This is a genomic window from Asanoa hainanensis (assembly GCF_900188485.1).
GTDB lineage: Bacteria > Actinomycetota > Actinomycetes > Mycobacteriales > Micromonosporaceae > Asanoa > Asanoa hainanensis.
The window spans coordinates 1-56,410 of record NZ_FZPH01000022.1 but is presented as its reverse complement, the minus strand read 5'-3'; the positions used below and the strand labels follow the sequence as shown (position 1 = coordinate 56,410).

General features: G+C 71.3%; 51 protein-coding genes and 1 pseudogene. 30 read left to right on the top strand and 22 right to left on the bottom strand.

Annotation, left to right across the window (positions count from 1 at the left end; all coding sequences use genetic code 11):
• Nucleotides 1-156: 156 nt before the first annotated feature.
• A complete protein-coding gene (locus CHC05_RS35850) occupies nucleotides 157-627 on the bottom strand; it encodes a hypothetical protein (RefSeq protein WP_089255082.1) in 471 nt (156 codons plus the stop codon).
• A gap of 104 nt (nucleotides 628-731) precedes the next feature.
• On the opposite strand from CHC05_RS35850, the gene CHC05_RS35845 reads away from it, so the two are divergent.
• Complete coding sequence (locus CHC05_RS35845) at nucleotides 732-1,577, top strand: aldo/keto reductase (RefSeq protein WP_089255081.1); 846 nt, start codon at nucleotides 732-734, stop codon at nucleotides 1,575-1,577.
• Nucleotides 1,578-1,788: 211 nt separating this feature from the next.
• Here the strand turns inward: CHC05_RS35845 and CHC05_RS35840 are convergent, their stop codons facing one another.
• The gene (locus CHC05_RS35840) at nucleotides 1,789-2,091 is read right to left on the bottom strand and encodes a DUF1905 domain-containing protein (protein ID WP_218824783.1); all 303 of its coding nucleotides are present in this window, start codon (nucleotides 2,089-2,091) and stop codon (nucleotides 1,789-1,791) included.
• Between the two features lie 103 nt (nucleotides 2,092-2,194).
• Here CHC05_RS35840 and CHC05_RS35835 point away from each other — a divergent pair, with 103 nt between their 5' ends.
• Nucleotides 2,195-3,169: an aldo/keto reductase gene (locus tag CHC05_RS35835; protein WP_089255080.1), complete on the top strand. Its 975-nt coding sequence runs from the start codon at nucleotides 2,195-2,197 to the stop codon at nucleotides 3,167-3,169.
• Here the strand turns inward: CHC05_RS35835 and CHC05_RS35830 are convergent.
• From CHC05_RS35830 to CHC05_RS35810, 5 genes are all read right to left on the bottom strand, one after another.
• On the bottom strand, nucleotides 3,166-4,119 hold the full coding sequence (locus tag CHC05_RS35830) for a DNA polymerase domain-containing protein (protein ID WP_425426896.1): 954 nt from the start codon (nucleotides 4,117-4,119) through the stop codon (nucleotides 3,166-3,168). The genes CHC05_RS35835 and CHC05_RS35830 overlap by 4 nt on opposite strands.
• Before the next feature lie 5 nt (nucleotides 4,120-4,124).
• Complete coding sequence (locus CHC05_RS35825) at nucleotides 4,125-5,051, bottom strand: AraC family transcriptional regulator (protein WP_179266517.1); 927 nt, start codon at nucleotides 5,049-5,051, stop codon at nucleotides 4,125-4,127.
• A gap of 352 nt (nucleotides 5,052-5,403) precedes the next feature.
• Nucleotides 5,404-5,823: a hypothetical protein gene (locus tag CHC05_RS35820; protein ID WP_144022921.1), complete on the bottom strand. Its 420-nt coding sequence runs from the start codon at nucleotides 5,821-5,823 to the stop codon at nucleotides 5,404-5,406.
• Nucleotides 5,820-6,239, bottom strand: a complete 420-nt coding sequence (locus tag CHC05_RS35815) for a hypothetical protein (protein ID WP_144022920.1) — start codon at nucleotides 6,237-6,239, stop codon at nucleotides 5,820-5,822. Before CHC05_RS35815 ends, CHC05_RS35820 begins: the two co-directional genes overlap by 4 nt.
• A gap of 75 nt (nucleotides 6,240-6,314) precedes the next feature.
• On the bottom strand, nucleotides 6,315-6,668 hold the full coding sequence (locus CHC05_RS35810) for a hypothetical protein (protein ID WP_144022919.1): 354 nt from the start codon (nucleotides 6,666-6,668) through the stop codon (nucleotides 6,315-6,317).
• A 153-nt stretch (nucleotides 6,669-6,821) separates the two neighbouring features.
• Here CHC05_RS35810 and CHC05_RS35805 point away from each other — a divergent pair, with 153 nt between their 5' ends.
• Together CHC05_RS35805 and CHC05_RS35800 are read left to right on the top strand one after the other, a co-directional pair.
• Nucleotides 6,822-7,451 carry a TetR/AcrR family transcriptional regulator gene (locus CHC05_RS35805; protein ID WP_089255139.1) on the top strand — a complete coding sequence of 210 codons (630 nt, stop codon included), beginning with the start codon at nucleotides 6,822-6,824 and terminating at the stop codon, nucleotides 7,449-7,451.
• A gap of 491 nt (nucleotides 7,452-7,942) precedes the next feature.
• Nucleotides 7,943-9,544, top strand: a complete 1,602-nt coding sequence (locus CHC05_RS35800) for an MDR family MFS transporter (RefSeq protein ID WP_089255075.1) — start codon at nucleotides 7,943-7,945, stop codon at nucleotides 9,542-9,544.
• Between the two features lie 53 nt (nucleotides 9,545-9,597).
• Here CHC05_RS35800 and CHC05_RS35795 read toward each other — a convergent pair whose 3' ends face one another.
• The 4 genes from CHC05_RS35795 to CHC05_RS35780 form a co-directional block, all read right to left on the bottom strand.
• A complete protein-coding gene (locus tag CHC05_RS35795) occupies nucleotides 9,598-11,601 on the bottom strand; it encodes an FAD-dependent oxidoreductase (protein WP_218824782.1) in 2,004 nt (667 codons plus the stop codon).
• A 54-nt stretch (nucleotides 11,602-11,655) separates the two neighbouring features.
• Complete coding sequence (locus tag CHC05_RS35790; RefSeq protein WP_089255074.1) at nucleotides 11,656-12,051, bottom strand: TOBE domain-containing protein; 396 nt, start codon at nucleotides 12,049-12,051, stop codon at nucleotides 11,656-11,658.
• A 9-nt stretch (nucleotides 12,052-12,060) separates the two neighbouring features.
• A complete protein-coding gene (locus CHC05_RS35785; RefSeq protein ID WP_089255073.1) occupies nucleotides 12,061-13,665 on the bottom strand; it encodes an ABC-F family ATP-binding cassette domain-containing protein in 1,605 nt (534 codons plus the stop codon).
• A gap of 315 nt (nucleotides 13,666-13,980) precedes the next feature.
• Nucleotides 13,981-15,369, bottom strand: a complete 1,389-nt coding sequence (locus CHC05_RS35780) for a citrate synthase (RefSeq protein ID WP_089255072.1) — start codon at nucleotides 15,367-15,369, stop codon at nucleotides 13,981-13,983.
• A 76-nt stretch (nucleotides 15,370-15,445) separates the two neighbouring features.
• Between CHC05_RS35780 and CHC05_RS35775 the strand changes: the two genes are divergently transcribed.
• Together CHC05_RS35775 and CHC05_RS35770 are read left to right on the top strand one after the other, a co-directional pair.
• Entirely contained in the window at nucleotides 15,446-16,669 is a 1,224-nt protein-coding gene (locus tag CHC05_RS35775; RefSeq protein ID WP_089255071.1) for a LeuA family protein, read from the top strand.
• A gap of 38 nt (nucleotides 16,670-16,707) precedes the next feature.
• On the top strand, nucleotides 16,708-20,346 hold the full coding sequence (locus CHC05_RS35770) for an AAA family ATPase (RefSeq protein WP_089255070.1): 3,639 nt from the start codon (nucleotides 16,708-16,710) through the stop codon (nucleotides 20,344-20,346).
• Between the two features lie 893 nt (nucleotides 20,347-21,239).
• Here CHC05_RS35770 and CHC05_RS35765 read toward each other — a convergent pair.
• The 5 genes from CHC05_RS35765 to CHC05_RS35745 are packed head-to-tail and all read right to left on the bottom strand — an operon-like array spanning nucleotide 21,240 to nucleotide 25,716.
• Complete coding sequence (locus tag CHC05_RS35765) at nucleotides 21,240-22,091, bottom strand: ABC transporter permease (RefSeq protein WP_089255069.1); 852 nt, start codon at nucleotides 22,089-22,091, stop codon at nucleotides 21,240-21,242.
• Nucleotides 22,088-23,080, bottom strand: a complete 993-nt coding sequence (locus CHC05_RS35760; protein WP_089255068.1) for an ATP-binding cassette domain-containing protein — start codon at nucleotides 23,078-23,080, stop codon at nucleotides 22,088-22,090. Before CHC05_RS35760 ends, CHC05_RS35765 begins: the two co-directional genes overlap by 4 nt.
• A gap of 25 nt (nucleotides 23,081-23,105) precedes the next feature.
• Nucleotides 23,106-23,675, bottom strand: coding sequence for an NADPH-dependent FMN reductase (locus CHC05_RS35755; protein ID WP_089255137.1), 570 nt, complete (start codon nucleotides 23,673-23,675; stop codon nucleotides 23,106-23,108).
• Nucleotides 23,676-23,729: 54 nt separating this feature from the next.
• Nucleotides 23,730-24,056 (bottom strand): ArsR/SmtB family transcription factor, encoded by a 327-nt coding sequence (locus CHC05_RS35750; protein ID WP_089255067.1) that lies wholly within the window; start codon nucleotides 24,054-24,056, stop codon nucleotides 23,730-23,732.
• A 37-nt stretch (nucleotides 24,057-24,093) separates the two neighbouring features.
• A complete protein-coding gene (locus CHC05_RS35745) occupies nucleotides 24,094-25,716 on the bottom strand; it encodes an ABC-F family ATP-binding cassette domain-containing protein (protein ID WP_089255066.1) in 1,623 nt (540 codons plus the stop codon).
• A gap of 80 nt (nucleotides 25,717-25,796) precedes the next feature.
• Here CHC05_RS35745 and CHC05_RS35740 point away from each other — a divergent pair, with 80 nt between their 5' ends.
• From CHC05_RS35740 to CHC05_RS41860, 4 genes are all read left to right on the top strand, one after another.
• A complete protein-coding gene (locus CHC05_RS35740; protein ID WP_089255136.1) occupies nucleotides 25,797-26,549 on the top strand; it encodes an ROK family protein in 753 nt (250 codons plus the stop codon).
• Between the two features lie 17 nt (nucleotides 26,550-26,566).
• On the top strand, nucleotides 26,567-26,932 hold the full coding sequence (locus CHC05_RS35735; RefSeq protein WP_089255065.1) for a tetratricopeptide repeat protein: 366 nt from the start codon (nucleotides 26,567-26,569) through the stop codon (nucleotides 26,930-26,932).
• Nucleotides 26,929-27,183 carry a Smr/MutS family protein gene (locus CHC05_RS35730; protein ID WP_089255064.1) on the top strand — a complete coding sequence of 85 codons (255 nt, stop codon included), beginning with the start codon at nucleotides 26,929-26,931 and terminating at the stop codon, nucleotides 27,181-27,183. Before CHC05_RS35735 ends, CHC05_RS35730 begins: the two co-directional genes overlap by 4 nt.
• A gap of 77 nt (nucleotides 27,184-27,260) precedes the next feature.
• Nucleotides 27,261-28,484 carry a hypothetical protein gene (locus CHC05_RS41860; protein ID WP_179266516.1) on the top strand — a complete coding sequence of 408 codons (1,224 nt, stop codon included), beginning with the start codon at nucleotides 27,261-27,263 and terminating at the stop codon, nucleotides 28,482-28,484.
• Nucleotides 28,485-28,539: 55 nt separating this feature from the next.
• Here the strand turns inward: CHC05_RS41860 and CHC05_RS35720 are convergent, their stop codons facing one another.
• Complete coding sequence (locus tag CHC05_RS35720; protein ID WP_089255062.1) at nucleotides 28,540-30,945, bottom strand: M28 family peptidase; 2,406 nt, start codon at nucleotides 30,943-30,945, stop codon at nucleotides 28,540-28,542.
• A gap of 167 nt (nucleotides 30,946-31,112) precedes the next feature.
• Here CHC05_RS35720 and CHC05_RS35715 point away from each other — a divergent pair, with 167 nt between their 5' ends.
• The 7 genes from CHC05_RS35715 to CHC05_RS35685 all read left to right on the top strand — a co-directional run bounded on the left by CHC05_RS35715 (nucleotide 31,113) and on the right by CHC05_RS35685 (nucleotide 39,434).
• The gene (locus CHC05_RS35715) at nucleotides 31,113-32,306 is read left to right on the top strand and encodes a PP2C family protein-serine/threonine phosphatase (RefSeq protein ID WP_089255061.1); all 1,194 of its coding nucleotides are present in this window, start codon (nucleotides 31,113-31,115) and stop codon (nucleotides 32,304-32,306) included.
• On the top strand, nucleotides 32,303-33,892 hold the full coding sequence (locus CHC05_RS35710; protein ID WP_089255060.1) for a sensor histidine kinase: 1,590 nt from the start codon (nucleotides 32,303-32,305) through the stop codon (nucleotides 33,890-33,892). Before CHC05_RS35715 ends, CHC05_RS35710 begins: the two co-directional genes overlap by 4 nt.
• Nucleotides 33,889-34,341 (top strand): response regulator, encoded by a 453-nt coding sequence (locus CHC05_RS35705; protein WP_089255059.1) that lies wholly within the window; start codon nucleotides 33,889-33,891, stop codon nucleotides 34,339-34,341. Before CHC05_RS35710 ends, CHC05_RS35705 begins: the two co-directional genes overlap by 4 nt.
• A gap of 10 nt (nucleotides 34,342-34,351) precedes the next feature.
• A complete protein-coding gene (locus tag CHC05_RS35700; RefSeq protein ID WP_089255135.1) occupies nucleotides 34,352-35,158 on the top strand; it encodes an inositol monophosphatase family protein in 807 nt (268 codons plus the stop codon).
• Between the two features lie 148 nt (nucleotides 35,159-35,306).
• On the top strand, nucleotides 35,307-36,299 hold the full coding sequence (locus CHC05_RS35695) for a coiled-coil domain-containing protein (protein ID WP_483860514.1): 993 nt from the start codon (nucleotides 35,307-35,309) through the stop codon (nucleotides 36,297-36,299).
• 18 nt (nucleotides 36,300-36,317) lie between these two features.
• Nucleotides 36,318-37,862: a fused MFS/spermidine synthase gene (locus CHC05_RS35690; RefSeq protein WP_089255057.1), complete on the top strand. Its 1,545-nt coding sequence runs from the start codon at nucleotides 36,318-36,320 to the stop codon at nucleotides 37,860-37,862.
• A gap of 45 nt (nucleotides 37,863-37,907) precedes the next feature.
• A complete protein-coding gene (locus CHC05_RS35685) occupies nucleotides 37,908-39,434 on the top strand; it encodes a serine/threonine-protein kinase (protein WP_089255056.1) in 1,527 nt (508 codons plus the stop codon).
• Here CHC05_RS35685 and CHC05_RS35680 read toward each other — a convergent pair.
• Nucleotides 39,431-40,096, bottom strand: coding sequence for a potassium channel family protein (locus CHC05_RS35680; RefSeq protein WP_089255055.1), 666 nt, complete (start codon nucleotides 40,094-40,096; stop codon nucleotides 39,431-39,433). The genes CHC05_RS35685 and CHC05_RS35680 overlap by 4 nt on opposite strands.
• On the bottom strand, nucleotides 40,089-41,423 hold the full coding sequence (locus CHC05_RS35675; protein WP_089255054.1) for a TrkH family potassium uptake protein: 1,335 nt from the start codon (nucleotides 41,421-41,423) through the stop codon (nucleotides 40,089-40,091). The genes CHC05_RS35680 and CHC05_RS35675 overlap by 8 nt, the downstream gene beginning before the upstream one ends.
• Nucleotides 41,424-41,491: 68 nt before the next feature.
• Between CHC05_RS35675 and CHC05_RS35670 the strand changes: the two genes are divergently transcribed.
• The 9 genes from CHC05_RS35670 to CHC05_RS35630 all read left to right on the top strand — a co-directional run bounded on the left by CHC05_RS35670 (nucleotide 41,492) and on the right by CHC05_RS35630 (nucleotide 52,209).
• The gene (locus tag CHC05_RS35670) at nucleotides 41,492-42,601 is read left to right on the top strand and encodes a glycerophosphodiester phosphodiesterase (RefSeq protein WP_089255053.1); all 1,110 of its coding nucleotides are present in this window, start codon (nucleotides 41,492-41,494) and stop codon (nucleotides 42,599-42,601) included.
• Between the two features lie 115 nt (nucleotides 42,602-42,716).
• Nucleotides 42,717-43,919 carry a substrate-binding domain-containing protein gene (locus CHC05_RS35665; protein ID WP_089255133.1) on the top strand — a complete coding sequence of 401 codons (1,203 nt, stop codon included), beginning with the start codon at nucleotides 42,717-42,719 and terminating at the stop codon, nucleotides 43,917-43,919.
• 11 nt (nucleotides 43,920-43,930) lie between these two features.
• On the top strand, nucleotides 43,931-44,683 hold the full coding sequence (locus CHC05_RS35660) for an ABC transporter ATP-binding protein (protein ID WP_089255134.1): 753 nt from the start codon (nucleotides 43,931-43,933) through the stop codon (nucleotides 44,681-44,683).
• The gene (locus tag CHC05_RS35655) at nucleotides 44,680-45,405 is read left to right on the top strand and encodes an ABC transporter ATP-binding protein (protein ID WP_089255052.1); all 726 of its coding nucleotides are present in this window, start codon (nucleotides 44,680-44,682) and stop codon (nucleotides 45,403-45,405) included. The genes CHC05_RS35660 and CHC05_RS35655 overlap by 4 nt, the downstream gene beginning before the upstream one ends.
• Entirely contained in the window at nucleotides 45,405-46,295 is an 891-nt protein-coding gene (locus tag CHC05_RS35650) for a branched-chain amino acid ABC transporter permease (RefSeq protein WP_089255051.1), read from the top strand. Before CHC05_RS35655 ends, CHC05_RS35650 begins: the two co-directional genes overlap by 1 nt.
• Nucleotides 46,292-47,380, top strand: coding sequence for a branched-chain amino acid ABC transporter permease (locus CHC05_RS35645; protein WP_089255050.1), 1,089 nt, complete (start codon nucleotides 46,292-46,294; stop codon nucleotides 47,378-47,380). The genes CHC05_RS35650 and CHC05_RS35645 overlap by 4 nt, the downstream gene beginning before the upstream one ends.
• Nucleotides 47,381-47,556: 176 nt before the next feature.
• Nucleotides 47,557-48,462 carry a DUF5715 family protein gene (locus CHC05_RS35640; protein ID WP_245871390.1) on the top strand — a complete coding sequence of 302 codons (906 nt, stop codon included), beginning with the start codon at nucleotides 47,557-47,559 and terminating at the stop codon, nucleotides 48,460-48,462.
• Nucleotides 48,463-48,471: 9 nt separating this feature from the next.
• Complete coding sequence (locus CHC05_RS35635) at nucleotides 48,472-50,064, top strand: asparagine synthetase B family protein (protein ID WP_089255048.1); 1,593 nt, start codon at nucleotides 48,472-48,474, stop codon at nucleotides 50,062-50,064.
• Nucleotides 50,065-50,112: 48 nt separating this feature from the next.
• Nucleotides 50,113-52,209 (top strand): RecQ family ATP-dependent DNA helicase, encoded by a 2,097-nt coding sequence (locus CHC05_RS35630; RefSeq protein WP_245871389.1) that lies wholly within the window; start codon nucleotides 50,113-50,115, stop codon nucleotides 52,207-52,209.
• On the opposite strand, the gene CHC05_RS35625 is transcribed toward CHC05_RS35630, so the two are convergent.
• Nucleotides 52,206-53,174: a C40 family peptidase gene (locus tag CHC05_RS35625; protein WP_089255047.1), complete on the bottom strand. Its 969-nt coding sequence runs from the start codon at nucleotides 53,172-53,174 to the stop codon at nucleotides 52,206-52,208. The two genes, CHC05_RS35630 and CHC05_RS35625, sit on opposite strands and share 4 nt — an antisense overlap.
• Before the next feature lie 88 nt (nucleotides 53,175-53,262).
• On the opposite strand from CHC05_RS35625, the gene CHC05_RS35620 reads away from it, so the two are divergent.
• The 3 genes from CHC05_RS35620 to CHC05_RS35610 are packed head-to-tail and all read left to right on the top strand — an operon-like array spanning nucleotide 53,263 to nucleotide 54,780.
• Nucleotides 53,263-53,562 (top strand): metal-sensitive transcriptional regulator, encoded by a 300-nt coding sequence (locus tag CHC05_RS35620; protein WP_089255046.1) that lies wholly within the window; start codon nucleotides 53,263-53,265, stop codon nucleotides 53,560-53,562.
• A gap of 23 nt (nucleotides 53,563-53,585) precedes the next feature.
• The gene (locus CHC05_RS35615) at nucleotides 53,586-53,801 is read left to right on the top strand and encodes a heavy-metal-associated domain-containing protein (protein WP_089255045.1); all 216 of its coding nucleotides are present in this window, start codon (nucleotides 53,586-53,588) and stop codon (nucleotides 53,799-53,801) included.
• A complete protein-coding gene (locus CHC05_RS35610; RefSeq protein ID WP_089255044.1) occupies nucleotides 53,794-54,780 on the top strand; it encodes a hypothetical protein in 987 nt (328 codons plus the stop codon). Before CHC05_RS35615 ends, CHC05_RS35610 begins: the two co-directional genes overlap by 8 nt.
• On the opposite strand, the gene CHC05_RS35605 is transcribed toward CHC05_RS35610, so the two are convergent.
• On the bottom strand, nucleotides 54,777-55,184 hold the full coding sequence (locus CHC05_RS35605; RefSeq protein ID WP_089255043.1) for a helix-turn-helix domain-containing protein: 408 nt from the start codon (nucleotides 55,182-55,184) through the stop codon (nucleotides 54,777-54,779). The two genes, CHC05_RS35610 and CHC05_RS35605, sit on opposite strands and share 4 nt — an antisense overlap.
• A 346-nt stretch (nucleotides 55,185-55,530) precedes the next feature.
• Between CHC05_RS35605 and CHC05_RS35600 the strand changes: the two genes are divergently transcribed.
• Nucleotides 55,531-55,920 carry a hypothetical protein gene (locus CHC05_RS35600; protein WP_144022916.1) on the top strand — a complete coding sequence of 130 codons (390 nt, stop codon included), beginning with the start codon at nucleotides 55,531-55,533 and terminating at the stop codon, nucleotides 55,918-55,920.
• A 292-nt stretch (nucleotides 55,921-56,212) separates the two neighbouring features.
• Here CHC05_RS35600 and CHC05_RS35595 read toward each other — a convergent pair.
• Nucleotides 56,213-56,410, bottom strand: a pseudogene (locus CHC05_RS35595) (IS701 family transposase); the annotation flags it as partial.

Below are 56,410 nucleotides of genomic sequence, written 5' to 3'. Positions count from 1 at the left end.
GGTGCGCTGTGCGGCCAGTGCCGATCGTGTGCGGCACGCCGGGCCGTGAGCAGTGCCGTTGGTGCGCGACGCAGCTGTGCGCGGACGGCGTTCGTGATGCGCGGCGCGGCGGCAGTGTGCGGGCGCGCCGAAGGCGCACGCGAAGTCGGAGCGCTGCTAGTCCGACGCGGGTGCCGGGTGTTTCGTGGTCAGTGCCTGCAGGTCGGCCTCGACCAGCGCGCGATCGTCCGCCTCCGCGATGGTCGCTGCCGCCTCGCGCGCCTGCTCCAGCAACGCGGCCGCGGTCGGGTCGCCACCCACGTACGCTGCCCTGGCCAGAGCCTCGTATGCGTACGCCAGGTCGAAGTCGCCTATCTCGTGCTCGACGCAGAGATCGAGACACCGCTGGGCGTGGTAGGTGGCTGGTTCGGCCCGGCCGAGTACCGCGTACACCCGGGAGCACTGCCACTCGCCGCGCACCAGGTTGACCGGTTCACCGACCTGACCCCAATGATGTCGGCTGGCGTGGGCCATGTGCAGCATGGTGTCGTCGTCCGCCGGGGTCCGGTCGGTGCGTTCCAGCAGTTCCCAGACACGGTTGAAGAGCTCCGCCGCGAGCATCCGTTCGTCGCCGACCGCCAACGCCATTCGCCCACCGTACGCAAGTAACCCACCGGAGATACGCTCGCAGCGACGCGGAGGCGGACGCGTGTCGCGCTCACCTCCGATACTTGGATTGGAGTGTCCGCACCATGCCCAACGCCAGTTCCGCGGGGACGATCGACGTCGGCGGAGATCTCACCGTCAACCGGTTCGGTTACGGCGCCATGCGCATCACCGGGCCGGGCATCTGGGGGCCGCCCGCAGACAAGGACGAGGCCATCGCGGTGCTTCGCCGTGTGGTCGACGCCGGCATCAACTTCATCGACACGGCCGACTCCTACGGGCCGAACGTCAGCGAGGAACTGATCGCTGAAGCGCTTCACCCGTACCCGGAGGATCTGGTCATCGCCACCAAAGGTGGCCTGCTCCGGCCCGAACCGTTCGTGGGCTGGCCCGCCGACGGGCGACCGGAGCACCTACGCGAGGTTTGTGAGGGATCGTTGCGCCGGCTCAAGGTCGAGCAGATCCCGCTCTACCAGTTCCACCGGCCTGACCCGAATGTGCCGTTCGAGGACTCGATCGGTGAACTGGTTAAGCTCAAGGACGAGGGCAAGATCCGGCATATCGGGCTGTCGAACGTCAACGAGATGCAGATCCGCGCCGCGCAGCGGCTGACGCCGATCGTCTCGATCCAGAACCGCTACAACGTCGACGACCGCGTCTCGGAGACCATCGTCGACCTGTGCGAGCAGGAGTCGATGGTGTTCCTGCCGTGGGCGCCCATCCAGGATCTCGACAAGAACCCGACCATCCACGAGATCGCCGAGCGGCACTCGGCGTCGGCCCGCCAGGTCGTGCTCGCCTGGCTACTCGGCCGGTCGCCGGCGATGCTGCCGATCCCGGGCACCGGGGACCTCGCGCACCTCGACGACAACCTGGCCGCTCTCGACCTCAAGCTGTCGCAGGCAGAAATCGCGAGCCTAACCAGGGCCTGAGCCGAGTTGGGGTGCCGGTTCGGCCGAGGCCGGCGCCCCCTTCCCCGGGCTTTCGGGTCGTGGCCGAGGCGTGCGTGGCGGTCGGGCTGGCTAGCCTGTAACGCCTTCCAGGGCCACCGGGTCCGGTGGCCCTGTCGCGGCCGTCCGCGTCTGGCCCGACGACCCGCAGCGCGACCCCAGGGGTGGCACCCCGGGTGGGATCGCTCGCCGGTCAGACCTCGACCACCTCGATGCTCACCGTCGCGACGTCGCCCGCGTCGAGCCCTTCCGCCCGCCGGACGGCCCGCTTCAGCGGCAGCACGTAGGACCCGCTCGCGCTGTCCGGAAAGACCGATGTGCGCCACACGCTCGAGCCGATGGCGACCTGAACCCGCACCGAGCCGAACCCGCGGCGGCCGCCGCCGGTGCGGTCACGGATCTCCGCGGAAGCATCGATCGGCAGCGTGACGAACACCCAGCTGTCGTCGCGCCGTGCTTCCCAGACCCACAGCTCGGCGTCGAAAGAGAACTTCACCGGTTCAGCATCACATCGCACTACGACATTTCCGGCCGTACACCTAGAGCTAGGGTCGAAAACAGGGGCCGCGGAGGCCGGCTCCGGAACAGGAACAACCGCGATGAGAAACGTCTCGCTCGGCGGTGACCTCGAGGTTTCCCGTCTCGGGCTCGGTTGCATGGGCATGTCCGCCTACTACGACGGGTACGGCGACGACCCGGAGTCCGTGCGTACCATCCACCGGGCCCGGGAACTGGGCATCACGCTGCTCGACACGGCCGAGGTCTACGGCCCGTTCATCAACGAGGAACTGGTCGCGCGGGCGGTCGCGAACCGGCGCGACGACTACGTGATCGCGACCAAGTTCGGTCAGCTCACCCATCGCGCGGGGCCGGTCGTGCGCAAGCTCGACAGCTCGCCCGAGAACATCCGGGTCGCCGTCGAAGGCTCGTTGCGTCGGCTCGGCACCGACCGGATCGACCTGCTCTACCAGCACCGGGTCGACCCCACCGTGCCGATCGAGGAGACCGTCGGTGAAATGGCCCGGCTGGTCGCCGACGGCAAGGTACTCCACATCGGACTCTCCGAGGCCTCGGCCGAGACGATCCGCCGGGCGCACGCGATCCATCCGATCGCCGCACTGCAATCCGAGTACTCCCTGTGGACCCGGGACATCGAGGACGCGGTGCTGCCGCTGCTCCGCGAGCTCGGCATCGGCCTGGTCGCGTACTCCCCGCTGGGCCGAGGCTTTCTCACCGGCCGCTACACGAGCCCGCAGGACCTGCCCAGCGACGACTTCCGCAGCACCATTCCCCGGTTCAGTGGCGAGCACTTCGCCGACAACCTGCGGATCGTCGACGAGGTACGCGCGGTCGCCGACGAAGCCGGTGCCACTCCGGCCCAGGTCGCCATCGCCTGGCTGCTGGCGCAGGGTCCGGACATCGTGCCGATCCCTGGCACGACGCAGGTCTTCCGGCTGGAGGAGAACGTCGCCGCGGAGTCGCTGGTGCTGACCGGCGACCAGCTCAACCGGTTAAGCGCGATTCGCCCGCCGACCGGCGACCGTTATGCCGACATGAGCTCCATCGACCGTTAGGACTCCGCCCGCTTCTCCCGCGCGCGACGCTTGCCTTCGTGCATGGCGACCACGCGGGCGATCGGGATGGTGTGTCCCTCCTCGACCAGGCCGGGGTCGAGCCGTTGCGGCGGCGGCATCAGCTCCGCCCACGGGTCACCCGAGCCCAGCGCCGCAGCCGCCGTGTGAACCGTGTAATCGGTGGGTACGGCCGCCTCCAGGGAGCCCCAAGGCACCGGGAACGAAACTGGAACGCCAGGGCGCAGGCGCGGGCTGTAGGCCGACACCACTGTCGCCCCGCCCGCTCGGGTGGAGTCGAGGAAGACCTTGCCCTCGCGCTGCTCGACGATGAACGCGGTGGTCGCGAGCGCCGGGTCGAGCCGCTCGGCCCGCGCCGCGATCGCCCGCGTCGCGGCCGCCACGTCGTCGTGGGCCGGCCCGTCGGCCAGGGGTACGAACACGTGCGCGCCCTTGGCTCCACTGGTCTTGGCGGCGCCGGCCATCCCGCACGCGGTGAGCACCTCGCGCACCAGCAGCGCCGCCTGGGCGGCCAACCGAAACGGTTCACCTTCGGGTGGGTCCAGATCCATGATCAGGTGCGTCGGGTGTGCCCAGTCGGTGTGCAGAGCCAGACCGGGGTGGTACTCGACCGCCCGCTGGTTGGCGAACCAGACCAGAGTCCGCCGGTCGTTGCACAGCCCGTAGCTGACCATCCGCCGGGATCGGTCGGCCCACACGTCGGCGCGGGCGACCCAGTCGGGCGTGTACTTGGGGAGGTTCTTCTGCATGAACGGCGGCTGCCCGGGCCGCACCCGGATCACCGACAGCGGCCGGTCCCGCAGGGCCGGAACCATGCGTTCGTGCACGGCATCCAGATAGTCGACCAGGTCGCGCTTGGTCGCGCCGGCGCCGTCGAACAGCTCCTGGTCGAGGTTGGTCAGCGGCACTCCGTCGCGCTCTTCACCAGCCATGGGCCCTATGTTTCCACGACGGAGCGGCGCCGGTACGCACTCGGCGACAGCCCGTTCCACCCCCGGAACGCTCGATGGAACGAGGTCGGGTCGGTGAAACCGAGCAGGAACGCGACCTCGCCGTCGGTGAAGCCGGTGCCCGCGAGGTACCCGCGGGCGTGCTCGTTGCGCACCTCGTCGAGCAGCCGCCGGAACGTGGTGCCATGTTCGTGCAGTTGGCGCTGCAGCGCGCGCCCACTCATGGCGAGGTCCCGCGCGACGCCGTCGACGGTCGGCCGCTGGCCGCGCAGCCGGTCCGCGATGGCGCGGCGCACGCGGGCGAGCGCGTCGTCGGCGGCGGCCGGCGTGCGTTTCTCGAGGTACGGCAGCAGCGCGCGCAGTAGGTCGGGATTGTGGCTGAGGAACGGCCGGGCGGCGTCGGCCGCCCCGAACGCGATCGTGGTGACCGGCCGGCCGAGGTGGATCGGGCAGCGGAAGTAGTCGTGGTGAGCCAGGTTAACCGTTTCAGCGGTGAGCTCGATCCGGCGCGGTGCCAGGTCGGGAACGCGGGTGGCGCGCCGTGCCACCTCGACCAGGAAGGCGAGCTCGGCGTCGACCAGCACGCCGGGCGGGCGCTCGCCGGGCCAACGCCAGACGAGCGTGACCAACGCATCCGAAGTGGACAGATCGAGGGTCTCCGGCGTCAGAATGCGCTTGTACGCGGCCACGGTAGCGAGCGCGGCACCCACGGTGGCGGCACCGAAGACGGCGAGAAAGAGCGGTTCAGTGTGGTCAGCCCGGAGCGCCTGGGCCAGCCGGATGCCGATCGCGGGATCGCGGCTCGCGTCGCCAACCGCCTGCCAGAGCGCGAAGTAGTCCGGCACCGTCAGCCGGGCTCCCGGAACGTCGAGCAGCCGGGGCGGAAGGTTCGCCAGGGCCAGCACGTCAGCCACCGCGACACCCTGCTCGGCCAGCGCCGACGCGAGTCCGACCGGAGGCTTACAGCGAGCGGCCGTCATCGCTCACCGCCTGAATGGCGCTGGCGGAGTGGTTGGGGGGCTTGCGGTGCGTGGTTGTCATTGCTCGCCCTCCGACCAGAGGCTGGCGACCCGCTCGACCGGCTTGCGCGGCGTGGATGTCATTGCTCACCGTCGGGCAGCGTGGCGGCGAGCTTGATCGGTGGCATGCCGCAGATGTCATTGCTCACCGTCCGACGGCGTGGGCGGCGAGCCCGACCGGTGGTATGCCACGGATGGACGTCATTTTCTCACCGAACGGCTCGTCGCGACCAGGGTTGGTGACTGGCTACAGCGCGCGGACGTCGCCGGTGACCGGCCGGCCGGCGGTCACGATCGCCACCGTCAGGAGCGACCCGAGCAGGTAATGGCTGGGGATCGCGGCGACGATCGCGACCTTGGCCTGTGTCGTGGCGAAGATGCCGTCGTCGCGTAGGGCCAGCCACATCATCCAGTCGACAGTGGCGCTGCCGAACTGGTAGGCCGCCAGCGCGCCCGCGATGCCCCGGTGCGGTTGGCGGCGCAGCAGCCAGGCGATGGCAGCCTGGACGGCCAGTGAGACACCGAGCAGCTTCAGCGTCCAGTGGCCGTCGGCGTCGAGGCGGAACCCGTACAACGGCTCGACCAGTCCTGGTGGGGTGAGGGCGACCACCGCGTACGCCGCTTCCACTACCGCGACGAGGGCGAGTGCCCTGCTCAACCGGTTCATGCCGGGACCGGGCGCGGCGTGGCCGGGCGGTTGGTGAGCAGCTGCCACGGGGTGCGGCCGAGCACTATCGGCAGGCCAACGAGAGTGCCCGCCACCAGCACCAGGTCGCCCGCCGCGAGCAGCGTGACGAAGGTGCCCGCGCTCTCGCCGAAGCCGAGCGTGAACGTCGCGATCACGAAGCTGAACCGGATAATGCCGTTCCAGAACGGGAACGCCCCGTACACCTGGAGGTCTGTCGCGGACAGCAGCAGCACGATGCCGGCGAACAGCCCCATGAGGGCGGGCAGCCAGACCCAGAAGTCGGAGTACGGCGGCGCGACGCCGAACGTGTCGAGGGCGCCCGGCGTCAGGAAGACGATCACCGCGCTCGCGTTGTACAGGCCGGCGGCGCGGACGAACCAGGTCATGAAGCGCATGACCCGAGCATCCGCGCCGCCGGTTGGGCCAGACAATGGCAAACCGCGCCAGCCGGCTGGCCGAACCCGCCTGCGTCAGTCGGGGGGTGGGGTGTGCATCAACCAACGCAGGACGAGACCGGCGATGTAGGCGAGGCCGAAGGCGACGAACTGCCACAGCGCGTCGTGGCCACGCCAGGACAGCACGCCCATGTCTCCGGCGATGAAGCCGACGAACAGGAAGTACGTGATGACCGCGAGGCCGAGGCTGTAACGCCAGTCGGGGATGAGGACCGCGCCCACGATGGTCGCGATCGCCAGGCCGGCCATTCCGAGCGGGAGGGGCGCCGAGGCCAGCATGATCGTGAGTACGACGACCGCGACGGAGCCGATTCCCAGCTCGAGTCCGGGGGTCACCCGGGGAGTCGTCGGGTGCCGAGTTGTTGCCATGCGCCCAGCTCAGCGCCGGTACGAACGCACATCCACGATCTTGACGGCTTCGCTATGCGGGTCGGGCGTGTCTTGACGTACCCCTGATTTGTGCCCTGCTTCACACGCTAAAACTTTTCGCGTCGTGCAAGATTAACCGGTAAAGTGATCGGCATGAGCACCGCACCCGCGCTCGGTCGTCGCGACCGGAAGAAGCTGGCCACCAGGGCCGCGCTCTCCGCCGCGGCCCTGCGGTTGGTGGCCGAACACGGGCTCGAGCACGTCACGGTCGAGCAGATCAGCGAGGCGTGCGACGTGTCCTCGCGGACGTTTTTCAACTACTTCGCCAGCAAGGACGAGGCGGTGCTCGGCAGCGACAGCGAGATCGGGGGGACGCTCGAGCTGTTCCGTTCGCTGCCGGCCGACATCGGCCTGTTCGAGGCGCTGCGGCTGGCGTTCGTGCCGGTGATCCACCAGATGGAGGACCACCGCGAGACGGTCAGTCTGCGGATGCGGGTGGTCGCCGACAACCCGCAGTTGCTGCCGCGGCTGCTCGCCACCAGCGTCGAGTCCGAGCTGGCAGTGGCGGCGGCGGTGGCGGAGCGGCTCGGGTTGCCGGCCGGGCACAGCTACCCAGGGGTCGCGGCGGCCGTCACCGGTGCCGCGTTTCGGGTCGCGCTCATGCGGTGGGCCAATCCGGATCCCGGAGACCGACCGACCATCCTGGCGAAGCTGGTCGACGAGGCGTTCGACCTTGTTGCCAGCGGCTTAACCGAGCCAGCACGAAATGGTGAGCCGCGATGAAGGCGTGAGTCGCGGCGGTGGGCCGACCGTTGGGGCGAATGCTCTTGGGACCCAGTCGGCTCCGGAGAGCTGGCGATCCCGCGAGCTGAGCCAGCCCGAGTGGGCTGGCCAAGCCTCGAAGCTGAGTCATCCCGCGAGGTGAGCCCATCCCGAGAGGGCTGGCCAAGCCTGGAAGCCGAGTCATCCCGCGAGGTGAGCCCAGTCCGAGTGGGCTTGCCAACCTTGGAAGCTGAGTCATTCCGCGAGCTGAGCCCATCCCGAGAGGGTTGGCCAACCCGAAAGCTGACCCATTCCGACGAACTGAGCCACCCGGACAAACTGAGCCATCCCGAGAAGGCTGGCCATCCGGAGAAGCTGACCCATCCCGACAAGCTGAGCCACCCAAACAAGCTGAGCCACCCCACAAGCTGAGCCACCCCGAGAAATCCGGCCTTGGGACCATGCCTTCCGCGTCCCCGGGCCGGCGCACACCCCTCCACTAAGGACGATTGATGACCGACGTCACCACCTCGCCCGAGCCGGCCGCGGCGGCCACGCCCGAGTCGCCGGACGGCGGTCAGGCGCCCGCGCGGATGTCGCAGCGTGAGGTGCTGCAAGCCCTTTCCGGCCTGATGGTCGGCCTGTTCGTGTCCATCCTCGCGTCGACCATCGTCGGCAATGCGTTGCCACGCATTATCGCCGACCTCAACGGCAGCCAGTCGGTCTACACCTGGATCGTCACCACCGAGCTCCTCGCGATGACCGCCACCGTGCCGCTCTGGGGCAAGATGGCCGACCTCTACAGCCGCAAACTGCTGATCCAGCTGTCGCTGGCGTTGTTCGTGGCGGGCTCGCTGATCGCCGGCTTCACGCCCAATGTGGAGGTTCTGATCGTCAGCCGGGTCGTGCAGGGCGTCGGCGCCGGCGGTATGACCGCACTCGCGATGATCGTGATGGCGGCGATGATTCCGCCGCGTGAGCTGGGTCGGTACTCCGGCATCTTCGGCGCCGTCTTCGGCGTCGGCACGATCGCGGGTCCGCTGATCGGCGGCGTGCTGGTCGACACGAGCTGGCTCGGCTGGCGCTGGTGCTTCTTGCTGGGCGTACCCTTCACCCTGCTCTCGATCTTCCTGCTCCAGCGGACCCTGCACCTCCCGGTCGTACGCCGCAAGGTCCGTATCGACTGGCTCGGTGCCCTCCTGATCACCGCGGGCGTCTCCACCCTGCTGATCTGGTCGACCCTCGCGGGCAGCAAGTTCGCGTGGGGGTCCTGGCAGACCGCCGTGCTCGTGGCCGCCGGCGTCGTGATCCTGGCGCTGGCCGTGTTCGTCGAGTCGCGGGCCCCGGAGCCGATCATCCCGCTGGACATCTTCCGCAACCGAACCGTTTCACTAGCCACCGTCGCCTCGATCCTCGTCGGCGTGGCGATGTTCGGCGGCACGGTGTTCCTGGCGCAGTACTTCCAGGTCTCGCTCGGCAAGTCCCCGACCGTGGCCGGCCTGATGAGCCTGCCGCTGATCTTCGGCCTGCTGGTCTCGTCGACGGTAGCCGGCCAGCTGATCACCAAGACCGGCAAGTGGAAGATCTACCTGGTCTCCGGCGCGCTGGTGATGACCGTCGGCATGCTGCTGCTCGGCACGATCGGCGCGGACACCAGCGTGGTGCTCATCTCGGTGTTCATGGCCGTCCTCGGCATCGGCGTCGGCATGCTGATGCAGAACCTGGTGCTGGCCGCGCAGAACGACGTCCCGGCCGGGCAGCTCGGTGCCGCGACCTCGGTGCTGACGTTCTTCCGCAGCATGGGCGGCGCGATCGGCGTCAGCGCCCTGGGTGCGGTCCTGGCCAGCAAGGTCACCAGCGGCCTGACCGAGAAGCTGGGCGCCCAGGCGGGCGGCGGCTCCGGCACCGCGGAGGTACCGGACCTGAAGAACCTGCCGGACCCGATCCGCCAGATCATTGCCGACGTGTACGGCTCAGCCACCGCCGAACTGTTCCTCATCGGCGCGCCGATCGCCTTCCTGGCCGTGATCGCGGTCGTCTTCATCAAGGAAAAGCCCCTGTCCACGATGAGCGGCGACGAACGCCTCGCCGCGGAAACGACCGCCGCCCACTGACCGAACCGCATAAGGCCCCTTGCCGGCGTACGGCAGGGGGCCTTTTCGCGCGCTCAGGTCGTGCGGAGCCACCGGGCAGCGTCGGCGATGACGTAGCCGTCGGTGTTCTCGGTGCGGATGAGCAGGCTGCCGCCCGTGCCGGCCGTGAACGCGTAGGAGCCCAGCGAAACCCACGTCCCACCGCTCCCGCGCTGGTCGACCGATCTGGTCGTCACGCCGGCGCTGTGGACGATGTCGATCGGTACGTTGCTGGCCCTGTTCGGGTCGGCGGTCCAGCGCAGGTAGACCGTGTACGTCCCCGCCTCCGGCAGTGACGGCCGGAAGCGTAACCGGTTAACCCCCTTCCCCACGTTGCCGTCGTGCTCGTAGTCCGTGCCCCAATAGCCCCCGATCGACGTGCTCGACACCCACGTCCCGGCGCGGGTCACGGACGGGTCGTGGCTGTCGACGATCACCTCGCCCGGGCCGGCGGGCGGCGGCCACTGCAGAAGCTGCCCGTCGGCCAGCAGCCGGGCACGCAGAGTGGCATACGGGACCTGCTGCACCGGCGACGACGCCGCCAAGGCCAGCATCGCCGCCGTGGCCGCCGACTGGCCCAGGATCATGAACACCGGCTCCATCCGGATCGAGCCGTACGCGATATGGCTGGCCGCCAGGCAAACCGGGACCAGCAGGTTCGCGCACTGCGCCTCGGTCGGGACGATCGAGCGGTAGCTGATCCCGTACGGGCCGGGCACGCCGATCTGCACGTCGCCCTCGTTCTTGACGAGCCCGCCCACCACCACCCGCTGGCAGTTGTGGGAGTCCATTGTGTAGCTGGCCAGCCCGACCGGATCCGGCACCGGCGACTGCCCACGGCAGTTGCGCTCGGTCATGACGTGCGCGGAGACCATCCGGCGGGCCTCGCGAACGTAGAGCTGCGGCGGCCAGCCACCGGTGGTGGTGAACTCGTCTGAAGCCAGCCCCCACGACGCCGTCGCCGAGCGGATCGACGCGGGGAGCCGCGGGTCGTTGGCCAGGAACCACATCAGGCCCTGCTGATAGCTCCGGTGGTCGGCGGCGATGCTGTCGCGCACCGCGTACGAGGCCGTCGGATAGGCGTAGTTGGCCCCGATGAAGTCGGTCGAGACCGCGCCGTTGTTGTTCGAGTCCGTCTTCCCGCCGCCGACGCCGTGCGTGGTGAAGAACGGGCCGTTCCAACCGGCCTGGACGTAGCGCAGCAACAGCTCGTAGTGGGCGGCGTCATAGGAGGCCGGCTTGGGGAACGGGATACGGGACGCCGCCTGGGTCAGGCACATCCGGTAGTTGTAGGCCTGGATCAGCCCGTCACCGCTGCCGGCCGGCGCGACCGGTGCGGACGAGATGCCCGGAAGCAGACCCGAGGACGGGTTCCCCGCCACGACATAGGGCGAGACCGGGAAGTTGAACTGGTGTCCACTCCGGACCTGCACGCCGTTGACGGTCTCCCCGTACGTCGCGTTGCTCTCACGACCCACCGTCCACGACGCCCCGGACTGAGACATCAGGTCGCCCTCGTACGACGCGTCGATGAACATCGCGCCCCGAAACGCCTGCCCGTTGGCGCCAACGACCTCGACCAGTCGATTGCCGGACTTGCTCACCGAGGCCAGCCGCAGTCCGAAATAGACGGCGACACCGGCCGTGGTGAGCATCTCGTCGAACACCGCCCGCGCCACGTGCGGCTCGAAGGTGAACCGGGCGGGCGAGGTCGGTGTCACGGGCGTTCCCGCGTACGCCGCGTGGATCCGCCTGTAGAACTCGCCCGCTATGCCCTTGATGGAAGCGGCCGTCCCGCTGTCCGTCTGGCCCAGCCCGCCGGTCGTCAGACCGCCAAGGTGGCTCGACGGCTCCAGCACGACGGCTGTCCGGCCCATGCGGCGGGCCTGGATCGCGGCCACCAGACCACCGGCGGTGGCGCCGTAGACGACGAGGTCAGCGGAGACGACGGGTGCGGCGAGCGCCGACGGCGACAGGCCACCGGCGAAGACGGCGAGGCCGCTGACCCGCAACAGGCCGCGGCGAGAGATGGACGGCACGAAGCTCTCCTCCCGGATCGGGGTGAGCGCGCCGCCGCTCGTACATCGATGACTTTAACGCCGTGCCGGCGCCTTCTCCACTACGACGGTCGTCGATTTGATGACGGCCGTGGCCACCGAACCCACCCGGAGGTCGAGCTCGTCGACCGCCTCGCGGCTCATCAACGAGACGATCCGGAACGGGCCGGCCTGGATGTCGACCTGGGCCATCACGCCGTCCTTGACCACCGCGGTGACGATTCCGCGCAGCCGGTTGCGGGCCGAGGTCTCGCCACCCTCGGCCTGCTCGTGCTGGGACCGCGCGAACGCGGCGAGCTCGGTGCCGTCGACCAACCGGTGCCCGTGCTCGTCGCGGTCGGCGGGCAGCTTCCCGGCGTCGATCCATCGGCGCACCGTGTCGGGGCTGACGCCGAGCAGCTCGGCCGCCTCGCTGATTCGAAACCGCACCACACTGCCACCCTACGCAGCCGGCGGGCCCGACTCACTCAGCACGCCGTCGAGCCGCAGCCAGCGGGTGATGCCGAGGGTGCGCAGGAAGCCGAGGTCGTGACTCGCGACGATCAGAGCTCCCTGGTACGCGGCCAGCGCCTCACCCAGCTGTCGCACGCTGACCAGGTCGAGGTTGTTGGTCGGCTCGTCGAGCAGCAACAACTGCGGCGCCGGTTCGGCCAGCATCAGCGCGGCCAGCGTGGCCCGGAACCGCTCGCCGCCGGACAGCGAGCCGACCGGTCGTTCCGCCCGGGCACCACGGAAGAGGAACCGGGCCAGCCGGGCGCGGACGGCGTTGTCCCCGGCCGCTGGGGCGAGCCGGTGCACGTTGGCCACAATCGACAGATCGTCATCGAGTACGTCGAGTCGCTGTGGCAACAAGCGCACCGGCACGGCGACGTCGACCTCGCCGCGTTCGGCCGGAACGCGACCGGCGAGCGCGGACAGCAGCGTGGTCTTGCCGGATCCGTTGGCACCGAGCAGGGCGATCCGTTCCGCGCCGTAGACGTCCAGGTCGATCCGCACTCCGTTGCGCAACACCGCGTCGCGCACGCTGGCCACCCGGCGGGCCGTCGGCACCGCCGTCGCCGGCAGGTCGACCCGGATCGCGGCGTCGTCGCGGACCGCATCCTCCGCCGAGGTTAACCGTTCAAGCGCCTCCGCCAGCCGGTCTTCGTGCAGGCCGCGGTACTTGCCGGCGGACACCTGAGCCTCGCGTCTGCGCAGGTTCATGATGGCCTTGGGCTCGCGTTTGTTGTCCCACTTCTTCTGCCCGAAGCGGACCCGTCGAGCCAGCGTCACGTGCGCGTCGGCCAGCTCGCGCCGCTGGCGGCGCACGTCGCCCTCGGCGGCCCGCACGGCACGCTGCGCGGCCTCCTGCTCGACGGCCAGGGCGTGCTCGTACTCGCTGAACGTGCCGCCGAACAGCCGCAACCCGCCGTCGTACAGCTCCGCTACCTGGTCGGCCAGGTCCAGCAGCTCGCGGTCGTGGCTGACCAGCAGCAGGACTCCGGACCACGCGGCCACCGTGTCGTACAGCCGTTCCCGCGCCGCGCGGTCGAGGTTGTTGGTCGGTTCGTCGAGCACGAGTACGCCGGGTCGCCGCAGGAGTTGGCCGGCGAGCCCAAGCAGGACGGCCTCGCCGCCGGAGAGTGCGCCCACCGGCCGGTCCAGGCCGATGTGGCCGAGGCCGAACCGGTCAAGCGTCTCGTGGGCGCGGTCGTCGACGTCCCAGTCGTCGCCGATCGTCGTGTAGTGAACCGGATCAGCGTCGCCGCGTTCGACCGCGGCGAGCGCCCGCCGGGTCGCGGCGATGCCGAGCACGTCGTCGACCGGCCGGCCGGCGTCGAGGGTCAGGTCCTGCGGCAGGTAGCCCAGCGTGCCGTCGACCCGGACGGTGCCCCGGGTGGGCGTGAGGGCCCCGGTGACCAGGCGCAACAGGGTGGACTTGCCGGAGCCGTTGGAGCCGATCAGAGCGGTGCGGCCGGTGCCGAGCACCAGATCGAGCCCGTCGAACACGGGCGCGCCGTCAGGCCAGGAGAAGGTGAGGTCGGATATCAGGATGGCAGGAGACATAGCGGTCCTCCAGGGTTGTCGGAAACGTCGACAACCTCAGATCCGCATCGGCCCGGCCCCTCTCTGTCCGTTGAACGACCACGTTAGCGCGGCTTAACCGGTCAACTCAATGGATTAAGCGCGCAGGCGGTTGATCAGGGAGATGGAGCTGGCTCCGGGCCCGCGTGGCTGGCTCTTGGCCCGCGTTGTTGGCTCTTGGCCCGCGTGGCTGGCTCTGGCCCGTGCGGCGGGGCTCCGATCCGACAGCCGGTTCGCTTTACGAGCGAATGGTCCGGATCCCCGCTCGGCAAGGCCGACCCCGCCACTTGGCGCAGGCTACTCCTGAGGTCCGATGTAGATGGCGCGGAGCCGCAGCGGTGTGCGCCGTTCGTACTCCTCCATCGCGTGCGCTAACCAGCCGGCCACGCGGGCGATCGCGAAGATGGCCTCGCCAGCACCGGTGGGCATCCCGGCCGCCCGGGTCAGGGTCGCGAGCGCGAAGTCGATGTTGGGTTCCGGCAGCCGGCGGCGCCTTGCGGCGGCGAGCAGCGCCTCCGCGCTGCGCAGGACCGGATGGTCCGGCGCCGCCGCGCTGATCCGGTCAAGCAGCGCGCCGGCGCGGCCGTCGCCCGACTTGTAGACCGCGTGGCCGAAGCCTGGTATCCGCTCGCCTCGACGCAGCAGCAACCCGATCGTCTCGTCCGCGTCGGCCGGGTTGGTGACCGCGTCGAGCAGGGCCTCGGCGCCCAGTGAGGCGCCGCCGTGCAGGGTGCCGCTGACGGTGGCGAGCCCGGCGGTGACTACGGCGTAGGGGTCGGCCCGGACCGACGCGGCCACCCGCGCGGCGAGCGTCGAGGCGGCCAGCTCATGGTCGGCGAGCAGCACCAACGCCGCACGAACACCGTCGATGAACCGGTTTTCCACCCCGAGTCGAGCCGCCAACCGCCCAGCGATGCTGTCGTCCGACTCGCCGGGGTCGTTGGAGGCCGGCAGGCAGTCGACGATGCCGGCCACCAACGCCCGCCCGACGTCGACCACCGCGGCCGGATCCAGGTTGCCCCGCAGCGGATCGGTCACCGCCAGCGCGGGCACAATGGCCTGGATCCGGTCGAGCAGCAGCACGTTGCCGGGCAACGCCGCGCTGGCCGCCCGCCCGGCCGTCAACGCCGCCGAGCCCGCGCGCCAGACCTGCGGGCCGGAGGTGAGCTCCACGGTCTGCCCGCCAGGGGCGTGCTCCGCGGTCCGCCCGTCGGGGGTGAGCTCGGCGGTCCGCCCGTCGGGGGTGAGCTCCGCGGTCCGTCCGCCGGGGGTGAACTCCGCCGCCTGCCGGCCGGGGGCGGGCTCCGCGGCCTGCCCGCCGGGGGCGGGCTCCGTGGTCCGAGGCCCCGGAGAGAGCTCCCCGGTCCACAACAGCTCGGCGACCTCCTCGAACGAGGCCGAGGCGGCCAGTGCGAGGGCATCGCGTCCCCGATAGAACGGGCGGTCCGCTCCCAGAGCGGTGATCCGAGACTCGATCACGACCTCCGACGCGCCGGTAGGGCGCTGACGCGGGCGACCGCGTCGAGCCAGTCGTTCGACCTCGGCCGGGTCGAACAGGCTTTGGCCCGCGGGGGACCGGCGGCGGTTGAGCACGCCCCGACTGACGTACGCGTAGAGCGTGGCTGGCTTCACACCCAGCCGCTCCGCCGCCTCCGAAGCCGTCAACCAGCCCTTGAGCTGCTCCATCGCACCTCCGTACAAGAAGATGGGTTGATTTTAGTCAACATTGACCGCTCGCAACCAGTGCTGTCAACCTGAGGTTATGCCACGCATTCATTTCCTCGACGTCACCAACCGGGACGGCGTGCAGACGGCTCGGACCGGGCTGTCCAAGTTCGGCAAGACGATGGTCAACTTCTACCTGGGTAAGCTCGGGGTCGCGCAGTCCGAGATCGGCTTTCCGTTCCTGTTCCACGAGGTGCCCTACGTGCGGGCGCAGGTGGCGCTGGCCGAGGCCGGCGCGTTCGGCGACCTGCGGCTGTCCGGCTGGACCCGGGCGGTCGCCGGCGACGTCACCGCGTCCACGCCGCTCGGGCTCAAGCACTACAACCTGTCGATCTCGACCAGTGACCAGATGTTGCGCAACAAGTTCCGGGGCAAGTTCGACCGGGCCGCCGTGGTCGCGGAGATGGTCGGCGCGGTGCGGGCGGCCAAGGAGGCCGGCGTCCAGACCGTCGGCGTCAACGCGGAGGACGGTTCGCGCACCGACTTCGGGTTCCTGACCGAGTTCGCGCTGGCGGCGAAGGAAGCGGGTGCCGACCGGGTGCGCTACTGCGACACGATCGGCGGCGACACACCGGGCCGGATCGGCGAGCGGTTCGCGAAGCTGGCCAGCACCGTCGGCATGCCGGTCGAGACGCACTGCCACAACGACCTGGGCATGGCGGTGGCCAACTCCGTGGCGGGCGCGCTCGGCGACCTCGACGCCGGCCAGGACGCCTGGATCAACACCTGCGTCAACGGGATCGGCGAACGCTCCGGCAACGCCGACCTGGTCTCGACGATCCTCGCGCTGCAGAACGGGTTCGGTGTCTCCGAACGGGTGGAAATCGGCGATCAGTTGGACCTGTCGTGGGCGCGCCGGTTCGCTGCCTGGGCCGCGTACGCCTTCGGTCAGCCCTTGGCGATCAACCAGCCCGGGGTCGGACGCAACGCGTTCGCGCACGAGTCGGGCATCCACGCCGACGGCGCGCTCAAGGACCATCGGAACTACGAGTTGTACGACGAGGACGTGCTCGGCCCATTTCCGGCGGACTGGCACGAGCTGTCGGGCAGGGTGGTGCTGACCGGGGAGTACGGCGGAATGGCCGGTTTCCGGCACGTCATGGACGGGCTCGGTGTCGCGGTCACGGAGCCCGAGCTGACCTTCAAGCTGGTCCAGCTCTGCAACGCCTCGACCGGCCGCCCACTCACCGACGACGAGTTGCGCCTCATCGCGGCGTACCCGCACCAATTGGCACTGCTTTATCCCGGTCTGTTGGCGTAACTAATTCTGTCGGTGCCTTCCGATACCGTCTATGGGTCATGGGGACCCGGGTGGGGGAGTCGGTCATCGGGCGGGAGCATCCCGCCGCGATGCTGCGCGCCGAGGTCGATCGGGTGACCGAGAGCCACGGCGGGTTGGTGCTGGTCACGGGCGAGGCCGGCATCGGCAAGACCACCCTGGTGACCGGCGCCGTCGACGAGGCGCGGGCGCGCGGGGTGACGGTGCTCGGCGGGCGCTGCTGGGATTCCGAGAGCGCGCCCGGCTACTGGCCGTGGGTGCAGGTGCTGCGCGGGCTGCGCCGGCACGCCACCCCCGACCAGTGGGCCGAGATCGAAGAGGCCGGCGGCGCCGCCGTCGCGGTGCTGCTCGGCAAGACCTCAGACCCGGAGACCGAAGCATTCACGGTGTACGACGGGGTCACCGCCGCGTTGGTCGCCGCGTCCCAGCACGCGCCGGTCATGGTGGTCTTCGACGACCTGCACTGGGCCGACCCGGCCTCGTTGCGGCTGCTCGAGTTCGCGGCACAGCACACGTGGTTCGAGCGGCTGCTGCTGGTCGGCACCTATCGCGACGTCGAGGTCGAGTCGGCCGCCCACCCCCTGCGGCCGCTGCTGCTGCCGTTGCAGGCCAAGGCGACCACGGTCACCCTGACGGGGCTCGAGCCGGCCGACGTCGGCGCGTTGATCGAGCGGGCGGCCGGCCGGGCGCCCGCCGGCGACGTGGTGGCCGAGGTGCACCGGCGCACGGGCGGCAACCCGTTCTTCGTCGAGCAGACGGCCCGGTTGTGGCGGGCCGACGGTTCGTTGACGGCAATACCTCCAGGGGTACGCGACGCGGTGCGCCGCCGGCTCGACCTGCTGCCGGGCTCGTTGGTCGAGTTGTTGACCGCCGGCTCGGTGCTCGGTCACGAGTTCCACAGGCAGTTGCTGGCCGCGGTCGTCGCCGAGCCGGTGCCGCAGGTCGACCGCCTGCTCGACCAGGCGATCACGGCGCGGCTGGTGGTCGGGCGGGGCGGCGGGCGGTTCGCGTTCAGCCACGACCTGGTCCGCGAGACCCTCTACGACGGGCTCACCGACGACGCCCGCCGCTCTCGGCACGCCTCTGTCGTGCGGGCGGTCGACGAGGCCCCCGGGTTGCGCGGCCGGCTGTTCCCGGCCGATCTGGCCCGCCACGCGTACGCGGCCGGTGAGGTGATCCCGTCGGAGCAGGCGGTGGATCACCTGGTGGCAGCGGCCACCGACGCCTCGGGTCGGCTCGCGCCCGAAGAGGCGCACAACCACTACCGGCGCGCGCTCGAACGCGTCGAGGACCCGACCCGGCGGGTGAAGCTCTACCTCGACCTCTCGATGGAGCTGTTCCACGGCCGCAATCGCCACGAGGCCTGGGCCCAGATCGAGGCCGCCGGCGAGGTGGCCCGCACGCTCGACGAGCCGGCGGTGCTCGCCCGGGTAGCCCTCGTCGCCGAACGCCATCGTGGCCCACACAGCACTCGCACGCCCGTGATCGAGGCACTGCTGCGCGAGGCACACGCCCGCTACGTCGGGGGTGACGGCACCGAGCTGTCGCGCGAGCGGCTGGTCGGCAACCTGATCGCCCGCACCGAGGCGGAGGCCCGCGCCAACAACAACGACGAGGCCCTGGCGTTCAGCCTGTGGAGCCGGCACGACTCGATCTGGGGCCTCGGCTCGGCCCGGGAGCGCGCGGCCCTGATGGCCGAGATGGAAACCGTCGCCACCCGATCCGGCGACTGGCAGACCGCGGCCTTCGCGGCGTCGCTGCGCTGGGTGGCGCTGTTGGAGATGGGCGACCCGGGTTACTACGCGCAGGTGCAGGCGCTGCGCGCGATGACGGAGCGGCTCGACGTCGCGATGGCCCGGATGATGTCGACGATCGACCGCAGCATCATCGCGACCCTCCGCGGCGACTTCACGGAAGCGGCGGCGCTGCACCGAGACCTGGCCGGCTTCATCGACGGCGACCAGGACGAAAACGCGTACATGGGGCAGCACATCCGCTGGGCCCTGCTGATGCTGCGCGGCCGCTTCACCGAGGCGGCTGAGGTGATCGGGGCGCGCCTCGCCGCGCACCCGCCGTACTATCCGCTGGTCACCGCGCTCAACGCGGTCGCCCAGGGTGACCCCGAGCCGGGCCTGCGCCACCTGGCGGAGACCGACGCCGGCGACCGCGGCTACCAGCGCTGGATGGAGCCGCTGTTCCTCCGCCTCGTGGCCGAGCTCGCGGTGCTGACCCGCGATCCGGACCTGTGCGCCCGAGCCCGCGCGGCGTTCCAGCCGCACGCGGGCGAGTGGTTGGTCTCGCTCTACGGGTGCGACGTGAGCGGGCCGGTCGAGCTCTGGCTTGCGCAGGTCGACGCGGCCGAGGAACGCTGGGCCGAGGCGGCGGAGGGCTTCGCGCGGGCCCAGGCGGCGGCCGATCGGTTGGGCGCTCGACCGTGGTCGGTCCAGGCCGGCCTCGGCCTGGCCGAGGCCCGGTTGGCGCAGGGTGGGGACGCGGCGGAGCTGCTGTCCGAAGTAGAGCGACGAGCCACCGACCTCGACATGCCGCACGTGGCCGAGTCAGCCCGGGCCTTGGCGACGCGCGCCTCGTCCCGACCCGCGCCACGTGGTGTGGCTTCCCCGGGGCGAGCCGGGCCGGCGCGGGACGGCGACGCCGCGGCGGCGGCCTGGTCGTTGCCGTGGGCGGACACCACGGTGGACGGCTCGGCTGCCTTCCCCACGGGGGTGACCTCTGCCGGCGAAACAGGGTCAGCGGTCGCCCACCGCACGGGCAGCTCGATGCGGGCGGAAGACGTTGTGCCACCAGCCGGAACACCGACGGACCGGTCACCTTCCGCCGGCGACGCCGACCAGGACGGCGAATGGTCGGTTGCGGTCGGCGCGGCCGGCGTCGACGGTGAGCGGTCGGGTTCGGTGGGCGGCGCTGGCGGCAACGCTGGACGCTCGGCGGGCGTCGCTGGCCATGATGGTGAACGGTCGGGTCCGGCGGGCGAGGCCGGCCAGGATGGTGAACGCTGGGGTTCGGCGGGCGGCGCTGGCCGCGCTGGCGAGGGCTCGCGTCAGGCGGGCGGCGCTGGCGGAGGCGCCGCACCGGGTGACACGGCTGGACCCGCGCCGGCCGAGTTCCGGCGGGACGGTGACGTGTGGCGTCTGGCGTTCGCCGGTCAGGTGGTGCACCTTCCGGACGCCAAGGGCCTACGCGACCTCCATGAACTGCTGAACCACCCGGGCGACGACATCGCGGCGGTGGTCCTGCTCGACCCGACGGCCGGCCCTGAACTGCTGGCGGCACGCCGGATGGGCGGTGACCCGGTGCTCGACGACGAGGCCAAAGCTCGCTACAAACGCCGGCTGAGTGAGCTGGACGAGGCGATCGATCGGGTCGCCCACCGGGGCGACCAGGCCAAGCTGGCCACCCTCGACGCCGAGCGCCGCGCCCTGATCGATGAGCTCCGAGCCGCAGCCGGCCTCGGCGGACGCACCCGCCGCCTGGGCGACGAGGCCGAGCGCGCGCGCAAGACAGTGACCGCCCGAATCCGCGACACGCTACGCAAGATTGACGAACGACACCCGGCCTTGGCCGCCCACCTCCGCGAAGCGGTCTCGACGGGAGCCACCTGCCGCTACGCGCCAAACACCACGACAACCTGGCGCCTATAACGCCGACTCGCGCCGCGTCGGGCCACGTCGGCTCGGGCCGCGACGGGGTCGTGAGGGTTCGGGTCGTGTCGGGCCTGGCCTGGCTGGTCCGCGCCTGGCTGGTCCGGGCCGTGCCGCGCCGTGCCTGAGTGGGCTGTGCCGGGTCGGGCTGCGACGGACCGGGAGGGTCTGGGCAACGCGTGGCTGGGCCGGTCCGCGCCGCGCCGATCCGCGCCGCGCCGGTCCGCGCCGCGCCGGTCCGCGCCGCGCCGGTCCGCGCCGCGCCGGTCCGCGCCGCGCCGGTCCGCGCCGCGCCGGTCCGCGCCGCGCCGCGCCGGGCCGGGCCGGGCCTGACCGCGCCAGGCCGCGATGGGCCGGGCGGGCTGTGCGCGCCGTGCCGGGCTGCGGGGGACCGGGAGGGTCTGGGCAGCGCGTGGCTGGGGCGTGCCAGGCCGAGCCGCGCCGGGCCGGGACGGGCCGGGCCGCGATGGGCCGGGCGGGCTGTGCCGCGTCGTGCCGGGCTGCGGGGGACCGGGAGGGTCTGGGCAGCGCGTGGCTGGGGCGTGCCAGGCCGAGCCGCGCCAGGCCGGACCGCGCCGCGCCGCAACGCGCCGGGCTGGGCTGCGCCGGACCGCGCCGCGCCGGCCGGACCCCCAGGCCGCGCCGCGCCGCAACGCGCCGGGCTGGGCTGCGCCGGACCGCGCCGGGCCGGCCGGACCCCCAGGCCGCGCTGCGCCGGCTGTGCCGCGCCGTTCTGCGTAGGGCCGCCTCGCGTAGCGCGAGTCAGGGGCGGTCGCATTGGGCAGCGCCGCCGCTGGGGCGTGCAGGCGGGGCCGTTGGCTGCCTGAGAGGCCCGTGGCAAACCGAAGGCGGCCCCGCGCCGGAGAGCGCGGGGCCGCCGTTGATGAACCGGATCAGCGTCGGTTGTAGCGGTACATCGTCAGGAAGCCGAACACCGCCACGAAGCCCGCGCTCCACGCGAACGTCCACATGATGCTCGACGCGTCGGGCGAGCCGGCCATCACCGAGCGGATGGCATCGACAAGATGCGTGATCGGGTTGACCTTGACGAAGGCCTGTAGCCAGCCCGGCATCGTCGACGGCTCTACGAAGACGTTGCTCAGGAAGGTCAGCGGGAACAGGACCAGCATGCTGACGCCCATCACGGACTTCTCGCTGCGTAGGACCAGGCCGAACATCGTCCAGATCCACGAGAACGCGAACGAGAAGACGACCAGCAAGCCGATGCCGGCGGCTACGCCAAGCACCCCGCCCGACGGGCGGAAGCCCAGGATCAGGCCCACGCCCAGGATGACCAGGGCCGCCAGGATGTAGCGGAGGACGTCGCCGAAGATCATGCCTACCAGGGCTGATGGGCGCCACACCGGCAACGTGCGGAAGCGGTCGAAGACCCCTTTTTCGATGTCTGTGTTCAGGCCGATGCCCGTGTACATCGTGATCATCACGACGCTGGTGACCATGATGCCCGGCAGGAAGAACTGCAGGTAGGCGTCCGTGCTGCCGGCGATCGCTCCGCCGAACAGGTACGTGAACATCAGGGTCATGATGATCGGGAAGGCGGTGACGTCGAAGAGCTGCTCGGGTACGTGCTTGATCTTCAGCATCGCCCGCCAGCCGAACGTCACCGACGCCGACCAGGCGCTTGGCCTTGGCGGTCGGGCACCGGGCGCGAGGACCGCGCCTAGGGTCTCCGGGGACGGTACGAAGACGGTCTGCAGGTCGGTCGAAGTGGCGGCAGTGCTCATCGGACAGACTCCAGCTGCGAAGAACCAGTAGGGGCGGCGGTCAGGGCCAGGAACACCTCGTCCAGGCTGGGCTGGCCGAGCGAGAAGTCGTCGACGACGATGCCGGCGGCGGCTAGCTCCGACAGCGCCCGGGCGGCCTGGGTGCTTGCCTCGAAGTCCGAGCCGTCGACCCGGGCCGACAGCGACACCGGATCGGCCTCCGGCTCGACCGTCGTGCCGAGCGCCCGGGCCAGCACCTCCAGCGCCTTCGGGCGGGTCGCCGCGTCGCGCAGTCGGACGTGGACGGTGCCCGAGCCGATCGAGGACTTGAGCTCGCCCGGTGTGCCCTCGGCGATCACCTTGCCGTGGTCGATCACCGCGATCCGGCCGGCCAGGCGGTCGGCCTCGTCGAGATACTGCGTGGTCAACAGGACCGTCGTGCCGTGCGCGACGACGGACCGGATGATCTCCCAGACCTGGCTGCGGCTACGCGGGTCCAGGCCCGTCGTCGGCTCGTCGAGGAACAGCAACTCGGGCGTGTTGAGGATGCTCGCCGCGATGTCGATCCGGCGCCGCATGCCGCCCGAGTACTTCTTGACCTGGCGGTCGCTGGCGTCGGTCAGCCCGAACGCCGCCAGCAGCTCCTCGGCCCGGGCCTTCGCGGCCGGCTTGCGATGGCCGAGCAGGCGGGCCAGCAGGATCAGGTTCTCCAGGCCGGACAGGTCCTCGTCGACCGACGCGTACTGGCCGGTCATGCTGACCTTCGACCGCACGGCGTTGGCCTCGCGCACCACGTCGTGCCCGAACACCCGGGCGGAGCCTCCGTCGGGGCGCGTCAGGGTGGCCAGCACCCGGACGGCCGTGGTCTTGCCCGCGCCGTTCGGGCCGAGCAGGCCGTAGACGCTGCCAGCGGGCACGGACAGGTCGATGCCGTCGAGCGCGCGGGTCGAGCCGAACGTCTTCACCAACCCCGCAGCCTCGATCGCGGGGCCGGTTGGGCGGTCACTCATGATGGTTCCCTCCAAAGAAAACAGATCAAGAGACATAGGGGTGTGCGGCGCGGCCGGACCGCAGCGTGCGGCCCCACCACAAGAGCTGATCGAGCAGAACCTGTGCGGCCTGTACGGGGGAGTCGCCGGCCAGGAAGGCCTCCAGGTCGTCCCCGCCGTCCAGCAGGTCGACGCCGACCCAGTCGCGGACGCAGGCTGCGTGCAGGGCGGTGAAGACCGTGCGGAGCTGGTCGACCGCGTGCTGCCCGGCGGAGCGGCAGCCGTACGAGACGAAGCCGACCGGTTTCGCGTGCCACTCGTCGTACGCGAAGTCGATCGCCTGCTTGAGCGAGGCGGGAAAGCTGTGGTTGTACTCGGGCGTCACCACGACGAACGCGTCGGCGTCGTCGATCTCGGCGGCGAAAGCCGACATCTGCGGCGTCGTCCGGGCGGGGTAGCCGGCGGGGAAGCTGAACGAAGCGAGGTCCACGACCGCCACAGCGAGCGAGGCGCGCCCGGCGGCCTGGGCGGCGAACCACCGTGCGATCCGGTCGCCGACCCGCCCTTCGCGAGTGCTCCCGATGATCACCGCAACTCGCAGCGGCTCGTCGGTCATGGTGACCACCTCCCCTCTCACCAGGGAGGCGCGAGACGGCCCGCTAGACGAGAACTAGCGGCGCGCGCGGCGGCCGCGGGCCAGCTCGGTCTCCAGCGCGTCCAGCCGTTGGGTCCAGAACCGGCGGTAACGCTCCAACCAGGCATCCACCTCTTGCAACGGGGTGGCGTCGACCGCGTAGAGGCGCCGGGTGCCGGCCGCGCGGACGGTGGTGAGGCCGTTGTCGCGGAGCACCCGAAGGTGTTGCGAGACGGCCGGTTGCGAGATGCCGAACTCCTCCTGCACGACCGCGCCGATCTCGCCGGCCGCGAGCTCGCCGTCGGCCAGCAACTCCAGGATCCGCCGCCGGACCGGATCACCCAGGACGTCGAACGCGTGCACGTCTCGACTGTCTAGCAGCCGGTTATATAAGTCAAGCCTAAAGCTCGGAAACCCGCCCGGCTGCCACCGCGAGGCGGCGGTTGACGTGGACCGCTTCGAGCATGCGGCGGTCGTGGGTGACCAGCAGGAGCGTGCCCGGGTAGCCGTCGAGGGCCGACTCGAGCTGCTCGATCGCCGGCAGGTCGAGGTGGTTGGTCGGCTCGTCGAGCACCAGCAGGTTGACCCCGCGGGCCTGGAGCAGGGCCAATCCCGCCCGGGTACGTTCGCCCGGCGACAGCGTGACCGCCGGCCGCAGCACGTGGTCGCTGCGCAGGCCGAACTTGGCCAGCAGGGTGCGCGACTCCTCCGGAGCCATCCCGGGCGTGGCCGCGCGGAACGCGTCGACCAGCGGCTCGTCGCCGACGAAGGCACCGCGGGCCTGGTCGACCTCGCCGACCACGACGCCCGGGCCGAGGTGGGCGTCGCCGGCGTCCAGGGTCAAACGGCCGAGCAGCGCGGCCAGCAGCGTCGACTTGCCCGAGCCGTTGGGTCCGGTGATCGCGACCCGGTCGGCCCAGTCGATCTGCAGGTCGACGGGACCGAGCGTGAACGAGCCACGGTGGACGGTGGCGCCGCGCAAGGTGGCCACGACCGCGCCGGCCCGGGGCGCGGCGGCGATGGTCATCCGGAGCTCCCACTCCTTGCGGGGCTCCTCGACCACCTCCAGGCGCTCGATCAGGCGCTCGGTCTGCCGCGCCTTGGCGGCCTGCTTCTCGGTGGACTCGGCGCGGAACTTGCGGCCGATCTTGTCGTTGTCCTTGGCCTTGCGCCGGGCGTTGCGGACGCCGTTCTCCATCCAGCCGCGCTGGGTGCGCGCCCGCGCCTCCAGGTTGGCCTTCGTCTGCGCGTAGTCCTCGTAGTCGTCCCGGGCGTGCTGGCGGGCCACCGCGCGCTCGTCCAGATAGGACTGGTAGCCACCGCCGAAGTGGTTGACCTGCTGCTGGTGCAGGTCGAGCTCGAGCACGCTGGTCACCGTGCGGGCGAGGAACTCGCGGTCGTGGCTGACCAGCACGGTGCCGGCGCGCAGGCCGGTGACGAACTCCTCCAGCCGGGCCAGGCCCGCCAGGTCGAGGTCGTTGGTCGGCTCGTCGAGCAGGAAGATGTCGTAGCGGCTGAGCAGCAGCGACGCGAGGCCCGCCCGGGCCGCCTGGCCGCCGGAGAGCGCCGTCATCGGCAGCTCGGCGGAGAAGCCGAGATCGATCTCGTCGAGTCGCTCGTCGAGGTCGGCGCCACCGAGCGCGAGCCAACGCTCCAGAGCGATCGTGTACGCGTCGTCGGCGCCCGCCCGCCCCTCGGTGAGCGCCTCCGTGGCCGCGTCCAGCGTCGCCTGCGCGATCGCCACCCCGGTGCGGCGGGCCAGGAACGCCCGGACCGTCTCGCCCGGCCGCCGGTCGGGCTCCTGCGGGAGATAGCCGACGGTCGCGGTGGGTGGGTTGAGCGCGATCGTGCCCTGCTCGGCGGGGATCAGCCCGGCCAGCGTGCGCAGCAGGGTCGATTTGCCCGCGCCGTTGGGTCCGACCAGGCCGATCACGTCACCCGGGGCGACGACGAGCGAAAGGTCGGAGAAGAGGGCCTTGTCACCGTGGCCGGCGGCGAGGTCTTTGGCGATCAGCGTGGTCATGGCCAGAAAAGGGTATCCAACCCATCGTCGATCTTGGGCACCGTTTAGTGCGACCGCCCCAGGACCGGCAGACTGAGCGGGTGGTGACGACGTTGGCCATCGACTGTGGGGGCGGTGGGATCAAGGCCTCGGTGCTCGACGAGGCGGGCACGATGCGGGCCCGGCCGTTGCGCGTGCCGACGCCGTACCCCCTGCCCACCTCGCTCTTCGTGAAGACCTTGATCGACCTGGCCGCCCGGCTGCCCACGGCGGACCGGGTCACGGTGGGCATGCCCGGCATGATCCGGCACGGCGTGGTCGTGGCGACCCCGCACTATGTGACCAGATCGGGCCCGCGTACGAAGATCGACCCCGACCTGGTCACCGACTGGACCGGGTTCGACGCGCAGGCGGGGCTGGCCGAGGCGTTCGGCACGCCGGTGCTGGTGCTCAACGACGCCGAGGTGCATGGTGCGGGTGTGGTCGCCGGTGCCGGTCTGGAGCTCGTGATAACGCTCGGCACCGGGCTCGGCTGCGCCCTCTTCGACGGCGGGATGCTCGCGCCGCACCTGGAATTCTCGCAGGCGCCGGTGCGTTGGGGCATGAGTTACGACACGTACATCGGTGAGCACGAGCGCCGCCGGCTCGGCGACGCGTTCTGGTCCCGGCGGGTCCGCACGGTGGTCGACGGCCTGCGGCCCGTGTTTCTCTGGGACCGGCTCTACCTGGGAGGCGGCAACTCCCGGTTGCTTCGGCCGGAGCAGCTGACCCGGATGGGTGACGACGTGGTCGTGGTGCCGAACACCGCCGGCATCCTCGGTGGTGTGCGGGCGTGGTCGCTGCGGCGACCCTGAGAGAGGTGGAGGTGGCAATGGATCTCCTGGAGGAGTACCGCCGGGCGACCCTGTTCTTCGAAGCCGGTGACCCGACGGAGGCGGTGCGGCTGCTCGAGCCGATCGTCGCGGTGGAGCCCGACAACGCGTCGGTGCGCCAGTTGCTGGCCCGCGCCTACTTCCAGACGGCCCAGCTCGGCCGCGCGGAGGAGCAGTTGCGGGCGCTGGTCGACCGGGACCCGAGCGACCACTACGCCCATCACGTGCTCGGTCGCACGTTGGAGCGCCAGGGCCGCACGTCCGAGGCCCTGACCCATCTGCGGATCGCTGCGGCGATGCACGCCGAGCACCCCGACTACGCGCAGGCGCTGGTGCGGGTCGAGTCGAAGGTCAAACCCCGGTGAAGCTGAAACTGGACCTGCACGACATCTACAACCGCGGCCACGACATCGATCGGGCGCTGCGCGGGATCATCGACGAGGCGGTGGCCAAGAAGGCCACCCTCGTCGAGATCATCCCCGGCAAGGGCTCCGGCGCGCTCAAGAAGAAGGTCCTGCGGTTCCTGGACCAGAAGGACGTCAAGCAGCTCTACCACCGGGTCGAGAAGGACTCGAAGAACTTCGGGCGCCTGTTCGTGCACTTCCGGCATAAATAAGGAAATCTCCACATTCGCGTCCTGAATCGGGCACGATCGCACCTGGGTGCGTCTCATGTCTGATTCGGGGGAACGGGATGAGGGGACGATCGCTGCGCGCGGTTCTGGCGGCGGTGCTGGGTTCCGGGCTGGGCGTCGCCGCGCCGACGATCGCCAGCGCCGAGATGTACGTCAACGTACTTCCGCTGAGCGTGCCCGCGACGGCCGCCCAGGTCGGCAACCAGAGATGCGTGCCGGAACTGGGCGGAGGCCCGTACGCGGACCGCGATGTCTGGATCTTCGATCTTCCTGGCGACCGGTCCGGTGACTTCGTCTCGGTCACCGGGACCTTCACGACGCTGGACGAGCGCGAGGTGATCCGCGAGGCGCCGAGCGCCGACGGTGCGGTCGAGAGCGGCCAGGCCTGGATCGCGGTCGAGCGTGGCTCGCGGCTGACGGGCGGGATGGCCGCCATCACGGGTGCGGCCCGCGAGTTCACCATCGCGCACACCTGCCCGGCCGCGGCCGTCGGTCCCTTGATCGAGCCGGCCACGTTCCGACCACCGAAGCCGACGCCGAGCGTGACGCCGACACCCACGCCCACGGCGACCCCGACTCCCACGGCGACACCCAAGCCGACACCGACCGCCCAGCTTCCGCACGGCTCGGTCGACCTGGTCGAGCCGGACGCGGACCCGGCGCCGGTCGTTCCGCAGGCCCCCGCGGCGGGCGGCGTCATCGACACCAGCGTGGCCAGCGACGGTTCCGTGCCCGGCACAGTCCCGAACGACGGCCCGCCGAACAGCGGAGGCCCCTACGTCGACGGCACCGTTCTCGACAACGGCCCGTACGGGCACGACGGCGGAGCCGTCCCGAACGACCCCTTCACGGACCCCGGAGCCGTCCTCGGCGACGGCGGCGGCTACAGCGACGGCGGCGGCTACAGCGACGGCGGCGGCTACAGCGGCGACAGCGGGGGCGACAACGGCCTCGGCGACAGCGGCTCGGCCGCCGACCCCACCCCCGCCCCCGTCCTCAACTCGCAGATCTCGCCGACGACCGGCCTCAACTACAGCGGCTTCGGCTCCAGCACCACGGCCGACATCGAGAACCTGCCGAAGGCGCGGTCCTCGATCGAGCCCGCCGTGGTCGCCAGCGACGACCCGGAGGCCGTCACCCTGCGGTCGGAGGACGGCACGCTCGCCACGCGCGGCACCGTCCTCGGCCTGACCGCGACCGGAGTCCTCTTCGTCCTGGCGGGCCTGGCGGTGACCATGTTCCGCCGCCGCAGCCGCGTGATCGGCCGTCACCGCGCGGCCTGACCATCTCGCCCCAGGCCCCGACGTCGGTCACCCGCCGCCGGGGCCCGCCGCCGAATCAGAAGGTGTACGTCTTCGCGACCAGCACGAACTCCGAGCTGTGGCTGCCCATGACGCCCACGCCCGGTGGGCGGGGACGGAAGCCCGGCAGGTTCTCGAGCCCGTCGCTCCCGTCCTCGACCCGGAGGCGGATCGGACCGCTGCCGGTCGGCTTCAGGACCAGTTCCACCTCGAAGCCGTCCGCCGGCGGTGCGTGGAAGATCAGGCCGAACGACCACGGCCCGGACGCGTCCACCGGCACCGGGAAGCCGCCGACGCTGGCCTTCTCCACGGCCGCGCTCGCACCGTCGACGTGCAGCGCGGCCAGCCGGACCGGCCGCTGCGGCACGACCTTGAGGCGGAGCGTCCGGCTGCCGCCCGAGCCGGAGCCGGAGTCGGAGTCGGAAACCACGGTCACGGAAGCCGCCGGCAGGCTCGCCGCCTGTGCCGGCCCGGTCAGCACCTCCTCCCCGCCGATCTCGGGAAAGACCGCCGCGAGGTCCTCTTTGGCCGACACGTAGCCTGCCGTCCACGGCTGCGGCGACGACTCGTAGCTGACCCACTTGGCCTGGCCGTTGTCGGTGTCCAGGGCGTACATGAGGTGGGTCGGCACCGGGTGGGCCGGGTCGAAGCGGTCGACCGCGAACGCGGTGCCGCCGAGCGCCAGCGTGGCCACCAGCGCCAGCCCGGGGACGCCCAGCCCAATCCGGCGGGCCCGCAGCGCGGTCATTCCCCGCTGGCCGCCGGCCGCCGGCAACAGCAGGTCGAGCACCGGCAGCGCGGCCAGGCCCAGCAGCGTCGCGAACAGCGCGCCCACCCCGCCCATCGCCATGCCGAGCGCCGGGAAGAGCAGCACCACGGTCGGCGCGAGGATGACGACGCCGACCGCGGCGGCCACCGTCAGCGGGACCACCGTCCAGGAGTCGCGCAGCCGCAGGGCCACCAGGCCGCCGAGCGCGCCGGCCAGCGCGGGCAGGGCGGCCAGGTAGGAGCCACCAGGCGTGACCGCGGCCAGCACGAGGCCGAGCACCGCCAACCAGCCGAACCCACCGACCGCCAGCGCGGCGGGCCCGAACCGGCGGCGCAGCAGCGCGTACCACGTGAACAGCACGGTCGTCGCGAGCAGCACGACGGCGAGCCGCCAGAGCATCGGCCGGTACGGGTCGAGCAGCGACACGTACCCGGGTCGTAGCGCGGTGACCAGCGTCCAGAGCAGTTGGGCGGCCAGCGGCGCCGCGATGATCGGCACGAGGGCCAGCCCGAAGCCGGCCGCGATCCGGCCCCACGACGCGCGGCCGGTGCGCACCGTGACCACCGCGAGGGCGACCACCAGCAGCAGCGCGAGCGCGGCCAGCGGCCAGGTCAGCCAGCCGGGATAGACGAGCAGCGTGCCGGGCACGGGGAAGTAGGTGGCGTCGCCGCTGGCCCGCAAAGAGCCCAGGTCGGTGGCGCCGAACGCGCGTACCAGCCCGAGCGCGTTGTCGCCGTGTTGTTGCAGTGTGCGCCGGTCGACGGACGAAGGGGTGTCCAGCGGCGTGTGGTAGAGCGCGCCACCGTCGATGTAGGCCGAGTTGAGGCCGACGAAGTCGTTGCCGAGGAACGCGGTGAAGTCGGTGTCGTTCGGCAGCAGCCGGTAGACCTCGACCGCGAACGAGGTGCCGACCGGGTGCGGCGCCGACTTGGCGAACACGTCGACGAGTTTCGCGTTGTCGCGGGAGGTCTCGAACATGATCACCGGACCGGTGCTGCCACGCGCCTCCAGGTTGAGCGCGACCCCGCCGTCCTTGGCCAGCGGATGGTTCGCGGCGAACGCGAGCGCGCCGCACAGGCACGCCTCCTCGGCGTCGGTCAGCACGAACACCACGTTGTTGCGGAGCGGGCCGGCCTGGGTCAGTGCGCGGGCCACCTCGACGACCGACGAAGTGCCGGCTCCGTCGTCGTTGCCGCCCGGACCGACCTGCACGGAGTCGTAGTGCGCGACCAGGAACACCGTGCCCGTCGGGGCGGTGCCGGGCAGTTCCGCGACCACGTTGCGGACGTGGGCGACGGCCGCCGCGCCGGAGCTGCCGCTGAGGTCGCCGGCCTCGCCGCCGATGGTGTCCTGCACCGACGTACGGAGTCCGAAACCCGACAGCGTACGCACGAGATAGTCACGCACAGTGTCGTTGGCGGCGCTCCCCGCGACGTGCGTACGGGCCGCGACGGTGTCGATGTGGGCGGCCGCCCGCCCGGCGCTGAACTCGCTCGCGGGTGCCGAGGCCGGCTTCGGCGCGGGCGGCCGGATGTCGAGCAACGAGACGACCCCGATCGCGCCGAGCACCACGGCGGCGACCAGGGCCGTCAGCGCGCGTCGTGGGGGACGGGCCAGCGCCCGGTCGGCGGGCTTCCGGGCCGTGGTCGACGGGTCCTGAACGTCAGCGGACACCCACGTCTCCTTCGCGCAAAGTGAGAACACCTTAGATCCGCTGCGTGGACCCCGGGCGGGTCCGCCTGGCACGGTGGGTGCACGGTGCCATACGGTTGCACACCGCAGGGTCAGTTGAGTGGCGACAACGATCTAGCCGAGAGGGGGGTGACGTGACCCAACGCCGAGTGGCAACCGTCGCGGTGCCACCCCAGCCTGGCCAGCGGACGTCCGCTGCCGCGCGGCTGCGCGTGCTGCTCGTCGAAGACGACGACGCCGACGCGTTCCTGGTCAGCGAGCTGCTCGACGAGGCCGATGCCGCCGTGGACCTGGTCAACGCGAAGAGCCTCGCCGACGCCCGCCCGCTGATGGCCGGCGCCGACTGCGTGCTGCTCGACCTCGGCCTGCCCGACGCGCAGGGGCTCGACGGGCTCCGCCAGGTGCTCGCGCAGTCCGGTGGTGCCGCGGTCTGCGTGCTCACCGGCCGCCAGGACGAGCACCTCGGCGTGGTCGCGGTCGCCGAAGGAGCTCAGGACTACCTGGTCAAGGGTCAGGTCGACGGCGTGCTGCTGACCCGCGCGCTGCGCTACGCGGTCGAGCGCAAGCGGGCCGACGACGACGCGCTGCGGCTGCGCGAGGTCGAGCTGCGCCAGGCCGAGTCGGCCCGGCTGGAACGCGGCCTGCTGCCGCGCCCGCTGATGGAGACCGACCGGATTCGGGTGCACCCCTTCTATCGGCCCGGCCGCCACGCGGCGTTGATCGGCGGCGACTTCTACGACGTCGTGCAGAGCACCCCCGACCGGGTCGACCTGATCGTGGGCGACGTCTGCGGACACGGCGCCGACGAGGCCGCGCTCGGCGTGATGCTCCGGGTCGCCTGGCGCGCGCTGGTGCTGGCCCGGGTGCCCGACGACGCCGTACTGCCGGCGCTGGAGCAGGTGCTGATCAGCGAGCGCCGGCTGCCGGAGACGTTCACGACGGTCGCGACCGTCCGCATCGACCTCGCGGCCAACCGGGCGACGGTGCGCCTCGCCGGTCACCCCACGCCGTTGCTGCTGAGCAACGGCCGGGTCGCTCCCGTACCGGCGCCCAACGGGCTTCTGCTCGGTGTCGCTCCGCGTCCGCCCCGCGTCTACGACCTGGAGTTCGACAGCGATGACTGGTCCCTGCTGATGTACACCGACGGCCTCATCGAGGGGCGGGTGGGCGCGGGTGACGATCGGCTCGACGTGCCGGGCTTGGTCGAGCTCGTCGAAGCCGGCCGGGACGTGCCGCTCGCCGACCTGCCCGGCTGGCTGGTCGGTCGCGCCGAGGACGGCAACGGCGGCCCGCTCGCCGACGACGTGGCGATGCTGCTGGTGACCTCGGGTGGTGGCCGATGAGAACGTGGACCCTGCGGCGCCGGTTGGTGACGCTGACGACGCTGGTCGGCGTCGTGCTCGTGCTGATCGCGGTGGTCGCCGCCACGGTCGCCGCGCAGAACCGCAACCACCTCGACACCCTGCTCGACAAGACCGGCCCGCTGCGGACCAGCGCGCAGGGCCTGCAGACCGCGTTGCTCAACCAGGAGACGGGCATTCGCGGGTACGCCGTCAGCGGCGACCGCAGCGACCTGGACCCCTACACGGAGGGGGTCGCCGCCGAGCAGCGCCTGGTGGCGGTCATGCGCCCGCTGCTCGACGACGAGCCGGACATCGCACACCAGCTCGACCGGATCGAGGAGCAGGCCGCCGCGTGGCGGTCCAGCGTCGCCGAGCCGGTGGTGGCCGCCCCCGACGTGGCGACCGCCCGCACCTTCATCACCGACCAGGCCCGGCTGCGGTTCGACGAGATGCGCGCCTCGCTCGACGAGTTGCAGCAGCAGCTGCTCGAGCTTCGCGACACCGTGGCCGACAAGGCCCGGAACACCGGCAACACGCTGGTGTTCCTGCTGGTGGTCGCGGCGGCCGTGATCATCGTGGCCGGCGTCGCGCTGCTGCTGTCGCTCAACCGGGTGGTGATCGGCCCGGTCACCGACCTCGCCGACCAGGTACGCGACGTGCGCGCCGGCGACTACCAGCGAAAGATCACCGGGATCGGCCCGCCCGAGCTGAGCCGGCTCGGGGCCGACATCGACGCGATGCGCGAGAAGATCGCCGCGGACCTGAACGAGGTCGGCGCGGCCCGCGAGCGCATCGAGTGGGTCAACGGCCAGCTCCAGCGCCAGGCCGAGGAGCTGATCCGGTCCAACCGCGACCTGGAGCAGTTCGCCTACGTCGCGTCGCACGACCTGCAGGAGCCGCTGCGCAAGGTGGCCAGCTTCTGCCAACTCCTGCAGCGCCGCTACGCCGGCCAGCTCGACGAGCGCGCCGACCAGTACATCGCGTTCGCGGTCGACGGCGCCCAGCGGATGCAGCGCCTGATCAACGACCTGTTAGCGTTCTCGCGGATCGGCCGGGTCACCGCCGGCTTCACCGAGATCGACCTCGACCGCGTGATGGCCCAGGTGAGCAGCCAGACCGAGGCGGCCCGCGAGTACGCCGACGGCGAGCTCGTCTTCCATGACCTGCCGACCGTGCTCGGCGAAGAGGCGCTGCTGACCAACCTGCTGAGCAACCTGGTCAGCAACTCGATCAAGTTCCGCCGCCCGGGGGTGCCACCCCGGGTCGAGGTCTCCGCGCGCCGCGTCGGCGAGGAGTGGGAGATCAGCTGCGCCGACAACGGCATCGGCGTGGAGCCCGAGTTCGCCGACAAGATCTTCGTGATCTTCCAGCGGCTGCACTCGAAGGACGCGTACCCGGGCACCGGCATCGGGCTGGCCATCGCCAAGAAGATCGTCGAGTACCACGGCGGCCGGATCTGGGTCGACGCCGAGGCGACCGAGGGCACGATCATCCGGTTCACCCTGCCGGTCATGGCCGAGGCTCCGGCCGACGACGAACCCACCCACGACGACACGACGACCGGCGTAAAGGAAGTGGCGGCATGACCGCACCTGCGGATGGCAAGAGCCCGATCGAGGTGCTTCTCGTCGAGGACGACCCTGGTGACGTGCTGATGACGCAGGAGGCGTTCGAGGAGCACAAGCTGCGCAACCGGCTCACCGTCGTGTCCGACGGCGCCGAAGCGCTGGCCTACCTGCGCCGCGAGGGCCAGTACGCGGACGCGGTCGCCCCCGACCTGATCCTGCTGGACCTCAACCTGCCGCGGCGGGACGGTCGCGAGGTCCTCGAGGAGATCAAGAAGGACGACGAGCTCTGCCGGATCCCCGTCGTGGTGCTGACGACGTCCGCCGCCGACGAGGACATCCTGCGCAGCTACCAACTGCACGCCAACGCGTACGTCACCAAGCCGGTGGATTTCGAACGCTTCATCTCGGTCGTACGCCAGATTGACGAGTTCTTCGTCAGTGTGGTCAAGCTCCCCCCACGCAACTAGGAAAAACGTGATCGACGCACAACTCGGCAGCCAGGTCGGCGCGCTGCTGCGGCACACCGCCGCGACCGTCGTCCTACCCTCCTACCAGCACCTCCAGGCTTCGGAGATCAGCGAGAAGGGCCCGGGCGACCTGGTCACGGTCGCTGACCAGCGCTCGGAGGAAGCCCTCACCGCCGGCCTGCGCGACCTGTTGCCCGGGTCCGTCGTCGTCGGAGAGGAGGCGTACGCCGCCGACAAGTCGGTGCTCGCCCGCATCGGCGGCCCGGAGCCGACGTGGATCGTCGACCCGATCGACGGCACCGCCAACTACGCCGCAGGCAAGGGGCCGTTCTGCCTGATGGTCGCGTTGGTCGACGCCAAGGGCCTGGCCGGGGCCTGGATCTACGACCCGATCGACGACCTGATGGGGTACGCCGTCGCCGGCGGCGGTGCCTTCCTCGACGACGTGCGGGTCGAGCCGGCCGCACCGCTCCCCGCCGAGCGGCTGCGTGGTGTCGCCGCGGCCACGTACTACCCGGCGAACCTGCGGGCTCGGGTGGCGGGCGGCGCCGACCGGCTCGGCGAGGTCACCAACGGCCAGCGCTGCGCCGGCCGGGAATACCTCGACCTGGTCGGGGGCAGGCAGCAGTTCGCGATGTCCTGGCGCACCTGGCCGTGGGACCACGCGCCGGGCGCCCTGCTGGTGCGCGAGGCGGGCGGCGTCGTCCGCCGGCTCGACGGCGCGGAGTACGTCGTCGCGGCCGACCCGGGTGAGGGCCTGCTCGCCGCCATCGACGACCAGACCTGGCAGACGGTGGCCGGCGCACTCGTTGCGTAACGGCGTTCACGACCGTCCGTGAGCAAGATTCGCGGGGGCGGCTCGCCCGGTCCGGATCGGGTACTCTGTCCGGCGGCCAGCGGGGGAACCATTGTGACGGAAGGGAATCCCAGTGCCTCGGACGGTTACGCGACGGCGGTGGAGTGTCCTGCTCGCCGCGCTGCTCGCGGCCGTGGTGGTCGCTACCGGTGCTCCAGTCACCGGCGCGTACGCCGCGCCGACCGCACCTAAGGAAAACGACGAGAAGAAGCTTCGCGACAACCTCGAGGCCGCGGCCAAGGGCCAGATCGAGGCGCAGCGGCTGCTCGACAACTCGAAGAAGCGGGCGTTCCGCCTCAACAAAGAGGTCAACGCGCTCGACACCCAGGTCGAGGTCATGCGGGGCCAGGTCGGCGTGATGGCCGTCGAGTCCTACCGCACCGGCCGGCTCACCACCCTCTCCGCGCTGCTCAACAGCGCGTCACCCGACGACTTCCTGGCCCGCGCCGGCAGCCTCGAGGTGATGGCCCAGCGCGACGCGGGTGCCCTGCGCGGCTACGCCGACGCGCACGAGGCGGCAACGCAGGCCAAGGCCCAGCTCGACGCCGAGATCCGCGAGCAGCAGAAGCAGGTCGCGACCCTCAAGAAGCGCAAGGAAGACGCCGAGCGCGCCCTGCGCAGCATCGGCGGTGGCGTGACCAGCGCCGGCTACATCAACCCGAACTCGCCCGCCGCCAAGCCCGCGCCCCGCAACTCGGACGGTTCCTGGCCGTCGGAGTCCTGCTCGATCGACGACCCCACGCCGGCCAGCGGGTGCATCACCCCGCGCACGCTCCACGCGTTGCGCGAGGCGCAGTCCGACGGGTTCAAGCGCTACACCTCGTGTCACCGTTCCGGTGGCGGTGGTGAGCACCCCAAGGGCCGGGCCTGCGACTTCTCCGCGGCGGCCGGCGGCTTCCAGGACAAGAGCGCGACCGGCGGCGACAAGACCTACGGCGACAACCTCGCGTCGTACTTCATCAAGAACGCGAACGCGCTCGGGGTGATGTACGTGATCTGGTATCGCAGGATCTGGATGCCCGGCACGGGGTGGAAGTCCTACAGCGGTGCCGGCAGTCCGGCGGCGGACCACACCAACCACGTGCACCTTTCCATGCTTTGATCCCCGTACCCTGACGCAATGGACCAGAGCACCGCAGCAGCGGTCGAAGCGCCCGAACGTCGTCCACTGCCCGGCGGTCTCGCCTCGTTCCTGGTGTTCCTGGCCAGCGGCGCCGTGCTCGTCCTGGAGACGGTCGCGCTGCGGTTGGTCGGGCCCTACCTCGGCGTGACGCTCCAGGTCACCAGCTCGGTGATCGGCGTGGCGCTGGCGGCGATCGCCTACGGTGCCTGGACCGGCGGCCGCATCGCCGACAAGCGCGACCCGCGCACGCTGCTGCCGGGCGTGCTGGTGCTCGCCGGCATCGCCACCGCGGTGACGCTGCCGGTGGTCCGCTACGCGGGTGAGGCGCTGCGCGGTGGCGCGGTCAGCGGCATCCTGCTGCTCACCGCGCTCGCCGTGTTCGTCCCCGCGTTCCTGCTCTCCGCGGTCACCCCGCTGGTGGTCAAGCTCCAGCTCGGCGACCTGCGCAACACCGGGCAGGTGGTCGGCAAGCTGTCCAGCGTGGGCACGCTCGGCGCGGTCACAGCCACGCTGGTCACCGGCTTCGTCCTGGTCGCCGCGCTGCCCACCTCGGTCATCCTGATCGGGCTGGCCGCCGCCCTCGGGGTAGCCGGGCTGAGCGTCGGCTGGTACCTGCGGCGCACCGAGCGGCTCGCGCTGGCCGGCACCGGCCGGGCCGGCGCGCTGCTGGCCGTGCTCGGGCTGGCCGGCGCCGGGCTCTCCGCGGCCGCGCCCACGCCCTGCGACATCGAGACCGCGTACCACTGCGCCGCGGTCGTGTCCGACCCCGCCCGCGACGGCGGCCGCACGCTCTTCCTCAACTCGGCCCGCCACTCGTTCGTCGACCTGGACGAACCCACCTACCTGGAGTTCGCGTACACCCGGTGGCTCGGCGCGGTGACCGGCGCGGTCAAACCCGGCACCGAGCGGATCGACGCGGTGCACCTCGGCGGGGGCGGCTTCACCATGCCGCGCTACGTCACCGCCACCCGGCCCGGTTCCACCAATGAGGTGTACGAGCTGGACGGCGCGCTGGTCTCGCTCGACGAGCGCGAGCTCGGGGTGCGCCAGGGCCCGGACCTGACGACGAAGGTGGGTGACGCCCGGATGCTGCTCGCGAAGCGGCCGACGGCCAGCGCCGACCTGGTGATCGGCGACGCGTTCGGCCACCTGGTCGTGCCCTGGCACCTGGCCACCCGCGAGATGGCGGCGGACGTGCGCCGGGTGGTCCGCCCCGACGGCATCTACGCGCAGAACGTCATCGACTATCCGCCGCTGCGCTTCATCAAGGCCGAGGTGGCGACCGTGCGGGCCGAGTTCCCGCACGTCGCGCTGATCGCGCCGACCCGGTCGCTGGCCGGCGAGCAGGGTTCCAACTTCGTCATCGTGGCCTCGCCCGCCCCGCTGCCGATGGACCAGCTCAGGACGCGGCTGACCGAGGACGACGACGGCGGCCAGACCACCATCGTCACCGGCGACGAACTGTCCGCGTTCGTGGGCGACGCGTCGCCGCTCACCGACGAGTACGCGCCGGTGGATCAGTTGCTGGCACCCAACGGCTGACGCATTTCAGGTTCGAACCGCGCCACACCGGGCAAGACATTCGTCATGAGCACGGTGGGTGGCCGCTATCGGCTGGTAGAGCGACTGGGCGCGGGCGGGATGTCCGTCGTCTGGCGCGGCTACGACGAGGTGCTGGGCCGCCAGGTCGCGGTGAAGGTGCTGGCGCCCTCGCTCGCGACCGACCCGGCGTTCCGCGAACGGATCCGCACCGAGGCGCAGGCCTCCGCGCGGCTGAGCCACCCGCACATCACCAACGTGTACGACTACGGCGAGTCCGGCGGTGTCCCGTACGTCGTGATGGAGGTCGTCGACGGTGTGCCGTTGGCCGCCTGCCGGACGCCGATGCCGTGGCGCGACGCGGTGGCGATCTGCGCCGAGGTCGCCTCGGCCCTGGCTGCCGCCCACGCGCGCGGGGTGGTGCACCGCGACGTCACGCCGGGCAACGTGCTGCTGACCGCTGCCGGCGTCAAGGTGCTCGACTTCGGCATCTCGGCCGTCGTCGGCGAGCAGGAGGTCGGGCCGGACGGCTCGCTGCTGGGAACGCCCGCCTACATCGCTCCCGAGCGCCTGGCCGGCGGGCAGGTCGCCGCGGCCGCCGACGTCTACGGGCTCGGCCTGCTGCTCTACCGGTGCCTGGCCGGGCGGTTGCCGTGGCCCGGCCGGTCGAGTGCCGAGCTGCTGAAGTCGCACCTGTACGCGGAGCCGTCGCCGCTGCCCGACATCGACGGCCTGCCGGCCGAGGTCGCCGAGCTGTGCCTGCGCTGTCTGGCCAAGTCGCCCGGCGAGCGGCCGACCAGCGCCGACGTGGTGGACGCGCTGGCCGAGGTCACCGGAGCGTTGCCGCGCCCCGTCTCGCCGGCGCCCGCCGGCGGTGGCACGGCAGGCAACACCACGATCCTGCCGCGAGGCGTCGTTCCCGCCGCCGGCATCGCTGGCCTCGCCAGGCCCGCCGACCTGCTGGTCGGTCGCCGCCGCCAGGTGCTGGTCACCGCCGCGGCCGTGGTCGCGCTCGGTGTCGGAGGTGCGGCGCTCGCGACGACGCGCGGCGGCGACGAGCCGGCCGGTGCCGCGACGACGACCGCTCTGGCCGCACCCGCGGCCGCACCGGAGAAGCCGGCCTGCGAGGTCCGCTACGCGCTCCGGCGTGACTCCGGCAAGGCCTTCGACGCGGACCTGACGGTCGTCAACGCCGGTCCCGTGGCCGTCACCGACTGGTCGTTGGCGTTCACCTTCCCCGGCGACCAGAAGCTGACCGGAGCCGGCTCGGCCACAGTGGAGCAGCAGGGGAGCGCCGTGGTGCTGCGATCGGCCGGTGGCTCGGGGGCGGTCCGGCTGACCGGCAGCTACGCGAAGTCCAACGCGTTCCCGGTTGAGTTCCGGCTCGACGGCGCGTTCTGCGAGCCGAAGCTGTCGACGGTGACCACGGCCAGCCCGCCGGCCACGCGCGAACCGGCGGCGAAGCAGCCGGTCGTGGCCAAGCCGAAGCCGAAGCCACCGAAGCCGCCGAAGAAGGACGACCCCAAAGGACCCGGTGGCGGCGGTCCAGGAAAGGGCAAGAGCGGCCCCGGCTAGGTCGTCGCGGCGAACTTCTGGACCTTGCCGACCGTGCCCGAGACGATCAGCGTCGCGTTCGCCGGGATGGCCATGTTCGGGGTGGCGAACTCGAACTCCCTGCCGGGCTCCTTCACGCCGACCACGGTGACGCCGTGGCGACCGCGTAGGCCGAGCTCGGCCAGGGTCTTGCCGATGGCCGCCTGCGGCACGCGGGTCTTGGCGATCGCGAAGTCGTCGTCGAACTCGATGAAGTCGATCATCCGGCTGGTGATCAGGTGGGCGACCCGGTCGCCCATCGCCGACTCGGGATAGATCACCTTGTGCGCGCCGACCGACGACAGGATCTTGCCGTGCTTCGCCGAGATCGCCTTGGCCCAGATGTGCGGCACGCCGATCTCGACCAGCGCCAGCACGGTCAGGATGCTCTGTTCCATGTGCGTGCCGATGCCGACCACCGCGTGGGTGAAGTCGGCGACGCCGAGCTGGCGCAGCGCCTCCTCGTCGGTCGAGTCGGCCTCGGCCACATGGGTCAGCCGCTCCGACCACTCCTGCACGAGCTTCGGGTCGTTGTCGATGCCGAGCACCTCGTGACCGATCTTCTGCAGCGACCCGGCGACCGCGCCGCCGAACCGTCCGAGCCCGATCACGACGACGTTGTCGTCGCCTCCCTTGTCAGCCAACGATGGGTCGCTCCTCCGCGTATCGGTACAGCCTGCGTCGGGTGTTCAGGGCGATGGCCGACCCTACCGCGATCGTCCCGACCCGGCCGATGAACATCAGCACGACCAGGATCAACTGAGCGGTCGTCGGCAGGCCCGGGGTGATCCCGGTGGACAGCCCGACCGTGGCGAAGGCCGACGTCACCTCGAACAGCGCCGCCTCGAACGATACGTTCGTCGTCGCCTCCAGGAGGGCGAACGTGCCGGTCGCGACCAGCCCGACACCGAGGAGCGCCACCGTGATCGCCTGGCGCTGGGTGGTCTCCGCGATCCGCCGCTTGCCGATCACCACGTCCGGCTCGCCGCGCAGCTCGGCCAGGATGACGTACCCCAGCAGGAAGAACGTGGTCAGTTTGATGCCACCGGCGGTGCTGGCACTGCCGCCGCCGATGAACATCAGCGCGGTCGACAGGGCCAGCGACTCGCTGTGGAAGCCACCCACGTCGACCGTGTTGAAGCCGCCGGACCGGGTCATCGTGTCCTGGAAGAAGGCGGCCAGCATCTTCTCGCCGACCCCGAGCGGGCCGAGCGTGGCGGGGTTGTCCCATTCCAGCCCGAGCAGCGAGACGAAGCCGAAGCAGAGCAGCCCGATGCCGCCCCAGACGGTCAGCCGGGTGTGGGTCGACCACGTCGACGGGCGGCCGATCTCGCGGAAGAGCTCGAACAGCACCGGGAAGCCGATGCTGCCGGCGATCACCCCGATGGTCAGCGGCAGGCAGATCCACGGGTCGTCGACGAAGCCGACCAGCGAGTCGCTGAACAGGGCGAAGCCCCCGTTGTTGAAGGCCTGCACCGCGTGGAACACGCCGTACCAGGCGGCCTTGCCTACCGAGTAGTCGTACCCCAGCCAGAACCTGCCACCGACGATCACCGCGATGACCGACTCGAAGCACGCCATGGTCAGCGCGATCCGGCCGAGCACTGTCTTCACGTCGCCGAGGCGGAGCGACGAGTCCTCGGCCTGGGCCATCAGCCGGCTGCGCAGCCCCAGCCGCTGCGACACCAGCAGCGCCAGCAGCGTGGCCATGGCCATGATGCCGAAGCCGCCGATCTGGGTCAGCACGGTCAGCAGCACCTGGCCGAAACCGGTCCAGTAGGTCGCCGTGTCCACGACCGCGAGGCCGGTGACGCAGACGGCCGAGGTCGCGGTGAACAGCGCCGTGACGAACGGTGTGCCGCCGGGCTCCATCCGCGCCGCCGGCAGCATCATCAGCAGCGTGCCGACGACGACCGCGCCGAGGAACGCCAACGGCACGATCCGGGCGGGGTGCTGCAGCGAGCGGCGCATCAGGCATTTCTTACCACGTTCACCGCGTGGCCAAGCCCCGGTCGCTGGACATCGATTGACTGCGGCGCATGCGACGACGTACCGCACTTTCCCTCACGCTGGCCGGCGCGGGTGCCCTCGCGGCACCGGCCGTCCTGCCCGCCGCCGCTGCCGCCAACGGGCGCCACGGCGATAAGCAGCCCCTGGTGATCGGCCACCGCGGCGCCAGCGGCTACCGGCCCGAGCACACGCTGGAGTCCTACCGCCTGGCCGTCCGGCAGGGTGCCGACTTCATCGAGCCCGACCTCGTGTCCACCAGGGACGGCCACCTGGTCGCCCGGCACGAGAACGAGATCTCCGGGACGACCGACGTGGCCGCCCACCCCGAGTTCGCGGGCCGCCGGACCACCAAGACGATCGACGGCCTCGCGGTCACGGGCTGGTTCACCGAGGACTTCACGCTGGCCGAGCTCAAGACGCTGCGGGCCAAGGAGCGGTTGCCGCTGGTGCGGGTCACCAACACCGCGTTCGACGGCAAGCTGGAGATTCCGACGCTGCAGGAGGTCATCGACCTCGCCGAGGCGGAGACCAGGCGGACCGGCCGGACGATCGGCATCTACCCGGAGACCAAGCACCCGACCTACTTCCAGTCGATCGGGCTCGCGCTGGAGGAGCCGCTGGTCCGCGTCCTGCGCGCCAACGGGCTGACCCGGAAGAGCTCGCCGGTGATCATCCAGTCGTTCGAGACCGCGAACCTGCGCGAGCTGGCCCGGATGACCGACGTGCGGCTGGCCCAGCTGCTCGACGCGGCCGGCAAGCCGTACGACTTCGTGGTCGCCGGTGACGCGCGCACCTACCAGGACCTGGTCTCGCCGGCGAACCTCAAGTGGATCTCGTCGTACGCGGACGGGATCGGCGCCAACAAGAACCTGCTGGTGCCCCGGGACGCGACGGGCAAGCTGCTCGCGCCGACCGCCGTGATCCGCGACGCGCACCGGGTCGGCCTGGACGTGCACGCCTGGACGTTCCGCGTGGAGAACCAGTTCCTGGCCGCCGACCACCGGATCGGCACCGACCCGAACGCCCGCGGTGACATCACGGCCGAGTACGAGCTGTTCTTCTCGCTCGGCCTGGACGGTGTCTTCAGCGACCAGCCCGACACGGCGGTAGCCGCCCGCGCCGCCCGCCCCGAGCGCTGAGCACTCGAAGGGCCCCTCGGCAACGTCGAGGGGCCCTTCCGTACATCTCCACGTCACATATATGGCCGCCGGCCACATGGTCGGGGTCACATTGATGCACCTAGCGTGTGTCGCCATGACGGTTAAGGCGATGCGGCGGGCGTTCGTCACCGCCGCCACAGTGATAGCGGTGGCTGCATCAGCCACGGCCTGCGGCAGCCCGCAGGAGACGGCGACCGGCGGCGGTGACGCCACCGCACCGGTCAAGGTCGGCATCGTGTACTCGCAGACGGGCGCGCTGGCGTCCTACGGCAAGCAGTACATCGAGGGCTTCAAGGCGGGGCTCGCGTACGCCACCGACGGCACCAACAAGGTCGGCGAGCGGGCGATCGAGGTGACCGAGGTCGACGACGCCGGTGACCCGGCCAAGGCGGTGTCCGCGGCGAAGGACCTGATCGGCAAGGGCACGAAGATCATTGCCGGGTCGACCGCGTCAGGCGTCGCACTCCAGGTCGCGCCGCTGGCCGCCCAGAACAAGGTGCTGTTCATCTCGGGCCCGGCCGCGACCGACGCGGTCACCGGGGTCAACAGGTACACGTTCCGCTCCGGCCGGCAGTCGTACCAGGATGTGATGACCGCCAAGTCGTTCATCGGCGACGCGGCTGGCAAGAAGGTCGTCGTGTTCGGCCAGGACAGCGCGTTCGGCAAGAGCAACGAGACCGCGGTGCAGGCGGTGCTCGGCGGCGCGGGCGCGACGGTGAGCAGCGTGCTCGCCCCGGTCAGCGCGACCGACTTCACGCCGTTCGCGAGCCAGCTCAAGACGGCCAAGCCGGACCTGCTGTTCGTCGCCTGGGCCGGCACCACCGCGCCGGCGATGTGGCAGACCCTCGACCAGCAGGGCATCCTCGCCTCGACGACGGTGGTCACCGGCCTGGACATCCGGGCCTCCTGGCCGACCTTCGGCGCGGCCGGCACCAAGATCTCGTTCCTGTCGCACTACTTCGACGGCGCCAGCGACAACGCGGCCGCGCAGGCGGCGAAGAAGGCGGTCGGCGGCACCCTCGACCTGTTCCACCCGGACGGCTTCACCGCCGCCCAGATGGTCGTTCGCGCGGTCCAGGAGGGCGGCGACGACGTCGACAAGATGATCACCGCGCTGGAGGGCTGGAGCTTCGACGGGGTCAAGGGCAAGACGACCGTCCGCGCCGAGGACCACGCCCTGCTCCAGCCGATGTACCAGGCGACCCTGACCGGCAGCGGCGACCAGCTCACCGCGAAGCTCGAGAAGGCGCTCACCCCCGAGGAGGTCGCCCCACCGGCGGCCGCGATGAAGGGCTGAGCGAGTTGGCCGTGCTCCGTACCCAGGGGCTGACCTGGCGGGTGGGCGAGGTAGCGATCGTCGACGGTGTCGACATCGCCCTCGCCCCCGGCGAGTTCCTGGGCGTCATCGGGCCCAACGGTGCCGGCAAGACCTCGTTGTTCAACCTGGTCAGCGGGCTGCGCAAGCCGACCTCGGGCACGGTCTGGCTGGGCGACGACGACGTCACCGCGTTGCCGCCACACCGCCGCGCGCGGCGCGGTCTCGGGCGGACGTTCCAGTCGTCGTCGGTCTTCTCGTCGCTGTCGGTACGGGAGAACGTCCGGCTCGCGGTCCAGGCGCACCAGGGCGGCTCGCTCGCCCTGTGGCGCCGGGCTTCGTCGTTCGCGGCGGTTGTCTCGGCGGCGGACCAGGCGCTCGACACGGTAGGCCTCGGCGGGCGCGGGGAGGCGCTGGCCGGCACGCTCGCGCACGGCGAGAAGCGCAAGCTGGAGATCGCGCTGCTGCTCGCGGGCGAGCCGACCGTGCTGTTGCTCGACGAGCCGATGGCCGGCGTCAGTGCCGAGGACGTGCCGGAGCTCGTAGCGGTGATCCGGGGCCTGACCCGGGGTGCGGAAACCACTGGGCGGTCGGTCCTCATGGTGGAGCACCACATGGACGTGATCCTGGACCTCGCCGACCGCATCGCGGTGATGCACCACGGCGCACTGCTCGCCTGTGACACCCCGGACGCCGTGATGGCGCACCGCGGGGTCCAGGAGGCTTATCTGGGCGAGGGACTATGAACCCGATCCTTACGGTCGACGACCTGAGCGTACGAATCGCCGGCCTGCACATCCTGCAGGGCGTCACCTTCACCGTCGCGCCGACCGGGGTGACCGCGCTGCTCGGCCGCAATGGCGTCGGCAAGACCACCACGCTGCGGGCGATCGTGGGCCTGACCCCGCGCGGAGCGGAGGTGTCCGGGGCGATTCGCATAGGTAAGCAGAGCGCTCTGAGCACACCGACGCATCGGCTCGTGCGCGGTGGGCTCGGCTACGTGCCCGAGGACCGGTGCGTGTTCGCCGGGCTGACCGTCGCCGAGAACCTGCGGCTGGCCGAGCGGCCCGGCGCCGCTCCCGCGTACGACCGCGTGTTCGCGCTCTTCCCGGAGCTCTCGAAGCGGGCCAAGCAGCGGGCCGGCACGCTCTCCGGCGGGCAGCAGCAGATGCTCGCCATCGGTCGGGTGCTGCTCGCCGACAACACGCTGCTGCTGGTCGACGAGCCGACGAAGGGCCTGGCGCCGAAGGTGGTGACGGAGGTGGCGGAGGCGCTCGAAGCGGTCGCCGAGGAGGTGCCGGTGCTGCTGGTCGAGCAGAACCTGGCGGTGGTGCGCCGGCTGGCCCGCGACGCGGTCGTGCTGGCCGCCGGGCAGGTGGCCTGGACCGGCGCCGCGGCCCGGTTGCTCGGCGAGCCGGAGCTGACCAAGGCGCTGCTCGGCGTCGGGTCCACGGGGGTGCACGCCTGATGTCGACGTTCGTCCTGCTGACGCTGACCGGGCTCGGACTGGCCGCGCTCTACTTCCTCGTCGCGTCGGGTCTCTCGCTGGTCTTCGGCCTCGCCGACGTGCTCAACTTCGCGCACGGGCTGTTCCTCTCGGTCGGCGCGTACGCGACCTGGTGGGCGGCCGACCACCTGCCCGGTGCCGGGCCGACCGGCTTCGGCTTCGTGCTCGCGGCCGCGTTCGGCGTGGTCGCCGGCGCGGCCGTCGCGGCGCTGGTCGAGCTCGTGCTGATCCGGCCGCTCTACTCGCGGACGATCGAGCAGGTGCTGGTCACCGTCGGCCTGTCGCTGGCCGGGGTGGCGCTGCTCCAGGCGACCTGGGGCGCCGACCCGCGCCCGTTCCCGCGGCCCGAGTGGACCCGCGGCGTGACCGGCATCGGCGGCGCCAACATCCCGAACGCGTCGCTGCTGCTGGTGCTCGCGGCGGCCGCCGTACTCGCGCTGCTCCTGCTCTTTCTCCGCTACACCCGGGTCGGCCTGGTCATCCGGGCCGGCGTGGAGAACCGGGAGATGGTCACCGCGCTGGGCATCGACGTACGCAAGGCGTTCACGCTGGTCTTCGCGATCGGCGGCGCCGCGGCGGCGCTGGCGGGTGCGCTGGGCGGCGTCTACTTCGGATCGGTATCCCCCGCGCAGGGTGGCTCGCTGCTCATCTTCGCCTTCATCGTCGTCGTGATCGGCGGGATGGGCTCGGTGGTCGGCTCGGCGTACGCGGCGGTCGCGGTCGGCCTGCTCCAGCAGTTCGTCAACTACTACGGCACCGCCGGCCTCGGCGACATCTGCGTGGTCGCGCTCCTGGCGATCGTGCTGCTGGTCCGACCACAGGGCATCGCGGGAAGGGCGGTCACGGCATGACCCAGGCTGTGCCGGTGAGCGCGGAAGCGCCACCCGCGGCGACGCCGCCGGAGCTGGCCGCTCCGAAGCACCGACTCACCGCGTTCGCCCCACTGGTGGTGCTGGTCGTGGCGGTCCTCCTGCCGTATTCGACGCTGCCGCTGCCCGGTCTTCTCGACGGGGCGCTCAACGAGCCGGGCAACCTGCAGTTGCTGGCGGTCTGCCTGGTCTTCGGCGGGTTGGCGGCGAGCTACGACCTGTTGTTCGGCCGGACGGGCCTGCTCTCCTTCGGACACGCGCTCTATTTCGCGGCCGGCATCTACGGCACCGACGTCCTGGTCACGCACGGCGGCCTGCCGCTGTGGCAGGCGGCCGTGTTCGCGGTGGTCGGCAGCACGATCCTGGCGACCCTGCTGGGCGCGATCGCGTTGCGTACGGCCGGCATCGCGTTCGCCATGGTCACGCTGGCCTTCGCCCAGGTAGGTGCGATCCTGGTGGCCCGCGACTTCGGCGGCCTGACGGGCGGCGAGGAGGGCCTACCCCTGGCCTCCGACGGCCTGCCCGCCTTCCTCCTGGGCGTGGCCAACACGGTCAACCTGTACTGGCTGGCCCTGGCCTACCTCGCGGTGGTCGTGCTCGTGGTCTCCCGAGTGGCCGCGTCCCCGACGGGCCGAGTGCTGGCGGGCCTACGCGACGACGAACGCCGGGTAGGCGTCCTGGGCCTGGACCCATACCGCTACAAACTGGTCGCCTTCACGCTGGCCGGCGCCCTGGCGGCCTTGGGCGGCGTGGTCTACCTACTGGTCGTCGGAGGCGCCTCACCCCACGTCACAAGCTCGGAACTAACCCTGTCCCTGCTGGTGATGGTCGTGCTGGGCGGCCCGGGCACACGCTGGGGCCCAGTCCTGGGCGGCATCTTGTACATGTACCTGGACCACCGCCTGACGTCGCTGTCCGCAGACCTCCCAGGCCCCCTGGGCCAGCCCCTCTTCGTCCTGGGAGCCATCTTCATCCTGGCGGTCTACTTCTTCCCAGGCGGCCTAGCCAGCCTCAAATCCCGAGTCGCCCCGATCACGGCGGCCCTTCGGAGGAAACCAGCGAGCTGACAGAAGAAGAGTTCGAAAAAGGATGAAAACCCCTCACAAGCTTCATTCGCCCTCGGGTGGACGAAAGCGTCATTAGGCTCGGATCCGGAATACCCGCCTGTTACGGGGGAAGAACGGGGGGCCCAATGTCGACTCGAATACCCGCGAATGCGGTCAAGAACGAGCAGCGAAAACGATTGCCCACGCCGCGGCCGGCGGCCTCCGGGCCCGATCTGGTCGCGTATCGCGAAGCCGTCGAGAGTCTGCTCATCGAACTGGCCGGCCACAGTGGACAGGGGTTCGACCCCGGTGACACCGCCAAGGCCGAGACCGTCCTGATCGAGAGGCTCGTCGAGCCTAACTTCACCGCCGTCCTTTCGGTGACGCCCCGCGGGCTCACCGGAACGGTGGAATGGCTGCTCAAAGAGGTCCGCAACTACAAGCCCAGCACCCGCAGCTCCGCCGCCGACCTGGCGGCCCAGGTGCGGATCTTCCTGCTCGCGCAGGTCGAGGCGATGTGGTGGGGGCAGACGACGCCGTTCGCCACCACCGCCGATGTGACCACCTCGCCCGACCTGATCGACATCGAGAAGCTGCGGCGCGCGGGTCTGCTGCCGTTCCGCTATCGGCGTCAGCCGAAGACGTTCGCGACCCGCGCCATGCGGGCCGTGGCCCGGCGGGTCGCGCCGGACCGGTGGCCCCGGACGGCCGGGATGCGGTTCACCTACAGCCGCCCGGAGACGATCGCGCTGCTCGGGCAGGTCGCGGCCGACTTCCAGCGCCAGGCACCGCACGGCACGCCGACGCTCTGGGTGACCAGCATGACCCGCAGCGTCCGACACCAGCAGCACCTCCGCGACCTCGGGTACGCGGCCATGTCGCCGAGCGCGCACTGCGTCGGTTGGGCCGTCGACGTGGAGATGGCCTGGTTCGAGCGGTTCTCGGCCCGCACGGCGCTGGAGAAGGTGCTGCTCGACCGCCAGACCGCCGGCGACGTCAACGTGATCGACGAGGGCCAGGCGTGGCACGTCTGCGTCAGCCCGGTCGCGGTCGCCGAACTGCAACGGGAGTTCGCCACCAGGTACGAGACCGGGAGAAGGTGACCCGACACTTTGTGCGGTATCGCGCTCATCGTCGGCAACGATGCCGACCCCGCGCTCTTCCGGCGGATGCTCGAATCCCTGACGCCGCGCGGTGACGTCCAGGAAGAGCTGCCGGCGGACCTGCGGACCATCGGCGGGGGGCCGGCGACAGGACTGCTCGCCGGCACCCAGCGACTGCGGATCGTCGACCGCGACCGGGCGGCGCAGCCGTGGGTCTCGCCGGACGAGGCCTGGGTGCTCTGCTACAACGGCGAGGTCTTCAACTACCGCGAGCTGCGGGCGGAGCTCATCGCCGCCGGGCGGGAGCTGCGCAGCGAGAGCGACACCGAGGTCGTGCTCGAGGCCTTCCTGGAGTGGGGCGAGGCGGCGGTCGCCAAGCTGCGCGGCGAGTTCGCGTTCGCGATCGTCGAGCGGGCCACCGGCCGGGTGTTCCTGGCCCGTGACCCGCTCGGCGTCAAGCCGCTCTACTGGTCGCGCCGGGGCGGGCGGATCCACATCGCGTCGGAGGTCAAGGCGCTGGTGCCGGTCGGTGCCCGGGTCACCGAGGTGCCGCCCGGCCACCACGGCTGGGCCACGCCGGTCACCGGGCCTCGGCTGAACGCGTACGTCGACCTGCTCCGGCTCGGCGAGGACCAGGTGCCGATCGAGGACCCGGACGAGGCGGCGAAGCTGGTCCGCGCCGCGCTGCAGGACAGCATCCGGGTGCGCGTCGACACCGACCTGACCGTCGGCGTCGTGCTCTCCGGCGGCCTCGACAGCTCGCTGACGTTGCTCCAGGTGCGTGAGATGCACCCGGACTGCGTCGCCTTCACGGTCGGGGCGCCGGGCAGTCCGGACCTCGACTACGCGAAGCGGCTCACGCGGGACCTCGGTGTGCACCACGAGGTGGTCGAGCTTCGGCCGCGGGATATCCGGATGGGCGAGATCCGGGAAGCGATCCGGATGGGCGAGCTCTCCGAGTACGGCGACATCATCAACGCGGTGGTGTCGGTGCCGCTGTTCCGCCGGGTGCACGAGACCGGCGTCAAGGTGGTGCTCACCGGCGACGGCTCCGACGAGCTGTTCGGCGGGTACCCGATGTATCACGAGGTCGGCCCGGCCGCGGCCCGCCGGCTGTTCCTGCACAAGATCCGCAATCTCTGTCGTACGGAGTTGCAGCGGGTCGACCGCACCAGCATGGGTCAGGGTGTCGAGGCGCGGGTGCCGTTCCTGGACCTGGCCCTCGTGGAGCTCGCCATGCGGATGCCGCTGTCGCTGAAGATGCGCAACGGCAAGGAGAAGTGGATCGTGCGGGAGGCGTTCGCCGACATCCTGCCCGACTACATCCGGCAACGACCGAAGAATCCGATGTCGTACTCGTCGGGGCTGCACGAGCGGGCCCGACTCTACAAGGCCAGGTACGCCCGGACCCACCACGCGTTCGGGTACGGCCTGCTCGACCCGATCCGGCGGGACTTCGACCACGTGTTGGCGAGGTGCGGCAACGACCTGGACGCGGCGATCCGCGAGTCGGCCGTGCGGCAGGACTACACGCTGCTGGAGCACGCCCGGGACTTCGCGGGGGCGTTGCGCTGGTTCACCGGCGCCCGCGCGCCGTACTGACGGATGTCAGGGAGGGCCCGCGTGGGCCCTCCCTGGTAGACATGTCGGGTGAGGGAGCGGGCTGAAGAGATCCTGCGCCGGCTCGCGGGGGACCACGCGAAGCTGCGCGACGACCAGTGGACGGCCATCTCGGCGCTGGTCGAGGACAAGCGCCGGGTGCTCTGCGTGCAGCGCACCGGCTGGGGCAAGTCCGCGGTCTACTTCGTGGCGACCGCGCTGCTGCGAGCGGACGGTGCCACCGGGCCGACCGTGATCGTGTCTCCCTTGTTGGCGCTGATGCGCAACCAGGTCGAGGCGGCCGAGCGGGCCGGCATCCGGGCCCACACGATCAACTCCGCGAACCTCGACGACTGGGACGCGATCCACGCCGACATCGCGGCGGGCGCGGTCGACGTGCTGTTGATCAGCCCCGAGCGGCTCAACAACCCCGACTTCCGCGACAACGTGCTGCCCAAGCTGGCCTCGACCACCGGCCTGCTGGTCGTCGACGAGGCGCACTGCGTCTCCGACTGGGGCCACGACTTCCGGCCCGACTACCGGCGGCTGCGCACCTTCCTGGCCGAGCTGCCGCCGGGCACGCCGGTGCTGGCCACCACCGCGACCGCCAACCAGCGGGTCACCGACGACGTGGCCGACCAGCTCGGCGACGCGCTCGTGCTGCGCGGCTCGCTGGAGCGCGACTCCCTGCGCCTCGGGGTCCTGGAGCTGGGCTCGCCGGCCGAGCGGCTGGCCTGGCTGGCCGACCAGCTCGACGCGCTGCCGGGCGCCGGCATCGTCTACACGCTGACCGTGGCGGCGGCCACCGAGACCGCCGAGTTCCTGCGCCAACGGGGGTACGCCGTCGCCAGCTACTCCGGTCAGGCCGACGACGCCGCCCGCCAGCAGGCCGAGCAGGACCTGCTCGACAACAAGCTCAAGGCGTTGATCGCCACCTCCGCGCTGGGCATGGGCTTCGACAAGCCCGACCTCGGCTTCGTCGTGCACCTCGGGGCGCCGCCCTCGCCGATCGCGTACTACCAGCAGGTCGGCCGGGCCGGCCGCGCCGTGCGCAACGCTGACGTGCTGCTGCTGCCCGGCCGCGAGGACGCGGCGATCTGGCGCTACTTCGCCTCCCTGGCGTTCCCGCCGGAGCAGCAGGTCCGCGACGTGCTGCACGCGCTGGAGGCGGCCGGGCGCCCGCTGTCGACCCAGGCGCTGGAGCCGATGGTCGACCTGCGCCGGACCCGCCTCGAGATGATGCTCAAGGTGCTCGACGTCGACGGTGCGGTGCGCCGGGTCCGCGGCGGCTGGGTGGCCACCGGCGAGCCCTGGGTCTACGACACCGCGCGGCTGCGTCGCGTCGCCGCCACCCGCGCCGACGAGCAGCAGAGCATGCGGGACTACGTCACGACCGACGGCTGCCGGATGGAGTTCCTGCGCCGCAGCCTGGACGACCCCGCCGCCGCGCCGTGCGGGCGCTGCGACCGCTGCACCGGGCCGTTCGTCACGGCCGAGGTGTCGGCACCGGCGCTGGCCGCCGCGCACGCGTTCCTGGGCCAGGCCGGGGTCACCATCGCGCCGAAGAAGCTGTGGCCGACCGGGCTCGACGAGGTGCGCGGCAAGATCGGCCCGGACGACCAGGCGGCGCCCGGCCGGGCGGTCGGCCGGCTCTCCGACCTCGGCTGGGGCGGGCGGCTGCGCGACCTGCTCGGCACCGAGTCTCCCGACGGTCCGCTGCCCGACGACGTGACCGGCGCGGTGGTCGAGGTGCTCAAGGACTGGTCACGCGGCGCCGACCCGTGGCCGGTGCGACCGGTCGCGGTGGTCGGCATCGCGTCCCGCCGCCGCCCGTCGCTGGTCGCGTCGCTGGCGGCCCGGATCGCCGAGATCGGCCGGCTGCCGCTGCTCGGCATGGTCCAGCCCGGCCCGCAGGCACCGCCGTCGGGTGGCGGTGCCCGGGGCAACAGCGCGCAGCGGGTACGCGCACTGCACGGCACCTTCGAGCTCCCACCGGACCTGGCCGCCGCACTGTCCGGAGTGGGCGGCCCCGTGCTGCTCGTCGACGACCTGGTGGACTCGGGCTGGACGATGACGATCGTCGCGCGGGAACTGCGTCAGGCCGGAGCGCCGGCGGTGCTGCCACTGGCGCTCGGCCTCAATGGTTAACGCCGCGGTCGCCCGTACCCGTGGACCGGTTGGTAGTCGACCCGGTCGAATCTGATCCGCTCGCCCGTTTGCGGCGCGTGGATGATCCGCCCGCCGCCGACGTACATGCCGACGTGCTGGATGTTGCCGTAGTAGAAGACCAGGTCGCCCGGGCGGAGCTGGCCCCGGCTGACGTGGTTGACCGCGCCGTACTGGGCTCGCGCGTTGTGCGGCAGGCTGACGCCGGCGGCCTGCCAGGCCGCGGCCGTGAGCCCGGAGCAGTCGTAGCCGCCGGGACCCGAGGCGCCCCACTGGTACGGCTTGCCGAGCTGCGCGTAGGCGAACCGCACCGCGGCGCTCGCGGCGCCCGGCGGCAGCGGCGGCGGGTCGACGAAGATCGGCTCCGCGTCCGGGATGCCGAGGTCGAAGCGCAGCGCGTCGAGCCGGGCGATCTCGCCCTCGATGTGCCGCTTCTTGGCCAGCAGCTTCGCGCCCTGCAGCTTCTCCTTGGCGGCGAGCGCGGACAGGCTCTCCTGCGCGGCGGCCACGTTGTCGTTGGCCGCGGTGAGCGCCTCGATCGCCCGTCCGCGCTGGTTGCCGAGCGCCTCCAGCATCGCGAGCCGCTCGCCGAGCGCCTGCGGTGAGCCCGAGTGCAGGAGCCCGATGACGCCGGCCGCGCGTCCGGTCCGGTACGCGGCCGCGGCCATCGTGCCGACCTCCGCGCTGCGGGCCTCGGCGACGGCCTCCAACGGCGCGATCCGGGCCTGCAGCCGGTCCGCCTCGACCCGACCGCGCTTGACCTCCAGTCGCAGCTCGTTGTACTGCTCGATGACCACCTCGAGCTGGTGCGCGGCCTTCTTGAGACGCTTTTCGACCTCGGCGGCGGACGGCTCGGCGGCGGCCGGCGCGGCCAGCGCGGCGAGCAGAGCCAGCAATGCGGCGGCCGCGGTAAGCGTGCGGCGTGCGCCTAGTGTGATGATCGGCACGGTCGGTTAACGAGCCGTGCCGGGCAGAAGCCACGATGCGGGCATAGCGGACTAGGCATGGATACGCCCGGGGGGTATATTCGAGCGCATGACCGCCGAGGACCAAGGCCCGTACTGGTACGCCGCCGACAAGCAGGCCCTGCTCGGTCGCCTGAAGCGGATCGAGGGGCAGGTCCGTGGCGTGCACCGGATGGTCGAAGAGGACACCTACTGCATCGACGTCCTCACCCAGATCTCCGCGGCGACCAAGGCGCTCCAGGCCGTCGCCGTCGGCCTGCTGGAGGGGCACATCGCGCACTGCGTGATGGAGGCCGCCGAGAACGGCACCGACCCGTCCGCCAAGGTCAAAGAGGCGACCGACGCCATCGCCCGGCTCGTCCGTTCCTGATCCCGTCCGGAGGTAACCCCGAGATGTCCACCGCGACCTACACCGTCACCGGCATGACCTGCGCCCACTGCGTGAGCGCGGTGACCAGCGAGATCAGCGCCCTGCCGGGTGTCACCGACGTGCGGATCGACCTGGCCAACGGCGCGGTCGCGGTGACCAGTGAGGCGCCGCTGGCGCTGGGCGACGTGCGGGCCGCGGTCGACGAGGCCGGTTACGAGCTCGCCGCCGCCGATGCCTGAGGCCGCTGGCACCAAGACCCGCGTCACCCCTCCCGCCACCGACGGACCCGACCGGTCCGGTCTGCGGCTGGGCCTGTTCGTCGCCGGGCTCGTCTTCGCGCTGGTCGGCGGGTTCGGGCTGGGCAAGCTGACCGGCGGCGAGAAGCCCGCCGACGGGGCTTCGGCGGCCGCCGGCATGGTGATGCCGTCCGCCGGAGCGACTAACCACGCCCACGCGCCCGGCACCGCCGAGCACGACCACGGCAGCAGCGGGATGACCGCGACCGCCGGCGCCGAGCTCGGTGGGCTGAGCCTGAGCGGCAGCGGCTACACGCTGGTTCCCGAGGGCACCGACTTCGCGGCGGGCAAGCCAGTCGACTTCCGGTTCAGCGTGCGCGGGCCGGATAGGCAGCCGGTCAAGCAGTTCGCGGTCGTGCACGAGAAGCAGCTGCACCTGGTGGTGGCCCGCCGTGACCTGTCCGGCTACCAGCACCTGCACCCGACGATGGCCCCCGACGGCACGTGGAGCATCCCGCTGACGCTGGGCCAGCCCGGGCTCTGGCGGGCGTTCGCCGACTTCACGCTGGTCGACTCGGCCGGTGCGCAGATCGCCGCGACCCTCGGCACCGACCTGGTGGTGGCCGGCGACTACGCGCCCAAGCCGCTGCCCGCGCCGGCCCGCCAGGCCACCGCCGGCGGGTTCACCGTGACCTACGAGGGCACGCCGACCGTCGGCGCCACCCAGCCGCTGCAGTTCCAGGTGTCCCGCGACGGCAAGCCGGTCACCGACCTCGAGCCCTATCTCGGCTCGTACGGGCATCTGGTGGTGCTCCGCCAGGGAGACGTGGGCTATCTGCACGTGCACCCAGACGAGCAGCGCACGCCGGGCACCGTGAAGTTCTGGCTGGCCGCGCCGAGCCCCGGCACCTACCGGGCGTTCTTCGACTTCCAGGTGGCCGGCCAGGTGCACACCGCGGAGTTCACGGTGCGGGTCGACTAGGCGGTCTTGCGGATCGGCCGGGTGGCCAGGCGGCGCAGCGCTTCGCGGATGTGCCGCTTCTCGGCCGCGGAGACCGTCGGGTCGGTGAGCCGGTCGAGAATGACCTGGAGGTCTTTGTCGACGCGGCTCGGCCGGGCGGTCACGCCGGGGGTGCGGCCGGGCATGTTCAGGGCCCGGAAAGCGGCCGAAACCGGCACGTCGAGGGCGGCGCAGAAGTTTTGCACCTTCGCGAGCTCGGGATAGTCGTGCCAGTCGCCGGCCAGCCAGCGGAAAAGCGTCGATCGACCAACTCCGGTTTCGGACGCCAGGTCGTTGACCGTCCATCCACGGGCGTTCTTGGCATCGTCGACGGCCCGCCTGACGAAGCGCGCGAACGCAGCCTGCGGCGAATCGTCAGTGGCCATCGGCCGGTCGCCCTCCCCGCGGTAGTGAATCGTCACCGGAAAGGGTAACCCGTGCGGCTCAGATTGCAACGGGCCGTTCGGCCGACTAGTCCCATCCGTGGGACTGCACTAGAGTCCCCACAGGTCTTACTCGGACCCGTGCGCGGGACCCTCCCCACAGTGTCGAGCCGCGCACGGTCCGCGCTGTGGCCATGGGCGCGCAGTCCGTGGTGTTGGTGTGGTGTCCCGCCGGCGGGGGGTCGGCGGGACACCACACCACCGGCGTGTGCCCACTTCAGTGACTTACCAGACCGTTACCGGTCGTCTATGCTCACGCCCCGAGAGTGGAGAACGACGGGATGCGACTATGGCCCCACCAGAAGACCGCCCGGTTCCCAATCGACCAGGCGCGATAAGCCTGTTCTTCGTCGTGAAGGCTGCGATATTCGCGCTCGCCTTCTGGATCTGGCTGCTCGTCCTCGCCATACAGGGCGGCCAGGTGACGGGATGGCACGTGTTCGCCGCGGCCGGTGCGATTACCACCACGCTGGTCGGCATGTGCCTGGCGATTCGGATGGCGTTGCAGGCGAATGCCGCCGACCGGCATGCCGAGTTTCGAAAAATGCTCGTGGAGATTTCCTGGAACACCGCGTTCGCGGCGCATCAGGACGACGACGACGCTGACAACGTCGTGCACTTCCCGAGCGCGGTGCCGGACCAGCCCGGTGGCTGGCCCAGCTCCGACCGCCGTCGTTAGGGCGTGTCTCGTGGATCATGCCGGCACCCCGCCGGGCCCAGACGACGACCGACCGCACGCGGAGGCGGGCCGGATACAACACCGGTATCCGACCCACCTCCGCGCACGCCCGGACGCCGCCTGGACCTCGCCGGGGCACCACCCTGATCCACGAGACACGCCCTAGTAGGGCTTTGTCATGGTCCGCGTCCTGGACGGTGGCGGCGTTGCGGGAAGTGGGTTTGGCAGGTGGGGCAGGTGCCGATGAGGCGGGCGAGCAGGTGTTGCAGGCGTCGGAGTACGGCGTAGAGAGTCATTCCGGCGCACGGGTTTTTGGGTTCAGGCGTTGCAGGGTCAGGAACGCGTGAGCGGCGGAGACGAGGGTGGTGTGGTGGTGCCAGCCTTGCCAGACACGGCCTTCGTAGTGGTCCAGGCCGAGTCCGGTTTTGACTTCGCGGTAGTCGTGTTCGACGCGCCAGCGTAGTTTCGCGAGCCGGATCAGGGTGCGTTT

What these genes read in the sequence shown, in the direction of transcription:
- CHC05_RS35605 (WP_089255043.1), bottom strand. Translation starts at nt 55,184, where the DNA reads ATGGCCACTGACGATTCGCCGCAGGCTGCGTTCGCGCGCTTCGTCAGG.
- CHC05_RS35745 (WP_089255066.1), bottom strand. Translation starts at nt 25,716, where the DNA reads ATGACCACGCTGATCGCCAAAGACCTCGCCGCCGGCCACGGTGACAAG.
- CHC05_RS35645 (WP_089255050.1), top strand. Translation starts at nt 46,292, where the DNA reads ATGACCCAGGCTGTGCCGGTGAGCGCGGAAGCGCCACCCGCGGCGACG.
- CHC05_RS35755 (WP_089255137.1), bottom strand. Translation starts at nt 23,675, where the DNA reads ATGACCGACGAGCCGCTGCGAGTTGCGGTGATCATCGGGAGCACTCGC.
- CHC05_RS35845 (WP_089255081.1), top strand. Translation starts at nt 732, where the DNA reads ATGCCCAACGCCAGTTCCGCGGGGACGATCGACGTCGGCGGAGATCTC.
- CHC05_RS35765 (WP_089255069.1), bottom strand. Translation starts at nt 22,091, where the DNA reads ATGAGCACTGCCGCCACTTCGACCGACCTGCAGACCGTCTTCGTACCG.
- CHC05_RS35665 (WP_089255133.1), top strand. Translation starts at nt 42,717, where the DNA reads ATGACGGTTAAGGCGATGCGGCGGGCGTTCGTCACCGCCGCCACAGTG.
- CHC05_RS35675 (WP_089255054.1), bottom strand. Translation starts at nt 41,423, where the DNA reads ATGCGCCGCTCGCTGCAGCACCCCGCCCGGATCGTGCCGTTGGCGTTC.
- CHC05_RS35830 (WP_425426896.1), bottom strand. Translation starts at nt 4,119, where the DNA reads ATGGCTGGTGAAGAGCGCGACGGAGTGCCGCTGACCAACCTCGACCAG.
- CHC05_RS35690 (WP_089255057.1), top strand. Translation starts at nt 36,318, where the DNA reads ATGGACCAGAGCACCGCAGCAGCGGTCGAAGCGCCCGAACGTCGTCCA.
- CHC05_RS35615 (WP_089255045.1), top strand. Translation starts at nt 53,586, where the DNA reads ATGTCCACCGCGACCTACACCGTCACCGGCATGACCTGCGCCCACTGC.
- CHC05_RS35820 (WP_144022921.1), bottom strand. Translation starts at nt 5,823, where the DNA reads ATGAACCGGTTGAGCAGGGCACTCGCCCTCGTCGCGGTAGTGGAAGCG.
- CHC05_RS35735 (WP_089255065.1), top strand. Translation starts at nt 26,567, where the DNA reads ATGGATCTCCTGGAGGAGTACCGCCGGGCGACCCTGTTCTTCGAAGCC.
- CHC05_RS35835 (WP_089255080.1), top strand. Translation starts at nt 2,195, where the DNA reads ATGAGAAACGTCTCGCTCGGCGGTGACCTCGAGGTTTCCCGTCTCGGG.
- CHC05_RS35770 (WP_089255070.1), top strand. Translation starts at nt 16,708, where the DNA reads ATGGGGACCCGGGTGGGGGAGTCGGTCATCGGGCGGGAGCATCCCGCC.
- CHC05_RS35705 (WP_089255059.1), top strand. Translation starts at nt 33,889, where the DNA reads ATGACCGCACCTGCGGATGGCAAGAGCCCGATCGAGGTGCTTCTCGTC.
- CHC05_RS35710 (WP_089255060.1), top strand. Translation starts at nt 32,303, where the DNA reads ATGAGAACGTGGACCCTGCGGCGCCGGTTGGTGACGCTGACGACGCTG.
- CHC05_RS35685 (WP_089255056.1), top strand. Translation starts at nt 37,908, where the DNA reads ATGAGCACGGTGGGTGGCCGCTATCGGCTGGTAGAGCGACTGGGCGCG.
- CHC05_RS35620 (WP_089255046.1), top strand. Translation starts at nt 53,263, where the DNA reads ATGACCGCCGAGGACCAAGGCCCGTACTGGTACGCCGCCGACAAGCAG.
- CHC05_RS35815 (WP_144022920.1), bottom strand. Translation starts at nt 6,239, where the DNA reads ATGCGCTTCATGACCTGGTTCGTCCGCGCCGCCGGCCTGTACAACGCG.
- CHC05_RS35780 (WP_089255072.1), bottom strand. Translation starts at nt 15,369, where the DNA reads ATGGAGCAGCTCAAGGGCTGGTTGACGGCTTCGGAGGCGGCGGAGCGG.
- CHC05_RS35805 (WP_089255139.1), top strand. Translation starts at nt 6,822, where the DNA reads ATGAGCACCGCACCCGCGCTCGGTCGTCGCGACCGGAAGAAGCTGGCC.
- CHC05_RS35600 (WP_144022916.1), top strand. Translation starts at nt 55,531, where the DNA reads ATGGCCCCACCAGAAGACCGCCCGGTTCCCAATCGACCAGGCGCGATA.
- CHC05_RS35655 (WP_089255052.1), top strand. Translation starts at nt 44,680, where the DNA reads ATGAACCCGATCCTTACGGTCGACGACCTGAGCGTACGAATCGCCGGC.
- CHC05_RS35760 (WP_089255068.1), bottom strand. Translation starts at nt 23,080, where the DNA reads ATGAGTGACCGCCCAACCGGCCCCGCGATCGAGGCTGCGGGGTTGGTG.
- CHC05_RS35810 (WP_144022919.1), bottom strand. Translation starts at nt 6,668, where the DNA reads ATGGCAACAACTCGGCACCCGACGACTCCCCGGGTGACCCCCGGACTC.
- CHC05_RS35800 (WP_089255075.1), top strand. Translation starts at nt 7,943, where the DNA reads ATGACCGACGTCACCACCTCGCCCGAGCCGGCCGCGGCGGCCACGCCC.
- CHC05_RS35650 (WP_089255051.1), top strand. Translation starts at nt 45,405, where the DNA reads ATGTCGACGTTCGTCCTGCTGACGCTGACCGGGCTCGGACTGGCCGCG.
- CHC05_RS41860 (WP_179266516.1), top strand. Translation starts at nt 27,261, where the DNA reads ATGAGGGGACGATCGCTGCGCGCGGTTCTGGCGGCGGTGCTGGGTTCC.
- CHC05_RS35785 (WP_089255073.1), bottom strand. Translation starts at nt 13,665, where the DNA reads ATGTCTCCTGCCATCCTGATATCCGACCTCACCTTCTCCTGGCCTGAC.
- CHC05_RS35850 (WP_089255082.1), bottom strand. Translation starts at nt 627, where the DNA reads ATGGCGTTGGCGGTCGGCGACGAACGGATGCTCGCGGCGGAGCTCTTC.
- CHC05_RS35670 (WP_089255053.1), top strand. Translation starts at nt 41,492, where the DNA reads ATGCGACGACGTACCGCACTTTCCCTCACGCTGGCCGGCGCGGGTGCC.
- CHC05_RS35775 (WP_089255071.1), top strand. Translation starts at nt 15,446, where the DNA reads ATGCCACGCATTCATTTCCTCGACGTCACCAACCGGGACGGCGTGCAG.
- CHC05_RS35610 (WP_089255044.1), top strand. Translation starts at nt 53,794, where the DNA reads ATGCCTGAGGCCGCTGGCACCAAGACCCGCGTCACCCCTCCCGCCACC.